Source organism: Actinophytocola sp., assembly GCF_050699935.1.
Lineage (GTDB): Bacteria > Actinomycetota > Actinomycetes > Mycobacteriales > Pseudonocardiaceae > Actinophytocola.
Genome location: NZ_JBOHGB010000047.1, coordinates 1 through 44703, shown reverse-complemented (window position 1 = coordinate 44703; position 44703 = coordinate 1). Strand labels below are relative to the sequence as shown.

Sequence of the window (44703 nt, the reverse complement as noted above, 5' to 3'; positions counted from 1 at the left end):
TTCGGAGCTGGGCGTCCTGGCCCGGGCCCCCGAGCCCGAGAGCCCCGGCGAGGCCGCCGCGCTGGCCGCCGCGCTGGCCGGCCCGTCCGCCGTGGTGGTCACGCTCGGCGCGGACGGTGCCCTGGTCGTTCAGGACGGCACGGCCACGCATGTTCCCGCGACCGTGGTGGACGCCGTCGACGCGACCGGCGCGGGCGACGCGTTCTGCGGCGCCCTCGCCGACGGCCTGGCCCGTGGTGAGTCCCTTGTGGACGCGACGGAGTGGGCGGTCCGCGTGGCCGGCATCTCGACCACCCGCTGGGGCGCCCAGGCGAGCCCGACCCGCGCCGAGCTCTGACTCGCGTCCCGGAGTTGGGGACTCGCGTGCGGGAGCGGGGGACTCGCGGGGAGTAGTGGGCTCAGGTGAGCACGCGACCCTGCTCGACCAGGCGCGCCAGCCGGTCCCGCCACCATGCCGCCCGTACCGGGTCGGCGATCTCGTAGCGGTCCAGGAGCGAGGAGTCCGGGGTCGGCGGCACGGGGGCCACCGGCAGGAAGCCGTCCACCGGGCGCAGTGACCGGGCCGGGCCGACCACGTCCGACGTCAGCAGCGACACCGTGCCCAGTCCACACGCGAACTCCAGCGACGGCAGCGCGCCCGCGAGCGCCACGCCCGCCGCGAGTCCCACGCTCGTCTCCAGCGCCGAGGACACCACGCACGGCAGCCCGCACGCCTCGGCCACCCGCAGCGCCCGCCGCACGCCGCCGAGCGGGGTCGCCTTCAGCACCGCCACGTCCGCGGCCTCCGCGACCGCCACCCGAAGCGGGTCCGCGGCACGGCGGATCGACTCGTCCGCCGCGATCCGCACCGACACACGGCGGCGGACCAGCGCCAACTCCTCGACCGTCCGGCACGGCTGCTCGACGTACTCCAGCCCCCCGGCCGCCCGGTCCAGCGTGGCGATCGCGGACACCGCCGTGTCCACGTCCCACGCCCCGTTCGCGTCGCAGCGCACCAGACCCGACGGGCCGAGCGCGTCCCGCACCGCCTCGAGCCGCTCGACGTCCTCGGGCAGCGAGGCCGGGTGATCGGCCACCTTCACCTTGACCGTCCGGCAGCCCGACTCACGTGCGATCCGGTTCGCCCGCGCCGGATCGACCGCCGGCACCGTCGCGTTGACCGGCACCCGGCCGCGCACCGGGTCCGGCCAGCCGACCGTGCCCGCCTCGATCGCCGCGGTCAGCCAGGACGCCGACTCGGCGTCGTCGTACTCCGCGAACGCGGAGAACTCGCCCCACCCCACCGGTCCCTCGATCAGCATGCCCTCGCGCACGTCGATGCCGCGGAACCGGGTGGTCATCGGGATGGCGAAGGTCCGCGCGGTGTCGAAATCGATCAGTGTCTTCATCACTACTGACGCTAGCCGATCGTCACCGTTAGGCTTTTTCCACACACCCTGGACGGAAGGGGATGAACAAACATGACGACTGAGCACAACGAAGTCACGACCTCGGTACTGGACCGCTTCCCCGCGAAACACCTGGCAAAACCCGAGATACGCGCGTTACCGGAGCCGCCGAAGTCGACCTGGCGGATCATCGGACCGGGAGTCATCGCGGCCGGCGTCGGCCTGGCGTCCGGCGAGTTCATCCTCTACCCGTACATCGCCTCGCAGGTGGGGCTGGTGTTCGTGTGGGCCGCGCTGGTCGGCGTTGCCACGCAGTTCTTCCTGAACATGGAGATCGAGCGGTACACGCTCGCCACCGGTGAGACCGCGTTGACCGGGTTCAGCCGGTTCTGGCGGCACTGGGGCCTGGTGTTCGCGCTCCTGGCGATCCTCGCGAACCTGTGGCCCGGCTGGGCGACGAGCTCGGCGACACTGGTCACGTACCTGTGGGGCGGTGACGTCAAGTGGATCACCATTGGCCTGCTGCTCGCGATCGGCCTCATCCTCACCCTCGCCCCGGTCGTCTACGTGGCACTGGAACGCGCGGAGATGCTGAAGGTCGCCGCCGTGCTGGTGCTGCTGATCGTCGGCGCGTTCGTGGCGATCTCGGCGGACACCTGGGCCGACGCGCCGAAGATCGTGACCGACGCGAGGGTGCCGACCGAGCTCGGGTTCGCCCTGCTGCTGGGCGCCCTGGCGTTCGCGGGTGCCGGTGGCGGGCAGAACCTGGTGCAGAGCAACTGGATCCGTGACAAGGGCTTCGCCATGGGCCAGTACGTCCCGCGGATCAAGAGCCCGGTGACCGGGCAGCCGGAGGCCGCGCCGAGCACGGGCTTCATCTTCGAGCCGACCGATGAGCACATGGGACGCTGGCGCGCGTGGTGGCGGTTCGCGAACCGCGAGCAGCTCTACACGTTCGTGCTCATCACGTTCGTGACGATCCTGTTCACCTCGCTGCTCGCGTACGCGACCGTGTACGGCCGCGAGGACCTGCCGGACGACATCGGCTTCCTGCAGGTCGAGGGTGACCAGCTCAGCGCCGCGGTCGGCGGCTGGTTCGGCACGTTCTTCTGGATCGTGGGCGCGTTCTCGCTGTTCGCCGCCGCGCTCGGCATCGTGGACTACACGTCCCGGCTGGTCGCGGACGTCATCAAGACCTCCTATGCCCAGCAGGCCAAGGAGAGCACGCTGTACTTCGGCGTGGTGTGGGCGCTCGTGCTGATCGGCTGCGGCATCGTGCTCGCCGGCTTCGACCAGCCGATCGTGCTGCTGGTGATCTCGGCGTGCGTGGGCGGCGTGATGATGTTCATCTACTCGATCCTGCTGCTGGTGGTGAACCGCAAGGTGCTGCCGGACGAGATCAAGATCCGCGGCGGGCGGATCGCGGTGCTGGGTTGGTCGATCGCGCTGTTCGGCGTGCTCAGCGTGCTGACGATCATCGACCAGGGCAGCAAGCTGTTCGGCGACTAGTCCACTATGGACCGTGCGGCGGCGGTGACCAGGTCCGCCACGGAGGCGTCGAGTTCGAGTACGACGCCGCGCTCGTCCGCCCGGAGCGGCTCGAGCGCGGCGAACTGCGAGTCGACGAGGGACTCGGGCATGAAGTGCTCGGACCGATCCGCCACGCGCCGCCGCACGGTCTCCTGGTCACCGTGCAGGTGCACGAAAAGCGCCGACGGCGCGTTGTCGCGGAGGGTGTCGCGGTAGGCCCGTTTGAGCGCGGAACAGGTGACCACGGCGCCGGTGTCGGAGTGCTCGGCGAGCCACTCGCCGATGGCCCGCAGCCACGGCTGCCGATCGTCGTCGTCGAGCGGCTCGCCGGCCGACATCTTGTCGACGTTGACTCGCGGGTGGAAGTCGTCGGCATCACCGAACGGCACCCCGAGCCGCTCCGCGAGCGCAACGCCGACCGTGGTCTTGCCAGACCCGGTCACCCCCATGACGACGACCGGAGGCACCCTCACCCGCCACCCTCCTTCCCTCGCGGCGATCCGGACCTCGAGGGTAGCGGCGGCTCGGTGACCTTCGCCGTCGGTCGGGTCAGGTGCGGCCGAGCTCGGTGAGCAGCTCGCCGAGCTGGCGCGCGATGGCCTGCTCGGTGCCGGGCAGCAGGGTGACCCAGTTCTTCTTTCTGGTGAACAGATATCGGCCGGCCGGGTCGTCGTACACGCTCACGACGTGCGACGCGCGCCGGCGGACGCCGTCCGCGGGCGTACGCGCGGCACCGAAGTGGCCGAGCCGGATGGCGTCGCCGAGCACCGCCGTGATCTTGCGTGCCTCGGCCTTGCCGAGCCCGTCCGAGACGAGGGCGCGCCGGAAGCGGTCCCGATCCGAGCCGGCGCGTGCCGCGGCCCGGTCGAGCGCGGCGACCGGCAGGCTGATCGAGTTGCCGGTGCCGGCCGGGTGGGCGGGCAGCAGCCGAGCCGCCGCCGTCACCTCCTCGCCCCACTTGGTGACCCGCAGCGTGAGGTCGTCGGCCAGGACGGCGATCGTCACGCCGCGGCCGGCCCGGCTCACCAGCGCGAAGGTGCGCGGCCCCTGCTCGGCGAGCTGCAGCCGCGCGTCGATCTCCCACTCGGGGCGGGCGAGCCGGGTGAGCTGGTGCGCGAGCCAGTCGTCGACGGAGTCCGCGTCACCCAGGTTCTTGGCGGCGAGCGAAGCCCACGCCTTGGCGCGCAGCTCGGCGCGCTCCCGCTCGGTGGCCCCGGGCGAGGCGACGGCGATGACCGGCCGGTACGGGCCGAGCCGCAGGTGCTCCCAGAGCACGTCGTACTCGAGCCGGGTCAGGGTGACCTTGCCCGCCATGCTGATCCTCAGTCGTCTTCGCCGATGACGGCAGGCGCCACGGGCGGGGTGTCGTCCCAGAAGTCGTCGTTGTAGTCCTTGAGGTAGGCGGGCGAGTCGCGCTCCCGGTCCTCCTCACCACGACCGCCCCCGGCCCCGACCGGCGCCATCCCCGTACCGGCGCCACCTCGTGCACCGGTCGGCGGGGTCGCACGAAACGCGGCCGCGTTCTCGCGCGGGCCCGGTCCCGCGCCGACCACGCCGCCACGGCCGCCGGTCCCTCGCCCGCTCCCGCCGCCCGCGTTGCCACCTTTTGCGTTGCCACCTTTTGCGTTGCCACCGCCACCGGCGTTGCCCCCGCCGGGCTGCCGGCCAGTCACCGGGTCGTTCAGCACGCCGGTGCCCGGTACGAACGGGTTGGCCGGCGCGCCGCCCTGCCCACCCACGGGCGACGGCGGCGCGGGCGCCGACGGCCCGGCCACGACCCGAGACGGATCGGTGACCTGGCTCCCCGTTCCCGGCGCCACGCTCCCGGTCTCGGACGGCGCCGCGCTCCCGGTCTCGGACGGCGCCGCGCCCCCGCTCTCGGACGGCGCCGCGCCGGCAGGCGCGCCGCCCGCACCCGGTCCGTCGGCCTCGTCGGGTCCGCCGTTCTCGCTGTCGCTCAACGGGTTGCCGTCGATGACGCCACCCGCCCTGCCGCCCGGCTCGGTGCGCTCGGCCGCGGTGACGCCGATCTCGGGCGGGTCGGCAAAGGTGCCGGCGGTGTCCGCGGAGTCGATGCTGTTGGCCGTGTAGCCGTTCATCAGCTCGACAGCGCGCAGATGGGCCTGCTGGGACCGCTGGTCGACGGCGTCCTCGTCGGTCTGGCCGGCGAGCATCCCGGCGAAGTCGGTGGGCATGCCCTGGGCCAGCTTGGACGGTACGGCCACCGGCTCGGGCATCGAGTTCGCGACATGGACGAACCCGTCCGCGATCTGCTGCAGGCTGGCCTTGGTCTGCACGCCGGCCGTGGCCGACTCCTCCGCCCACCGCCCGATCGGCGACACGGCCCCGGACATCGACGCGGCCGCCTGTCCCTCCCAGGTCACGCCGGCCTCACGCTGGAGCCGCTCGATACGGTCGCGGGAGGCGGTCATGAGGTCGGTGAACTCGTGCCACGCTTGATCCGCCTCGGTGACCACACCGGCCCCCTTGGCGTCGGTGCGGACCCAGTGGTAGAGCTGCTCGTGGGTATTGCTTTCCCAGCGGTAACCGAAGAAACCCGGACCCCTGACGGTCATCGCGAACCCTCCGTTCATTGGTCCACCAGCGTGCTCATCAGTGCGGCGGCGAATTGGTGCGAGTACTCGCAGACCGGCGGAATGTCCGTCGGCACGGAATCCAACCCGATCTGGACGATGAGGTATTGGCCGTCGGCCACATCAACGGCGGTAAAACACCTGTTGTCGTCATTGGGCAAGGCAATGGTGTAAGTGGGGAAGTCGTCGATCGGATCGGTGGACTCGACCTGGCCGTACCGGCCGTCCTGCTCGTCGATGTCTTCGTAGGTCACCAACGTGGCGCCCATGTAGCCGATCTCTCCGAGCCACAAACAGGCGGCTGCCCCCTGGTCGTCCTTCCTGGGTTCGCCGGGATTGTCCAGGTAGTAGTCGGGATAGTCGGCCTCGGGCAGCAGGGTGCAGGGGTCGACGTCGTCCAGTGGAATATCTCGGGGCCGGTTCGGCTGTGTCGACGACGTGGTTTCCGCGGGATCACCACCGGACGAGGTGGCGGCGACGTCGTCGGGCCGGGGGTCTCCGGTCGACATGGTGGTACACCCGGCAGCCAGACCGGTGAGCAGGACAACAGACAAGCAGGTGATGGCGCGAAACGGACGGATCACTCGGGTCCTCGCCGGAACTCATCTGTGGTCTTGTCCTCGACCTGCCCATAGGTTCGGCCGCTCTCGCCCAGCTTGTCGGCCACGACGGACAGCCGTGCGACATATGCGTCCGCCATGTCGAGCGCGCTGCTGCCGTTCTGGCCCATCAGGTTCATCGTGTCCTTGCTGCACGGGTCACCGCCGGGCGGCTCGATGAAACGAAGGCGGTCCCCGTTGGTGAACAGCCACCGACGGACCCTGTCGGCCTCTTCCTCGATGCCTTGCTTGAGTTGCATGAGTCGGCTCGGGTCCACAAGCATGCGGCCCGAACCACCCGAGTCCTCGGGATCGGTGTCGATGTACACCGGGCTCACCCCCAGACTGGTCGCGGGGGCGTCCCGCACCCCGGACAGAAGGTTAGCGCAAAGACGTCACGGTGAGTGGTGTGATGGTGAGGCTCCGTCACCAGGGTTGGAATCCCACTCGAACGGACTAACTCGGGTCGAGATCGAGTCGCGGATTGCGAGCGCCTTTTGTTGCACGGGCACATATCGAGGTGCGGATTGTGACCGCCGGCCGTGGCGTTTTGGGGCGCCACGGCCGGCGCAGCCGTTCTCACCAGTTCATTCGCGTTGCGGGGTTGACGTGGTGCGTTAGCGTCCGGACCGGTAAAGCTCGGCCACCTCGTTGTCCGGGAGGGCTCGGTCGTAGACGTGTACCTGGTCGATCGCGCCTCGCCAGTGGTCTACGGGGTTGCCGCCGAACTTGGCTCGGCCGATCACCGTGTTGCCCTTCGCGTCGGTGGCGGTGCAGGCGGTCCGCGTGCCTGCGGGCTGACCGTCCACATAGAGCTTCAGCGTGCCGGATGCCGCGTCGCGGACGCCGGCAAGGTGGTACCAGCGGCCGGTCTCCGGTGGGGAGGGCGCGAGCGCGCGCACGCCGACGAAGCTGAACGCGAAACGGTTGTCCGCACCGGAATACTGCAGGAAGAACCCGCTGTCCGCGGTGCCGTCCTGGCTCACGGCGGTGGCGAACCCGCCCAGGCTGTCGAGCCTCACCCACGTTGCCACCGAATAGTTGCCCGTCGTGTCGAGGAGGGCGCGGCCGGTGTCCACATGGGACCCGTCGCCGGTGAACGCCAGTGCGGGGCCGTGTACGCCCGATATCCAGGTGGGACTCCCGACGAACGTGGCGTCCGCGTCGCCCACGGCGTCGGCGGTCGTCGTGCCGGTGTTCTCGTCGAACGGGTAGTAGTGGATCCCGTCCGGGCCGGGGGTGCCCGGCGGGGGCGGCTGCGTGCCATCGCCGGAGCCGTCCGCGCCCGCGATAATCTCCTCGTTCACCGCCCGCACCTGGGCGAAGTCCATCTTCTCCACCTGCCGGTCGTAGGTGAAGAAACCGTTGACCTCGTGCTCCACGTCGGTGATCTGCGTGTAGATCGCCCCCGAGATCCCGCAGCTCTGCGCCGCCGACAGCACGTCGCGCTGGTTCTCCACGTACCGGCGGGTGAGCGTGGCCGAGTCCGGCGTCATCTCGTACGCATGCCCCTCGCCGAACCACATGTGGTCCTCGACCTCCAGCCCGAAGCCGCCGTGCTCGCCGTCCACCGCCACGCGGTTCGCGTCCGGCACGGGCTGCGCGGGGCCGACGTAGGCGTGGTGGTCGATCATGTCGCCGCGGCCGGAGTCCCCGTGCGAGGCACAGCAGTTCACGCCGCTGTGCGCGTTCACCAAGCGGCTGGGGTCCTGGGCCTTCACCTCGTCGGCGATGCGCCCGGTCTCGGTGCGGTCCCACTCGCCCCAGCCCTCGTTGAACGGCACCCACGCCACGACCGACGTCCAGTTGTCGTGCTGGTCCACCATCGTGTGCAGCTGGCGCTCGAACTCCGCCCGCGCGTCCGGCGGCGGCCGCTCTTCGGACGTCTTCATCGACGGCATGTCCTGCCACACCAGCAGACCCAGCCGGTCCGCGTGGTAGAACCAGCGGTCCGGCTCGACCTTGATGTGCTTGCGAACCCCGTTGAACCCCATCACCTTGTGCTGCTCGAGGTCGAACCGCAGCGCCTCGTCCGTGGGCGCGGTGTGGATGCCGTCCGGCCAGAAGCCCTGGTCCAGGGTGGCCAGGTGGAACAGGATCTCGCCGTTCAGCGTCATGCGCAGCTTGCCGTCCGCGCCCGGCCTCATGCCGATCTCGCGCATGCCGAAGTACGAGCCGACCCGGTCCACGACCGTCCTCTTGCGACCCTCGACGAGCGACACCCGCAGGTCGTAGAGGAACGGCGAGTCCGGCGACCAGAGCTTCGCGTCCGGCACCGGCAGTCGCAGCGGGCTGTTCGCCGGCCCGGTCACGTGGCCGACCTCGGTGCCGTCGTCGTAGGCGATCGCCTCGACCGTGGCGTCACCGCCCTCGGTGCGCGCGGTCAGCGCCAGGCTGCCGTCGGCGAGGTCCGGCGTCATGTCGAGCTTCGTGATGTGCTTGGCGGACAACGGTTCCAGCCAGACGGTCTGCCAGATGCCCGAGCTGCCGGTGTAGAAGATGCCGCGGTCGGGCACCCGGCGCTGCTTGCCGACGGGCTGCCACGTGGCGTCGGTGAGGTCCTCCACCCCGACGATCAGCTCCTGCGGGCCCCGGCCCGTCAACGCGTCCGTGATGTCCACACTGAACTTGTCGTAGCCGCCTCGGTGCGTGGTCACCCGCGTGCCGTTGACCCACACCGTGGCGTCGTAGTCGACCGCGCCGACGTGGAGCACGAGCCGCTCGGAGGCCTTCCCGGCCTTCCAGCGGGCCGGCACGTCGAACGTGCGCCGGTACCACATCCGGTCCTCGCTGCGCTGGATTCCGGACAGCGCGGACTCGATCGGGTACGGCACGAGGATCCGCTCGCCCAGCGACTGGCCGACCGGCGGCGTGGTCAGGTCGTCGGCCGCGGCGAACTCCCACACCCCGTTGAGGTTCCGCCAGCGCTCGCGGGTCAGCTGCGGTCTCGGGTACTCCGGCAGGGCGTTGTCCGGCCCCACCTGGTCGGTCCAGGGCGTGGACAGCGGCGGGGTGCCGGGCTGCCACACCGGGTCGGCGGTCGCGGACGTGGACATGGCTGGCATCAGCGCCACGGTAGTGACGGTTGCTGCGATCGCACTGAGCACCCTTCTTCGTGCGGCGGTCTTCATGGCAGGGTGACCTCCTGACTCGGAACCGGGTTACCGCTCGCGGGTCGGCGCGGCTGAGAGGGCCTGGACGGCGAACGACGACGGCCAGGAATGCGCCGCTGACCACGGAAATGGTAGTGCGAGGACGGCGTGCGCGATCCGGTTGATTTCGCCACCCGTCGCCCTTGCGTCCGGCCCGACACGGTCGGTACCGTTCGTGGGAATGCGCTTGCCCGCACCGATGGCGAGCATGATGACGATGCCGTCGTGCGCATCGCTCACGGTGCCGCCGGGGCCGGTGCCCGCGGGAGCCACAGCCGCGGCCACCCGCCCCGGCGCTTCCTTTGCTACGTCAGGGGTTGCGGCCGCACGGTGAATGCCGGGTGTAGGTGCGCGGTGTCGTTGAAGCGGCGGATGAGCCAGCGGTCCTCGGTCACCACGAGCTGGGTGATCGAGGCGTTGTCGGCACCGACGAAGGCGAACGGCCGTGACTCGGTCGCCATCGCCACCACCTGGCCGATCACGCCGCCGTGGGTGAACACGGCCACGCGCTGGTCCGGGTGGGCCGCGGCGATCCGCTTGATCGACGCCCGTACCCGGGCCGCGAGGTCCTCAGTGGACTCCGCGTTGGGGATCACGTCCCAGCGCTGGATCTCCCACATGCGCTGGGCCATCTCGTGGTTCTCCGACACCCGGATGCGGAACAGGCCGCCCTCCCAGTCGCCGAGCCGCACCTCGCGCATGCCCGGCTCGACCGCGGGCGTGAGGCCGAGGCGCTTCGCGAGCGGTGCCGCGGTCTGCACCGTGCGGCGCAGGCCGGAGACGTAGATCGCCTCGATGGGCTCGACCGCGAGCCGGTCGCCGACGACCTCGGCCTCGCGTTCGCCCTCGACCGCGAGCGGCGGGTCGCTGTGCCCGTCGACCAGCGGGAACGATCGGTTCTCCCTGGCGGGGGCGGACTCGCCGTGGCGTACGAGCAGGATGTCCGTGGCGCCGGGTGGCAGCGTGAAGCGGAACTGGCGGTATTCGGTCTGCGGTTCGGTCACGTCCCCAATTCAACACCGTGGGGCGCGGGCGGCAGGCAAATACTCGACCTCGGATATTTGGGGCTACGATGACCACCATGACGAAGCGGAAGGTCTCCAACCCGCTCGCCCTCGCCGTGCTGGCCCTACTCGCGGAACGGCCGATGCATCCGTACGAGATGTCCAGCACGCTGCGGGAACGAGCCAAGGAGGAGAGCATCAAGCTCAACTACGGCTCGCTCTACTCCGTGGTCGAGTCGCTGCGCCGGCACGGGCTGATCGACGTGCGGGAGACCATCCGCGAGGGTCGCCGGCCGGAGCGCACGGTGTACGCGATCACCGAGAACGGCCGGTTCGAGCTCGTCGACTGGATGTCGGAGCTGCTTTCCGTGCCGGTCAAGGAGTACACGCAGTTCGAGGCGGCGCTCACGTTGATACCGGTGATCAACCCCGACGACGTCCAGCGGCTGCTGGAGACGCGGCTCATCCGGCTGGACGCGGAGATCGCGACGGTGGGCGGGGTCATGGACGAGATGGCCCGGCGCGGCATGCCCTACCTGTGGGCGATCGAGGCCGACTACGTCCGCGCGCTGCGGCGGGCGGAACGGGAGTTCGTCCGCGACCTCGCGGAGAAGATCCGGAACGGCACGCTGGAGGGCGTGGACCTCTGGCGGCGCGCGCACGAGGGCGGCGAGCTGCCGAGCGAGGAGGACTGGATGCGCGCCTCCGAGCACCTGCGACGCGTCAAGTGACGGTCACGATGACACCGTCTTGACGTCAGCGTGATGTCAGCACATACTCGACTTCGGATATACGTACTCGGGGAGAAGGGGAGAAGTTCCACTGACACGACGCTGGCCGGGTGTGGCAACACCCGGCCAGCGATCAGAAACCCAGGCTCGATCCGTGCCGGCTCGCGTACCCAGGCTGCGCTTTCCACCATAGCTGGCCGTCATGCGCGGATCGACCTGGTGACAATCCAGGAAGGTGCACGCAGATGACCATGCCCACCGGGCGGGCGACCGCCGCGCCACGGTCCGCGGACCCGCCGGCCGCCCCGCCGGCGATCGTCGCCGAGGCGCTCGTGAAGACCTACGGCGAGGTCGAGGCGCTGGCCAGGCTGAGCTTCGTGGTGCCCACCGGCACCGTGTTCGGTCTGCTCGGCCCCAACGGCGCCGGCAAGTCGACGACCATCAAGATCCTCACCACGCTGTCCAGGCCGAGCAGCGGCACCGCGTCGGTGGCCGGCATCGACGTGCTGCGCCGGCCCGACGATGTGCGACGCGCGATCGGCGTCGTCACCCAGGGCTCGGGCACCGACCCGATGGCCACCGGCCGGGAGAACCTGTTGCTGGCCGGCCGGATCCACGGCCTGCGCGGTCGCCCCGCGAAGAGCCGAGTGGACGAGCTGCTCGAGCGGTTCGGCCTGACCGAGGCGGCGAAGCGGGTGGTGAAGACCTACTCCGGCGGCATGCAGCGCAAGCTCGACGTCGCCATGGGGCTGGTGCACCGGCCCGCGGTGCTGTTCCTCGACGAGCCGACGACCGGGCTGGACCCGCAGGCGCGCGCGGAGATGTGGGCCGAGATCGCCCGGCTGGCCGCGCACGAGCGGCTGACGGTCCTGCTCACCACGCACTACCTCGAGGAGGCCGATCACCTCGCCGACGAGCTGCTGATCGTCGACAGGGGGCGGGCCGTCGCGCAGGGCAGCCCGGAGCGGCTCAAGAGCGAGCTGCGCGGTGACGCGGTCGTGATCGAGCTGGCGCCCGACGCCGACCTCGTGCTCGCCGACCGGGCGATCGACGGGCTCGAGGGCACCCGGGAGGTCACCGTCGAGGGGCGCACCATCCGCACCCGGGTGGATCACGGCGCGTCCGCGGTGCCCGCGGTGCTCGCGGCCCTGGAGCGGGAGTCGGTCCCGGTCGCGGCGGTCACCGTCGCCCGCCCGTCGCTCGATGACGTCTACCTGCGGCACACGGGCCGCTCGTTCGCGGCCGCCGAGGAGGTGGCGGCATGACGACCGTGTTGCCGCACTCCGCGTACCTGACCAGCCGGCTGCTGCGGGCCACGGGCCGCCAGCCGGCCTTCGTGGTGATCATGCTGATCCAGCCGATGATCTGGCTGCTGCTGTTCGGGCAGCTGTTCAAGCGGGTGGTGGAGCTGCCGGGCTTCGCGTCCGGGTCCTACATCGACTTCCTCACGCCCGGCGTGGTCGTGATGACCGTGCTGTTCACCAGCGGGTGGGCGGGCATGGCGTTCATCGACGACATGGCGCGCGGGGTGATGGACCGGATGCTGTCCTCGCCGGTCAGCCGCATGGCGATGATGATCTCGTCGGTGGTGAACCAGGCCGTGACGATCGTCGTGCAGGGCCTGATCATCGTGGTCATCGGCCTGCTGCTGGGCGCGTCGTTCTCCGGTGGGGTGGTCGGTGTGGTGATCATGCTCGTGGCGGCGGTGCTGCTGGCCGCGGCGTTCGCGTCGCTGTCCAACGGCATGGCGCTGATCGTGCGGACGCAGGAGTCGCTGATCGGGTTCTCCACGATGCTGACGCTGCCGCTGTCGTTCCTGTCCTCGGCGATGATGGCGCGCGAGGCGGCGCCGGGCTGGATCCAGACGGTGTCGAGCTACAACCCGGTGGACTGGACGGTCGTCGCGAGCCGGGAGGCGCTGGCGGCGAACCCGGACTGGTCGGCGATCTGGCCCCGGCTGGGCGGGTTGCTGCTCGTGGCGCTCGCGGCGGTCTGGCTGGCGACCCGGGCGTTCCGGTCCTACCAGCGCTCGCAGTAACCGTTCGGGTGCGAGGTGCTCCGCCGGCCGACGGCGGGGCACCTCGGTGCCGGCGCGGGGCTTGCCCACAATGGTGTCGCCAGTGGGAGCATGGTGCCGGTCTCTACCGAACGGGAGGCGCGTTGGGTGCCGAGTTGAACGGTTTGCGCGGGCAGCTGCTCGCCACGGTCCGCGAGCAGGGCGGCGCCGTCGACGCACTGGTGGCCGACGCGCTGCGCAACGTGCCCCGCCACATCTTCCTGCCCGACCTGCCGCCCGACGCCGCCTACCGCGACGAGGCGATCGTCACCAAGTGGGACGCCGACGGGATGCCGACGAGCTCGTCCTCCCAGCCCACGATCATGGCGATCATGCTGGACCAGCTCGGTGCCACCCGCGGCCAGCGGGTGCTCGAGATCGGTGCTGGCACGGGGTTCAACGCCGGCCTGCTCGCGCACATCGTCGGTCCGAAGGGGAGCGTCGTCAGCATCGACCTCGACCCGGAGATCGTCGACCGGGCGGAGGAGAACCTGTCGGCCGCGGGGTGCGACCGCGTCACGGTCCTGCACACCGACGGCGCGCTCGGCCATCCTCCCCGCGCGCCCTACGACCGCATCATCGCGACGGTCGGCGTCTGGGACCTCGCGCCCGCCTGGCACGAGCAGCTCGCACCGGACGGCCGCCTCGTCGTCCCGCTCGACCTGCGTGGCGTGCAGCGGTCGGTCTGCTTCGAGCGGGTGGATGACTACTGGACCAGCCGGTCCGCGCGCGCGTGTGGGTTCATGCGGATGCGCGGGCAGTTCGCCGGCCCGGAGCGGAACCACCTGCTGGACAAGCAAACCCACCTCACGCTGAGCCTGCCCGAGGCACGCGAGCTCGACACGGCGGCCGTGGTCGAGGCGCTCGACGCGCCCGAGGTCGAGATCCGCACCGGCGTCGCGCCCACGCAGTCGGAGTTCTTCGACGGCTTCGGGCTGTGGCTCGCGATCCGTGAGCCGCGCTGGTTCTCACTGTCCGAACAGGACCCGGGCACGCGCCTGGGGAGCGCCCCGATGCGCGCGCCGGACGCCGTGGTCACCGCCGGCGTCCTGGACGAGTTCGGCCTGGCGACGCTGTCGGTCGGCTCGGCCGGCGAGCTGGTGGTCACGGGTGCCGAGCGGATCGCCGAGGAGCTCGCCGAGCACGTCGTCGCCTGGGACGAGGCCGGGCGCCCCGGCTCGACCGGCCTGCGCATCGACGCGCACCCGGCCGGCAGCGACGCCACGGGCGAGTACGTGATCGACAAGAAATGCGTCCGCCTGGTCCTGACCTGGCCCTAACCCCGCGAGTCCCCCGCTCCCCGCACGCGAGTCCCCCGCTCCCCGCATCCGCGAGTCCAACGTTCGCGACGCGCGAGTCCAACACTCGTGACCGGCGAGTTCGACGTTCGCGATGGGCGAGCCTTGCTCCCGGCCCGGGTCTCTCCTGAGTGGACGCGGTGCCGGACTCGCGGGTTCTGAGTGTTGGACTCGCGGGTTCTGAGTGTTGGACTCGCGGGTTCGGGGTGTTGGACTCGCGGGTTCGGGGTGTTGGACTCGCGGGTTCGGGGTGTTGGACTCGCGTGTGGGAGTGGGGGACTCGCGGTGGACGGGTGGGGGTGGGGGACGTAAGGTCCCGCGCAATGATGAATTCTGCTCACGTTCCGGTCGCGGTGGCGGACCGGTTGCCCGTGCGGACGCGGTTCGGCTACGCGCTCGGTTCGTTGTCGACGGGTGCGTTCGGCACGGTGCCCGGGCTCCTGCTGCTGCCGTACCTGACCGACACGCTCGCGGTGTCCGCCTCCCTCGCGGGCCTGCTCGTGCTGCTGCCGAAGGCGTGGGACGTGCTGTTCAACCCGGTCGCCGGGCGGATCAGCGACCGCACGCACACGCGGCTGGGAGCCCGCCGGCCCTACCTGATCGGCGGCGGGATCGCGCTCGCGATCTGCTTCGCGGGCTTGTTCGCCGGCCCGAACACCGGCTCGGCGAGCGTCGACGCGCTGTACGTGGCCGGCATGTTCCTCCTGTGCGCCACCGCGTTCGCGTTCTTCCAGGTGCCCTACAACGCGCTGCCGGTCGAGCTGACCGCCGACCCGGGCGAGCGCACCCGGCTGACCACGTGGCGGATCGCGGTGCTCGCCATCGCGATCCTGGTATCCGGCGCCGGCGCGCCCGCGCTCCGGGACGCGGTCGGCGGCATCGCCGGCTACCGGGTGATGGGCATCGCGGTCGGCGTGCTGATCGTCGTCGGCGCGGTGGGCGTGTTCATCGGCACCGCGCGGGCGCCGCACGGCCGGGTGCTGCCGTCGGTGTCCAGCTGGCGGGAGGTGGCCGCGGCGGTGCGGGACTGCCGGGCGTTCCGCTGGCTGCTCACCGCGTTCGTGATCCAGGCGATCGGCATCGGCACGCTGCTCGCCGGCGTCGACTACGTGGCCCGGGTGGGCATCGGCGACAGAGCCCTGCAGCCGCTGCTGTTCGCCGCCTTCGTGGCGCCCGCGCTGCTCGTGATGCCGGTGTGGCAACGGGTCGCGGACCGGTTCGGCAAGCGGGTCGGCTACGTGATCGCCACGCTGGTGTTCACCGTCGGCGTGCTGGGGCTGCTCGGCGCGCGGGTGTTCCCGGTCGCCCTCGTGGTGGCGTGCGCGGCGGTGGTCGGCGTCGGGTACGCGGGGATGCAGGTGTTCCCGCTGGCCCTGCTGCCGGACGTGATCAGCGCCGAGGAGCGCCGGACGGGCCAGATCCGCGCCGGCCTGTTCGCCGGCGTGTGGACGGCCGGCGAGACGCTCGGGCTCGCGCTCGGGCCAGCCCTGTACGGCCTGGTGCTGGCCATCGGCGGCTACGTGTCCTCGGCCGGAACCGATGTCGCCCAGCCCTCCGGCGCGGTCACTGCGGTGATCGTCGGCGCCGGCCTCATCCCCGCCCTGTTCGCGCTCGGCGGCCTGCCGCTGCTGCGGCGCCGCGTTCTGGAGGTTGCCGCATGACCGCGGGTCTGCCCGCCGACCAGGTACTCGACGAGCTGCGCGGGCTGCGGGACGGCGACCTGCCGACTCACGGCGGCCGCACCCTGGCCTACGTCTACGACAGCGGCCTGTCCGGTGTGGACAGTCTGGCCGCGGCCGCGCACGCGCTGGCGAGCTCCGCCAACGCCCTGGACCCGACCGCGTTCCCCAGCTTGCTGCGGATGGAGAACGACGTGGTGGCGACCGCCGCGGCATTGCTCGGCGGCGGGCCGGACACGGTCGGCTCGGTGACCTCCGGCGGGACCGAGAGCTGCCTGCTGGCGGTGCAGGCCGCGCGGGACGCGCGCGCGGACGTCGACCGGCCGCGGATGGTCCTGGCCACGACCGCGCACGCCGCGTTCCACAAGGCGGCGCACTACTTCGGCGTCGAGGCGGTCGGCGTGCCGGTCGACCCGGTGACGTTCCGCGCGGACCCCGACGCGATGGCCGCGGCGATCGACGACCGCACGGTGCTGGTCGTGGTTAGCGCGCCGTCCTACGCGCACGGTGTGGTCGACCCGGTGGCACCGGTCGCGGCCGCGGCGGCCGAGCGGGGTGTTCGGTGCCATGTGGACGCCTGCATCGGCGGCTGGGTGCTGCCGCACCTGCGGCACCTGGGCGTCCCGGTGCCCGACTTCGACCTGTCGGTGCCCGGCGTGACGAGCCTGTCGGTGGACCTGCACAAGTACGCCTACTGTCCCAAGGGGACGTCGGTGCTGCTGCACGCGTCCGCGGGCCTGCGGCACGCCCAGTACTTCGCGAGCGCGCGCTGGCCGGGCTACACGATGCTGAACTCGACCCTGCAGTCCACCCGGTCCGGCGGTCCCCTGGCGGCGGCGTGGGCGGTGTTGCGGCACCTCGGCGACGCGGGTTACGCGCGGCTGGCGGCGCTGACGCTCGGCGCGGTGCGGGCGCTGCGGTCGGGCATCGAGGAGGTCGAGGGCCTGCGGATCCTGGGCGACCCGGTGTCGACGCTGCTCGCGGTGGCCGCGGACGGGGACGACGTCGACGTGTTCACCGTGGCCGACGAGATGACCGAGCGGCGCTGGTACGTGCAGCCGCAGTTCGCGTTCGAGTCCTCGCCCGCGAACCTGCACCTGACGGTCACCGCGGCGAACCACGGCAGCGAGGCGGAGCTGCTCGCCGACCTCGCCGGCGCAGTCGCGGCCGCGCGGCGAGCCGGCCCGGTGCGGCTCGCGCCGGAGCTGGTGTCGGCGATCGGCGCGCTGGACCCGGACTCGCTGACGCATGAGCAGTTCGCCGGCCTGCTCGCCGCGGCCGGGTTCGACGGGGTCGACGGCGCTGTCGCCGCGCCGAAACGGATGGCGGAGGTGAACGCGATGCTCGCGGTGGCCGCGCCGGCGCTGCGCGAGCGTTTGCTGGTGGAGTTCCTCAGCGCCATGTACACGCCCACCTGATCCGCGAGTCCCCCGCACTCGCGGGTGGTGGTCAGACGACCATGCCGCTGGTGGGTGCGGGTCGCGACGTCACGCGTGACGTGTCACGAATTCGACCAGCCTGCGGCCCGGGTCGCGGTCAGGTAGTCCTCGACGGGTGGCTCGACCGGGCGCCCCTCGAACTGCGTCGACAGCACCACCGACGACCGCAGCTCGCCGTGTTGGCCGACTCGCTCGAAGAAGCCCTCGAGGTGGTCGAGGGTCGCCGCGCGGACCTTCAGCATCGTGCAGTGGTCGCCGGAGAGCTTGTGCACCTCGACGATCTCCGGGTAGTCCGCGGCCTTGCTGGTCTTCAGCAGGCACTTGCCGAGCGAGCACCGCAGCTGCACGAACGCGAGGAACGGGTAGCCGGCCCGCCGCGCGTCCACCTCCGCGCGGTAGCCGCTGATCACGCCCGACTCCTCCAGCCGCCGCACGCGCTCGGCGACCGCGGGCGCGGACAGGTTGATCCGGCGACCCAGCTCCTTGAACGACAGCCGCCCGTCGGCCTGCAGCTCCTCGACGATCTGCCAGTCGACCCGATCCAGGGTCCTTTCCGAACGAAAGGACATGGCCGCCACATTCCTTCCACACAGCCGGTGGGCGCGACGATACGCCTGCGACAGCCCATTCGAAACGGCGTCCGAGCTGCCTACGGTCAACGGCATGACCATTCTCCTGCCCAGCGTCCGCCGCTCGACGGTGTTCCTCTTCGGCGGCGTGGCCGCCATGAACACCGCGATGGTCGGCGCCAGCACGGCCGCCACCCTGATCGTGTCGGCGGACGCGGGCCCGGCGTGGAGCGGGCTGCCGAACGCGTTCGTGATCACCGGCACCGCGCTCGGCACGCTCGGTGCCGGTGCCGTGATGGCGCGCCGCGGCAGCCGGCCGGTGCTGCTCGCCATGTACGCCGCGGCCGTGGCAGGCGGTCTCATCGCGTTCGGCGCGGCGGCCGGTGCGCTGCTCGCCCCGCTGCTCACCGGGATGGTCCTCTTGGGACTCGGCAACGGCGTCGCGCAGATGTCGCGGTACCTCGCCGCCGAGCTGTACCCGGCCCACCGCAAGGGGTTCGCGCTGTCGGTGATCGTGTGGGCCGGGACCGTCGGCGCGATCGCCGGCCCGGTGCTGATCGCGCCCGGCGCGCGGATCGCCGGGCTGCTCGGGGTGCGCGAGCTCGCCGGTCCGGCACTGGTGTCGGCGGCGATCGCGGGCCTCGCGCTGGCGGCGTCGGCCGGGCTGCCGCGGGTCCCACCACCGCCGGCCCGGCCGCGGTTGTCCCTGCCGATGGTGGCCACGGCGCTGCGCCGGCCGGAGGTGCTCACCCCACTCGTGGCGATGGTCGGCGCGCAGGTCTCGATGGTCGCCGTGATGACGATGACGCCGCTGCAGCTCGACCACCACGGCCAGGGGCTCGACGTGATCGGCTTGATCCTGTCGGCGCACATGATCGGGATGTTCGCGCTCGCGCCGCTGTCCGGCCGGATCGCCGACCTGTGGGGCGGGCGCGTCGCCATCTACCTCGGCATCGGCACGCTCGCCGTGGCCGCCACGACCGCGGTGGCGGCGCCGACCGCACACACGTCCGGGCTGCCCGCCGCGCTGTTCCTGTTGGGGTACGGCTGGAACCTGGTGTTCGTCGGCGGCAGCAGCCTGCTCTCCCGGGACCTGCCGGCCGACGAGCGGACGCAGCTGCAGGGCGGGGTGGACGCGGTCGTGTGGCTCTCCTCCGCGGTGGCCAGCCTGGCCGCGGGCGTGCTGTACGGCCTGGGCGGCTTCGCGCTGGTGGCCGTGGTCGGCGGTGCACTCGCCCTCGCGCCGATCGCCCTGGTGGGCAGGAGGCGGTGAGGATCGCTCCCGCAGATCGCCAGGAAGGACGCCTTCCTGACGTTCAACGCCGGGAAGGACGCCTTCCTGGCATTCAACGGCCGGACGTGGCGAGGGCGCGGCGGACCAGCGCCGCACCCGCGGCCTGCATCGGCAGCCCGTCGGTCGCCGTGGCGGTGAACGGGTGCTCGGTGACCGCGCCCTCCTCGTTCTCCGCCACCCACGCGCCGAACAGGGCGTCGAACACCGGAGCCTCGATCACCACGCTCATCAGGAGATCGGTCGCGAACGTCAGCGGGTCGACGCCGAGGCCGAGGCACTGCGCGCGGATCCGGCCGGCCCGCCGTGCGGCCGTCATCTCGACCGCGAACGGCCACGTGCCGTAGTCCACGCCCGCGCGTTCCGGCTCGCCGAGCAGCTCCTCGGCATACTCGCGCAGCAGGAAGTTCCACAGCGAGAACTCCGCGGGCTCCTCGGACACGGCCGGGCCGCTCGCCTGGAACACGCCGACCGGCACCACCTGGTACAGCCCGCCCGCGTGGCCGACCCGCGCCGGGTCGCGCCGGTGCAGGAAGAACGTCGGTGGGTCCCCCAGCCGGATCGTCAGCGCGCTGACCGCGAGGTTCGCCGGCCGGCGCGTGAGGTCGCAGGGGTCGCCGATCGCGTCGCGCAGGGGAGTGGGCGGGCCGGCGGCGTACTCGTGCGCGGCCGCCTCGCCGGTGTCGATGCTGTCGAAGTACGTGCCGTGGCCGAACTCCAGCCGCGGCCGGCCGCGCAGGGTCGCGGTGAGCAGCCGGTAGGTCGGGCGGTTCTCGAACACCGCGGGCCGGTCGCGGCTGGCCATCGTCTCGGTGTAGTGCGTGGCCGGGAGGTCGGGCAGCGGCGGTGACGCGCCGAGTGACATCGCGAGGTCGCCGAGTGGCACCGGGCGCGGCGGGACCCACGCCGGGCGAGTGAGCAGCGGCGTGCCGGCGAGCTTCGGGACGTTCGGGTACCGCGCCGCCGCCTCGACCGCGAGCCGGTAGCGGTTCGCGCGCAGGTGCGCGCGCACCCGGAGCCACTCGTCCATGATCGCCGATTCTGCCCGACGAAATTCCGGCTCCGTGAAATAACCCGCGGTATTTCGCGGGCCGGAAATCCGGCCGTTGACCCCGGTCGCGAGCAGTCGAACCATCGAGAGCGAGCCTGTTCGTTCCTCGAAGGGGAGTGGCGATGAAAGCGGTTCGCCTGCACGAGTACGACAAACGCCCCGTGGTCGAGGAGGTGCCCGAGCCCGAGCTCGCCGGCCCCTTCGACGTGCTGGTGGAGGTCGGCGGCGCCGGGCTGTGCCGCACGGACCTACACATCGTCGAGGGGCAGTGGGCGGAGAAGTCCGGCGTGGCGCTGCCGTACACGATCGGGCACGAGAACGCGGGCTGGGTGCGCGCGGTCGGGTCCGCGGTGTCCCACATCGCCCCCGGTGACACGGTGATCCTGCACCCGCTCGCGACGTGCGGCCTGTGCCGCGCCTGCCGGGCCGGTGACGACGTGCACTGCTCGGACTCCGCGTTCCCCGGCATCGACTCCGACGGCGGCATGGCCGAGCTGCTGCGCACCAGTGCCCGCTCGGTGATCAAGCTCGACCCGTCACTGCGGCCGGCCGACGTCGCCGCGCTGGCCGACGCCGGGCTGACCGCGTACCACGCCGTGCGCAAGGCCGTGCCGCTGCTCTACCCCGGCACGTACGCCGTCGTGATCGGCTCGGGCGGGCTCGGGCACATCGGCGTGCAGTGCCTCGCCGCGATGACGCCGGCCGAGGTCATCGTCGTCGACCGGTCGCCCGCCGCGCTCGAGCTCGCCAGGGGCTACGGCGCCGCGCACACCGTCGTGGCCGACGGCAGGCACGTCGACGCGGTGGCCGACCTGACGGGCGGCGAGGGCGCGCACGTGGTGCTCGACTTCGTCGGGGAGAAGGGCACCGAGGCCGAGGGCGTGTCGATGCTGCGCCGCGCCGGGTCGTACTTCGTGATCGGCTACGGCGGGCACGTCGACATCCCGACCATCGACATCATCTCCACGGAGATCAACGTGATCGGCAACCTCGTCGGCTCCTACAACGACCTCGCGGAGCTGATGACCCTTGCCGCGCAAGGAAAGGTCAGCCTGCACACCAGGACGTACCCGCTCGAAGCCGCGGGCGACGCGATGGACGACCTGGATCACGGCCGGCTGCAGGGGCGCGGCATCCTCGTTCCCGAACGGAGCTGAGCACAATGTATGAAAAGGACGGACAGCGGTACTTCGTGGTCGACAGCCATGTTCACTGGTGGGACGGCCGGCCGGCCAACCAGGCCAACCGCTACGGCGAGGGCTTCATCAACTGCTTCTACGACTACCACCGCAACCTCTCGCCGGAATCGGAGGTCTGGTCGTTCGAGGACTTCTGGCGCCAGCCCGAGGAGCGCGTCCTGCACGACCTGTTCGAGGTCGGCTACGTGGACCGGGCGATCTTCCAGCCGACGTGCCTGACCGACTTCTACGTCAACGGGTTCAACACGACCGAGCAGAACGGCGTGCTGGCCGAGAAGCACCCGGACAGGTTCATCGTCAACGGCTCGTGGGACCCGCGCGACGGCGAGGCGGGGCTGGACCGGCTGGAGTCGCTCGCCCAGCGGTGGAACCTGCGCGGCGTCAAGCTGTACACCGCGGAGTGGAAGGGCGATTCGAAGGGCTGGAAGCTCACCGACCCGTGGTCCTACCGGTACCTGGAGCGCTGCCAGCAGCTCGGCATCCGCAACATTCATGTCCACAAAAGACCGACGATCTACCCGCTGAACCGGGACGCCTTCGACGTGGCCGATGTGGACGACGTGGCGTCGGCGTTCCCGGAGCTGACGTTCATCGTCGAGCACGTCGGCCTGCCGCGACTGGAGGACTTCTGCTGGATCGCCACCCAGGAGCCGAACGTCTACGGCGGGCTCGCGGTGGCGATGCCGTTCATCCACAGCCGCCCGCGGTATTTCGCGCAGATCGTCGGGGAGCTGCTGTACTGGATCGGCGAGGACCGGATCACGTTCGCGAGCGACTACGCGATCTGGACGCCGCGCTGGCTCGTCGAGCGGTTCGTCGACTTCCAGCTCCCGGCGGACATGACCGAGTACCCGCAGCTGACCCCGCAGATCAAGAAGAAGATCCTCGGGCTCAACGCCGCGAGGCTCTACGACATCGAGGTGCCGGCGGAGCTGCGCCTGCCCGACGTGCCCACCGACAGCGGCGCGGCGGTCGGCTCGGAGCCGAGGGTGCCGGCGTGAGCGGAGCGAACCATGGACAGCGTGAACGAGCAGTTGTGGACGGCGCTCGGTACCGTGCTCGACCCCGAGCTGGACCGGCCCATCACCGACCTGGGCTTCGTCGCGTCGGCGTCGGTGGACGGCGCTCACGCAACGGTCCGGCTCCGGCTGCCGACGTACTTCTGCGCGCCCAACTTCGCCTACCTGATGGTCGCCGACGCCCGCGACGCGGTCGCCGCCCTGTCCGATGTGTCCACTGTGGACATTGAGCTGGTGGACCACTTCGCGGCGGCGGAGATCAACGCGGGGGTCGCCGGGGGCACGGGCTTCGCCGGCTCGTTCCCCGGCGAGGCGACCGGTGAGCTCGAGGAGCTGCGGCTGACGTTCCGGCGCAAGGCGTACCTGGCGAGCCTCGACCGGCTGGCGTCCCACCTCGACACCGACCCGGTCGGGCTGACCCTCGGCGAGGTGCCGGAGTCGCCGGCGCTGTCGTCGTTCCTGCACCGGCGGGCGGAGCTGGGTCTGCCGTGCACCCCGGACTCGCCGCTGCTGCTGGACGAGCACGGGGCCGTGATCGGCGCTGCCGAGGCGCCGCTGCGGCTGCGGTTCGCCCGTGCGGTACGGGTGAGCATCGACGGGAACGCGGGCCTGTGCCGGGGCCTGCTGCACACCCGCTACCCGGAGGTGGTCTCTGGGTAGTCGTTCGACACAAATCTGTGTCCACGCGAGGCTGATGTCTGACCTGTTGCGCGGCCGGGTCCTGACGTAGTGTCGGGACGTGACCGACCACACGGCGTCGCGGGACTCCAGCGGCCTGATCGGGTCCGCGCAGCGCGCGCTGCGAGTCCTCGACATCGTGGGCGCGGCGGGCGACGGCATCACGGCGAAGGCGGTCGCCAGACGCGCCGGCTACAACCTGTCGACGACCTACCACCTGCTGAACACGTTGGTGCACGAGGGATACCTGATCCGGCTCGGGCACGGCCGCGGGTTCGGACTCGGGTACAAGGTCGGCAACCTCTACCAGAGACTGTGCGCGGAGCTCGACGTCGGCCAGGAGCTGCGTGACGAGCTGCACCGCCTGCACCGGCGGGCGGAGGCGGCGGCGTACTACACGGTGTTCCGCGAGGCGGACATCGTGGTCGCCGCGGTCGCCGACTCCCCGGAGTTCCCGCGCGCGACACCCCTGGACTTCGGCTTCCACGAGGCCGCCCACGCGACGGCCTTCGGCAAGGTCCTCCTGGCGTCGATGCCGCGCCGGGCCCGGCGCGAGTACCTGGCGGGGGCCGGCATGCCGCGGCTCACGGAGCGGACCCACGCACGGGCGGTCGATCTCGACACGGAGCTCGAGCACGTCGAGCGGGCGGGGATGGCGCTGGAGATCGAGGAGTTCCAGCCCGAGCTGGCCTGCCTGTCGGCCCCGGTGCTCGACACGCAGAACCGCGTGATGGGCGCGGTCGCCTTCTCCGTTCCGTCGGAGACCTTCCACGCGCGGCGCTGGCACCTGGAGCGGTCGGCCCGGGCCGGGGCGGCCCGGTTCGCGCATCTGCTGGCCACGCGGCCGTCGCTGATCTCCTGATCCATCGGGACCAGCCGGCCTCGGCGGCCGCCCGCTCCGTACCCCGTCCTCGGCCACCCGGCTCGCGAGCGAGCTCGGCCTCCCGCGCCAGCGCGTCAACCACCACCTGCGTGCGCTTGAGGCGCCGGGCTCGTCGAGCTGGTCGAGGAGTGGCGGCTGTGTCGAGAGAATCCTGCGCACCCGTCCCGGCACCTTCGTCGTTGACCCCACCATGATGATCGCGGACGAGGCGACGCAGGCGCACGACCAGTACGCCGCCGAGCACCTCGTCGGCCGCCGGGGCGAAGAGGCTGCTCACCTTCACCGACGAGCTCGCAGACGCGATCCGGCAGCTCGTCGAGCGGTTCGACAGCCCGGACGGGCGTCCGTACCGGATGGTCGCCGGCGGTCATCCGGCCCTGCAGACACGCTAGGAGAACAACCATGACCGACAGCGCACCGCGGATCGAGGTCACCGTCGCGGCCCCGGTGGCCACCGTGTGGCATGCCTTGCGGGACAAGGAAACCATCCGCCACTGGCACGGCTGGGACTACGACGGCCTCGACGGTGAGATCGACCTCATCTACTTCACCGAGGTCGACGAGGACGCCGACGCACGCACCCTCAGCGTGCAGGGCGGCGACCTGATCCGCCTGGAGGCCGACGGGGAGAGCACCCGCGTCACGCGCACCCGCGCGCCACGCGGCACCAATCCCGACTGGGACGCCTACTACGCGGAGATCACCGAGGGCTGGATCACCTTCCTGCACCAGCTGAGGTTCGCCATCGAGCGCCAGCCCGGTGTGCCGCGGCGCACGCTGTTCTTCGGCGGCGGCAACCCGTCCGGCCGCTCGGTGGCCGACGAGCTCGGCCTGCCCGAGGGGCCGACGGTCGAGACCTCGTTGCTCGGCGAGCACGTCGAGGGCGAGGTCTGGTTCCGCTCCGAGCACCAGCTCGGCGTCACCGTCGACGCCTGGGGCGACGGGCTGCTCGTCGTGGTGAGCGCCGGCCCGACCGAGGACAACCCGGCGGACACCGCGATGGCGATCCTGTCCACGTACGGTCTCGACGACGCCCGGCTCGCGGAGCTCAGGGAGCGCTGGAGTCCGTGGTGGACCGAGCGTTTCCCGGCGGACGACCAGATCCCGTCCGAAGTGGAGTGACCACCCGCGCGCCTGGCCGGTTGACGTTGGCCGGCGCGTCGAGCACCCACACCGCACGGCCGGGAGGTCCGCCCACCCCGGCCGCCGGTCAGCACGTCCAGTTCCGCGTGCGTCCGCTCGGGCGGAAAACCGCACGGCAGCAACAGGATGACGTCCGGCCGGGCAGCCACGACCCGCTGCCAGTCGATCGTCGACGTGTGCTCGCCGGCGGTCGCCGGCAGCGGGACTCCGCCCGCGAGCTCGATCTGTTCGGGCACCCAGTGGCCCGCCGGCCACACCGGGTCGAACCACTCGAGCGCGAAGACCCGCGGCCGCCCGGCTACCCGGCGGCGCACCTCGTCGATCCGTGACCGCAGCGGCGCGACGCGGTCGGCGGCGACGTCCGGAACGCCGAGCGCCTCGCCGACCACCCGCAGGCAGTCGAGCACCTCGTCCAGCGTGCGGGGTTCGAGGCTGAGCACGCGCGGGCCGGCGTCCAGTGCGTGCCGCCTCGGAGACGCGGCGGTAGGCGATCGGGCACACGTCGCACAGGTCCCGCGTCGGTACGAGGTCCTCGAGGCGGGCGAGCAGCTCGGCGATCTCCCGGCCGCGGGCAGGAGCGAGACGATGCGCGCGCTGCCAGCGTAGGCACCGGCCCATGATCGACTCCGTGTTGTCGATCACTGTTTGGCTGCGGAGCGTGACGACGATGTCGATCAATGGCGGGCTCGACGTGAACGAACGTTTATCACCCAGACGAGGTCCGCGCGGCGAAGATCGCAGGTGAACACGCACTGGTCGTATGCATGTGCAGCTGCATGTTCCACTTTTCGGCTTGCAAGATGCGATCCCGCCACTCGCCGATGAATACGCACCGTTTATCGCTTCAAGCGGTGGGTCACGACGGGATAACAAGATCGATCGGCGATGATGAGGGACCAAAGTCGGGGTACAGCTGAACATCGCCGCCGAAGCCGGACGTGGCTCCCTGCTGGCACGGGGAGTTACGCGGACGTTCCGTGAAACCAGGCGACCGAGTCCACCCGAGAACTCATCGAAAGGGCCAACAGAACGGTGACCAGTCTAGAGCCCGGCGCCGCTGCCATACCCGAACAGCACAGACCCGCCGGCCCCTCACCCAGCCGCAAAGGCCGCCGCACCGTGCGGCTCGCCTCGCTCGCCGAGGCGGACACCAAGCCGGCGACGCGGCCCGTGCCCGAACCCGCCGCCACGTCGCGTGCCCACGGCGCCCACCGTGGCCGCGCCCTGCCGGCCTCCCGAGACGACTGGATGGTCCTCGCCGAGCGCGTGGTCGGCGACTGGGCGGCCACGCTCCGGGCCGCGCTGCTGCTGGGCCTGGCGGTGGCCGCGGTGATCATGGTGATCGGGCTCCTGGTCGGGCCCGGCCCGGCGCTCGCGGCGGCGTTCCTCGCGCTGCTGGTGTTCCTGGTCGGCCGGCACCGGGGCGGCTCGGTCGGCCGCTGACCCGCCCGGGCGGCCCCGCGTCAGGCGGCCGCGAGCGACGCCAGCGTGTGCAGCTGGCGGCGCATCATCACGAGGTCGCCCCAGGCGAGCAGCCGCCGCTGGAGGAACGAGCGCGCGTGCGCGGCGACGACGAGCTTCGCGACCAGGCGGCCCGGCGTGGTGCGGTAGGTGATCGCGAGATCGCCGAAGACGAGGCGTGCGGACCGGTCGGTGAGGCGCAGGGTCAGCTCCAGGTCCTTCACGAAGCCCGCGAGCGTGAAGATGTTCATGACCGGCTGGCCCAGCGTCAGCTCGGTGAGCCCGGGCGTGAGCGTGCGCGGGCTCTGCCGGCCGAAGTTGTCGATCAGGTCGTAGCTGTACGGCGCCACCCGGAGCTGGCACAGCCAGCGGAACACCGCCGGCGGCTCGGCGTCCACGTTCACCGCGCGGAACCACGACTCGGTCGGTCCCGGCACGAGCACGTCACACGGGTACCGGTCGGCGATCTCCGCCGGCGTGGCGCCCCAGATCTCCGGTAGGTCCATGCCTCGGGTCTAGCGACGGGCGCGCGGGCGCGTCAATGTCGGCAACGCCACGCGGCTCGGTGACGCCACGCGGCTACCGCTCGGTGACGAGGAGCCCGCGGGTGATCGTCTCCGCCATCCTCGCGACTGTGGGGGCGAACGGGATGCTCTGGTGGCTCAGGTGCGGCTCCTGCGCGTACAGCTCGAGCACGGTCGGCGTCGGGTGCCCGATCTGCCACAGGCCCGCCGCGATCATGCCCACCGCGGCCACCAGCTCGAACGCGTCCTGCTCGCCGAGGGCGGGTAGCACGGTGCGGACCTCCGCCGCGATCTCGCCCAGGGAGCCGACCGCCGCGTGCTTGAACGAGCGGACCGCCTCCAGGGAGACGTTGCGCTCCAGGTTGAGCGGCGCATGGGTCATCAGGTCGCACAGCAGCGGCCGCTCGGCGAGCGTCGTGGCCAACGCCGACGCCACGCCCTCGACCGACCCGGGCGGGAGGTCGGCCAGGGCGGTGCGCATGCCGGAGGTCCACTCGCGCCAGTCGTCCGCGGCCAGTCGCAGGTAGATCTCCTCCCGGGTCTCGAAGTAACGCAGCAGCGCCGACTTGTGCATCCCCACCGCCCCCGCGATGTCCGCGAGGCTCACCGCACGCACTCCGTCCCGCACCGCGAGCGACCGTGCCGCGGCGAGGATGGCCTCGTACCGCTGGCGCTTGTGCTCGGGCCGTCGCGCGCGCTGGAACGTCACCCCTTCACGGTAAGCGGTCCCTTACAACAGCTTGTCGAGGGTGATCGGTAGGTCGTGGACTCGTCGGCCCGTCGCGTGGAACACCGCGTTCGCCACGGCGCCGGCCGCGCCCGTGATGCCCACCTCGCCCGCGCCCAGCACACCCAGCGGCATCGTCGGGTCTGGTTCGTCCACACAGGACACGTCGATCCGCGGGACGTCCGCGTGCACCGGGACGTGGTACTCGGCGAGGTTGGCGTTCAGTACCCGGCCCGTCGCCCGATCGACCAGGGTCTCCTCGCCCAGCGCGAGGCCGATGCCCATCACGATCCCGCCGCGCAGCTGGCTCGCGGCCGTCTTCGCGTTCACCACCGTGCCGATGTCGAACACGCCGACCCAGCGCGACACCCGCACCTCGCCCGTGTCCGGGTCGACCCGCACCTCGCAGAACTGCGCGCCCGCCGCGGCCCGTACCCAGCGCCGGGCGTCCCGCAGGAATCTCGTCGTGAACCGGGCCTGGCCCGCGAGCTGCCCGAGCCGGGTGTCCGAGCCCACCTCGGCATCCAGCTGCGACCGGTCGGCCCGGGCGAGGATCGCCGCGTACGTCTCGCCCGAGGGGCCTGCGAACAGGCCGCCGTCGCGCGCCTGGAGTGACTCGAGGCGCTGCCCGCGCAGCGGCGAGTCCGCCGACCGGCGGGCCAGGCCGAACACCTCGCGGCGCAGCTTCGCGCACGCCTCCACCAGGCTCGCCGCGATGCTCGCCGTCTGCGCGGACCCGCCGGCACCCGGCCCGGCCGGCAGGTCGGAGTCGCCGTACTCCACCCGCACGGCCTCGACCGGCACGCCCAGCTCGTGCGCCGCCACCTGCGCCTGGGCTGTCGCCGTGCCCATGCCCAGCTCGTGGCAGGCGCAGCGCACCAGCACCGAGCCGTCCGCGGACAGCCGCACGGTGACGTTCGCCCACAGCCGCAACGACGGGTGGTACGCCGTCGCCACGCCCATGCCCACCAGCCACCGGCCGTCGCGCATCGAGCCCGGCTCCGGCGTGCGTGCGGCCCAGCCGAACCGCTCCGCACCCCGCGCGTACGCCTCCCGCAGCCGGCGGTGGGCGAACCGCTTGCCGTCCAACGGGTTGCGCTCCGGCTCGTTGCGCATCCGCAGCTCGATCGGGTCGATGCTCAGCTCGTACGCCAGCTCGTCCATCGCCGCCTCGATCGCGTAGGTGCCGATCGACTCGCCCGGCGCGCGCATCGTCGCGTTGGCCACCGCGTCGAGGTCGACCTGGCGCTGCTCGACCAGGATGTTCTCGGCGGCGTAGAGATGCCGGGACTGGGAGACCACCTGCTCGGGATGGCCGCCGACCCGCCCCAGCCGCGTGACGCTCGTGTGGATCAACGAGGTCAGCCGGCCGTCGGTAGTGGCGCCCAGTGCCACGCGCTGGATGGAGGGGGTGCGGCCGCCGACGGTGCGGTACACGGCCGCACGCGTCAGCGCCAGCCGCACCGGCCGGCCGGTCGCCCGGGCCGCGAGCGCGGCGAGGACGGTGCCCGCCCAGACCTTGCCCTTGCCGCCGAACCCGCCGCCGACGAACGTGGCGATCACGCGCACCTTGTCGAGCGACAGGCCGAACCCGTGGGCCAGGTGCCGGCGCGTCCAGTCGATGTTCTGCGTTCCGTCGTGGACGGTCAGCGCGTCGCCCTGCCAGGCCGCCGTGGTGGCGTGCGGCTCGATCGCGTTGTGGTTGTGTGCGGGCGTGCTGAAGCGAAGATCCACCGAAACCGGTGCCGCGGCGAGCGCGGACTCCGCGTCGCCCTTGGTGCCGCCGCCCGGCATCAGCATCGCGTTGCGTCCCTGCCGGTGGGCGTTCGGCACCGCCACCTCGAAGTCCACCGTGGATGGAAGTTCGGCATAGCGGACCCGGACCAGCGCCGCGGCCGCGAGCGCGGCGTCGGGCGTCTCCGCGACGGTGACCGCGACCGGCTGGCCGTTCCAGTGCACCTCGTCGGTGTTGAGGTAGTTCACCGACGTGCCGGCCGCGAGCGTGGCGAGGTCGAGCACGCTCTGCTTCCGCGGCGGCTTCAGCGCGGGCGCGTTGTGGTGGGTCAGCACCGCGACCACGCCCGGCAGAGCCGCCGCCACGCTCGTGTCGATCTCGACGATCCGCGCGCGGGGGACGGTCGAGCAGACGAGCGCGGCGTGTGTGAGGTTCGGGTAGCCGTACTCGGCCGCGTAGCGGGCCGCGCCGGTCGTCTTGGCGGGCCCGTCGACCCGGTCGACCGGCCGGCCGAGAACCTGTTCCGCCTCCCCGGAATCAACCCTTGTGGTCGCGTTGGGTTGGTGCCATGCGGTTCCGCGCGTACCTGTGGCTGGGTTGCGTCCCGGTCCCCTTAGGTGTGGTTGCGAGACGCGCGGCTCATGCGGGGTCATGCCGCACCTTCCTCGGCCAGGCGCAGGAGCGTCGCGGTGATCGTGCGGCGCGCCAGCTCGATCTTGAAGCCGTTCTCGCTCTGGGGGGTGGCGGCACTGAGCTCCGCCTCGGCGGCCCGGCGGAACTCGGCTTCGGTGGCCGCCGCGCCGGTGAGCACCCGTTCGGCCTCGACCGCGCGCCACGGCCTGGCCGCGACGCCGCCGAGTGCGAGCCGGACCGCCTCGACCCGGCCGCCGGCCACTCGCAGCGCGGCGGCCACCGAGACGAGTGCGAAGGCGTAGGACGCGCGGTCGCGGACCTTGCGGTAGCGGGACATCGCGGCGACCGGGACGGCCGGGATCTCGACGGCCGTGATCAGCTCGTCGGGCTCGAGCGCGGTCTCCACCCGCGGGCTGTCACCTGGCAGGCGGTGGAAGTCGAGCAGCGGGATCCGCCGGGTGCCACGCACGCTCTCCATGTCGACGGTGGCGTCGAGCGCCGCGAGCGCGACGCACATGTCCGACGGGTGGGTGGCGATGCAGTGCTCGCTCGCGCCGAGGATCGCGTGCATCCGGTTGGCGCCGCCGATCGCCGCACAGCCGCTGCCGGGCTCGCGCTTGTTGCACGGCAGCGTGCCGTCGTAGAGGTACAGGCACCGGGTGCGCTGCACCAGGTTCCCGCCGACCGTGGCCATGTTGCGCAGCTGGCCGGAGGCACCCATCAGGACGGCCTGGGCGAGCATCGGGTAGCGGGCGCGGATCAGCGGATGGGCGGCGAGGTCGCTGTTGCGCACGAGCGCGCCGACCCGCAGCCCGCCGTCGGGCAACTCGTCGACACCGGTCAGCGGCAGCCGGCTGATGTCGATCACGCGGTCCGGCGCCTCGATGCCCTCGCGCATCAGGTCGACGAGGTTCGTGCCGCCGCCGAGGAACTTCGCGCCCGGGCCGATCTCCCGGACGGCGGTGGCGACGTCGGGCGCCGCGACGTAGGCGAAGTCCTTCATCGGGCGGGCTCCGTCTCGTGCTGGGCGTCGTGGGTCACGCCCTCGATGGCCGATTCGATGGCCGATTCGATGGCACTGACGATCCCGTTGTAGGCGCCGCAGCGGCAGAGGTTGCCGCTCATGCGCTCGCGGATCTCGGCCTCGGTGAGCTCCGGCGACTCGTCGACGTGCTCGGTCACCGCGCTCGCCGTGCCCTCCTTGTGCTCGGCGAGCATGCCGATGGCCGAGCAGATCTGGCCGGGGGTGCAGTAACCGCACTGGAGACCGTCGTGCCGCACGAACGCGCGCTGCAGCGGGTGCTCGACGCCCTCGATGGTGGTGACCTCGCGGCCGTCGCACTGCACGGCGAGCGCGAGGCAGGACACGATCCGCCGACCGTCCACAAGGACCGTGCACGCACCGCACGCGCCCTGGTCGCAGCCCTTCTTGGTGCCGGTCAGCTCGAGCCGCTCGCGCAGCGCGTCGAGCAGGCTGACCCGTGGCTCGACCTCGACCGCCGTGGCGGCCCCGTTGACGTTCAGGCGCACTTCGACCATGCGGCCGACGTTAACAGAACGGTGTTGAGCTAACAAGAGCCCGGCGGTCCGTTAATCACCGCGAACGCTCCAACCTCGGCTGGGCTGTGGGGTCGACCCAATTACGTCAAGGGGAGCAATTCGACAAAGGCGTTGCTCGTGGAAATGCGGCGCGTCCGCCCGGCCCGCGCGAAGTCGGGGATTGGCGGTGCGACGGGCTGGGTACTCCGCCATTTGGAGGGCCGAACTTGGAGGTGCAGGACGCATGCTGATCCTCGGCTTGCTACTGGTGGTGGTGAGTGTTGCCGCTGCGGCCGTGCTGATCGCGTTCAACGGCGGGGGCGGGGCCGAGTCCGTCGCCGTGTTCGGGCAGGACCTCGGCAACGTCACGTTGGTACAGGCGTTCGTCGCTGGAACCGTTGTGGCGCTTGTGTTTCTGCTCGGCGTGTGGATGATCGTCTCCGCCGGGCGGCGCGGCCGGGAGAGCCGGGCGCGGTACCGCGAGGCGCGCCGGGAGGCCCGGCACGCGGCCAAGGAGCGCGACGAGTTGGCCGACCGGGTGCGCCGTGATGACGAGCAGCGCGCCGAGCAGGAAACCGCCGCGATGCCGCCGACCGGCACGCCCGCGACGCCGGTCGAGCCCGGGCGACACACCACGCCACCGGCCGACAAGAACAAGTAACCGACAACCACGAGGGCCTGCCTTCACCCGGGCCCCGTCCTGGCCGGTCACGATCATGCGCATCCCCCCGGCGCGCATCGTGACCGGCCCTTTTGTGCTCGAACAGATACGGAAAGCAGCCCAGTCGCACGTACGAGGTAGCGGCTTTTCCATACATGACACGCCGATCTGGGTAGCCCGGTGAAATGTGCCTGCGGAGGGTGGTTAGCCTGTCACCCCATCGTGGCTGTTGATCGCGCCAGGCGATCAGCAGGTTTCTCTTCACCAACCTTTGCTCGCCGGAGGCATACATGGCACACACCTCGACCGCGCGCCGCCGGTTCGGCGTCGCTCTCTCGACGCTCAGCGTCGGCGTACTCGCCGCGGTGGCGCTCGTGGGCATGGCTGGCACGGCCAGCGCCCACAAGCCGAAGATCGCCGCCCAGTGCACGGAGGAGGGCACCGTTCTCGAAGTGCGCATGAAGGACTACAACCCCGACGGCGAGAACTCCCTGACGGTCACGGACGGCGAGACCGTCTTGCTGGGGAAGACCGTCTTCGGGCGGGAGTTCGAGCAGACCTTCGACGGGTTGGACCCGGCGGTCGAGCACACGTTCACGGTCGACGTGAAGGCGCACGACGATCCCAACGGCGACAAGGGATTCACCCGCGTCCTGACCGCGACGGCCGAGGCCTGCGTGACCCCCCCGCCCACCACGACCGAGCCCCCGCCCACCACGACCGAGGCGCCGCCGACCACGACCGAGGCGCCGCCCACCACGACGACCACTGAGGCCGCTCCGCCGCCGCTGGCCGAGACCGGCGCGAGCATCGCGCTGCCGCTGGGCATCGGTGCCGTCCTGCTGGTCGGTGGTGGCGTCCTGCTGTTCATCGTGCGCCGCCGTGGCCGCGCCTGACGCAACCAGCTGAACGAAGACGAAGGGGCGGGCCCGTACGGGTCCGCCCCTTCGTCGCGTTCGCGAGTCGGGCAGGGTTCACAGGTCGGCGAGAAAGTTGCTGTCGGTCACGTACGGGTCTGCCATCACGGTGCTCCTTTCTGCTGCGAACAGGTTTAGGGCACCGGCGTTGTTCAGTGTCCGGTGCTGGACGCTGAACAACGGGATGTGAACAATGCGCGGGTAAGGAGGTGGCGCGGTTGCCTCGTGGGGAGAGGCCGCTCGGGCCTGGAGCCGACGTGCTGCTGCGATTCGCCGGGGAGCTCCGGCGACTGCGCGAGCGGGCCGGCCGCCCCACCTACCGCGAGCTCGCCACCCGCGCGCACTACTCCGCGGCCGCGCTGTCCGAGGCGGCCGGCGGGCGCAAGCTCCCGACGCTCGCGGTGACCCTGGCCTACGTCACGGCATGCGGCGGGGACACCGCGGGCTGGATGGCCCGCTGGCGGGAGACCGCGGCGGAGCTGGCCGGCGAGGCCGCCGAACCCGAACCGCACGGCGGCGAGGCGCCCTATGTCGGGCTGGCCGCGTTCCAGCCGGCCGACGCGGCCCGGTTCTTCGGCCGGGACCGGCTCGTCGACGAGCTCGTCGCGCGCGTGCGCGCCACGCGGTTCCTCGGCGTCTTCGGGCCGTCCGGGTACGGCAAGTCCTCGGTGCTGCGGGCCGGTCTCATCGCACGGTTGGAGCCGGAGCCGGTCGTGGTGCTCACCCCGGGCGCGCATCCGATCGAGGAGTGCGCGGTGCGGATCGCCGCCCGGCTGGGCGAGTCCGCCGCGGTGTTGCGGTCCGAGTTCGCGGCCGATCCGGCGAACCTGCACCTGCGCGTCCGCCAGGCGATGGCCGCCGCGGACGACGATCGGCCCGACGATCAGCCCGACGCCGGCGACCTCGTGCTCGTCGTGGACCAGTTCGAGGAGGTCTTCACCCTCTGCGCGGACGCCGACGAGCGCGCCTGGCTGATCGACGCGCTCGTCACCGCCACGCGCTCGGCCAACAGCCGGACCCGGGTCGTGCTCGGCGTGCGGGCGGACTTCTACGGCCACTGCGCGCGGCACCCCGAGCTCGTCACCGCGCTGCGCGACTCCCAGATCCTGGTCGGCCCGCTCGACGAGGACGAGCTGCGCGACGTGATCGTGAAGCCGGCCGAGCAGGCGGGCCTGCGCGTGGAGACCGCGCTCGCGGCCCGCCTCATCGCGGTCACCGCGAACGAGCCCGGCGCCCTGCCGCTGTTGTCGCACGTGCTGCTGGAGACCTGGCGACGCCGCCACGGCACGACGCTGACGCTCGGCGGCTACGAGTCCGCGGGCGGGCTCCGGCACGCGCTCACCCGTACCGCCGAGGACATCGTCGCCGGGCTGGATCCCGCGCGCCGGCTCGTCGCGAAGCAGCTCTTCCTCCGCCTGTGCGCGCTCGGCGAGGGGACCGACGACGCCAAGCGCCGGGTGAGCCGCGAGGAGCTCGCCGACCTGCCCGGCGCGCCCGAGCTGCTCGACCGGCTCGCGGCCGCCCGGCTCGTCACGCTGGACCGGGACAACGTCGAGCTGGCTCACGAGGCGCTCATCCGGCACTGGCCGCGGCTGCGCGAGTGGCTGACCGAGGACCGCGAGGGCCTGCGCATCCACCGCCAGCTGACCGACGCCGCGCTGGCGTGGAAGTCGCTGCACCGGGACGCGGGCGCGCTGTACCGGGGCGCCCGGCTGGCCCGCGCGCAGGAGTGGGCGGCCGCCCTGCCCGACGGTGCGGAGGAGGCGCTTTCCCCGCTGGAGCGGGAGTTCCTGCACGCGAGCCGGTCCGCGCTGGTAGCCGAGCGGACCGCCGAGCGGCTGCGCACCCGGCGGCAGCGGCGGCTGGTCGCGGTGCTCGTGGTGCTGGTCGTATTCGCCTCGGTCACGACCGTGTCCGCGGTCCTCGCCCAGCACGACGCGACCGAGCAGCGCAACGCGGCCGCCGCCCAGCGGGTGATCACCCAGGCGACGCTGCTCGTCCGGACCGACCCCGACCTCGCCGAGCAGCTGGGCCTCGCGGCCTACCGGCTCGCGCCGACCCCGGAGAACAAGGACAGCCTGCTGCGCATCGCGGCGGCGACCGCGGAGCGGCAGGTCGACCAGGTCGGCTTCGAGCCGGGCGGGCGGATCTGGGGCGTGCGGATCGGGGAGACCGCGGTGACCATCAACGACGTCACCGATCCCGACTACTCCGGCGACGGGCAACCGCTCACGACGCCGACGGACACGGCCGACGGCCCGACGGTCGACGCGATGGCGTTCGCCCCGGACGGCCGGACCCTGGCGATGGTCACCCTGCGGAAACGGGTCCAGGCCTGGGACCTGACCGCGCTGCCGGACCGGACGCCGATCGCCTCGTTCACCGCGCCGCCGGGAGCGTGCGATCCGTCGTGCTCGCAGCTGGCGATCCACCCCGACGGGCGCACGCTGGCGTTCGCGAGCAGCCAGGGTGGTGCCTGGTTGTGGCGGGTCGGCGACCCCACGGACGCGCTGCGGCCGATCCCCGACAGCGGGGTCGGCCTGCGGGGGATCGCGTTCAGCCCCGACGGCCGGCTGCTCGCCACGGCCGAGGAGAGCGGCCGGATCGTGCTGTGGGACGTGGCCGAGGCCGCGACCCCCGAGCCGCTCGGCTCCATACGGACGGGCTCGGTCACCTACGCGCTGAACGGTTCCTGGATCGCGTTCACCCGCGGCACCCGGCTGATCGCCACCGCGGGCCGGGAGAACACGGCGGTGATCCACGACATCTCCGACCCGCGCCGGCCGCGGCACGTCGTCACGCTCAGCGGGCACGCGGAGTCGGTCTCCTCGGTGTCGTTCAGCCCGGACGGCCGCATGCTGGCGGCGGCGAGCGCGGACCAGACGACGGCGTTGTGGGACCTGCGGCGGCCGCACGCGGCGCGGCTCGTCGGCCGGCTGAGCGCGGACCTGGAGGTGCCGCACCGGGCGGCGTTCGGCCCCGACGGGCACACGGTCGCCACGGCCGGCAAGGGGCAGCGGCTCCTGTTGTGGGAGACGGACTTCGCCCGCCTGACGGCGACCATCTGCGCCCGGTCGGTACCCATGGACCGGGCCCGCTGGAACCGCTACTTCCCCGGCGTCGAGTACCGCGAGCCGTGTGGCTAGTGCGGTGGCCGGAAACGTTCACCGCACTAGGCGCCGACGGTGCCGTCGATGCCCTCGCGCAGGAGGTCCGCGTGGCCGTTGTGCCGGGCGTACTCGTGGATCAGGTGCAGCATCACCAGCCGCAGCGACACCAGCTCGTCCCAGCGCGCGTTGTACCCCGTGACGTCCAGCGACTCCGCCTCGCGCTCGATGCGGCGGGAGTGCTCGACCTCGGCCTCCCACGCGGCGAACGCGGTCGAGCGCGTCGAGCCCGCCGGGTCGTAGGCCGCCTGGAAGTCGCCCTCGGGGGACCAGATCAGCGCGACGTCCTCGCCGTCGATGACCCGGCGGAACCACGTGCGCTCGACCTCCGCCAGGTGCCGGACCAGGCCCAGCAGCGACAGCGTCGAGGGCGGCATCGACCGGCGGCGTAGCTGTTCGTCGGACAGGCCGTCGCACTTCATCGCGAGCGTCGCGCGGTGGTAGTCGAGGAAGGCGCGCAGCATGTCGCGTTCCCCACCCGTCAGCGGTGGGTCGATCCGTTCGGTGGGCACGGTTGTTCCTTCGTGGCGCGATCGGGTTCGAGGTGTGTTGGACCACCACTCTTGGCGTCCTGGATCCGGGACCGGTAACTTAGCGTGCAGGGCCGAGAGGCGCTGCAACGGACAACTGTCCGCCACGCTCGGCCCTGGACCGACGTAACCTCGGCCCTGGACCGACGTAACAAGGGCGCCTCCCGAACCATGGGAGGTGCACAGGTGACCAAGTCCGACACCGACGCGAGCAGGGCGCTGCGACGACTACTCGACCGGCGGATCGCGGTGCTCGACGGTGCCTGGGGCACGATGCTGCAGGGTGCGGGCCTGAACCCGGCCGACTACCGGGGCGACCGCATCGGCGACGGGCATCCGAAGGACGTCACCGGTGACCCGGACCTGCTCAACCTCACCCGCCCCGACGTCGTGCTCGACGTGCACCGGCAGTACCTGAGCGCGGGCGCGGACATCACTACCACCAACACCTTCACCGCGACGAGCATCGGCCAGGCCGACTACGGGCTGGAGTCGATGGTCCGCGAGATGAACGTGCGTGGCGCGCGGCTCGCGCGCGAGGCCGCGGACGAGTTCGGCGACCGGTTCGTCGCCGGCTCGATCGGCCCGCTCAACATCACCCTCTCGCTCTCGCCCCGTGTCGAGGACCCCGCCTTCCGCGCGGTCTCGTTCGACGAGGTCCACGACGCCTACGCCGAGCAGATCGCCGGCCTGGCCGAGGGCGGGGTCGACCTGCTGCTCGTCGAGACGATCTTCGACACGCTCAACGCCAAGGCCGCGATCGCCGCCGCCCGCGAGGTCGCCCCGCACCTGCCGCTGTGGATCTCGGTGACCGTCGTGGACCTGTCCGGCCGGACGCTGTCGGGCCAGACGGTCGAGGCGTTCTGGAGCTCGATCGAGCACGCCGACCCGATGGTCGTCGGGGTGAACTGCTCGCTCGGCGCCACCGAGATGCGCCCGCACGTCGCGGAGCTGTCCCGCCTCGCCGGCAGCTACACCGCCTCGTACCCGAACGCCGGGCTGCCCAACGCGTTCGGCGGCTACGACCAGACGCCCGGGGAGACCGGCCGGCTGCTCGGCGAGTTCGCCGACGCCGGCATGGTCAACATCGTCGGCGGCTGCTGCGGCACCACGCCCGCGCACATCGCGGAGATCGCCCAGGCCGTGCGGGGCATGACGCCGCGCAAGGTGCCCGCGACCGAGCCCACCGCGCGGTTCTCCGGGCTCGAGCCGTTCGAGATCGGCGCCGACACCGGCTTCGTCATGGTCGGCGAGCGCACCAACGTCACCGGCTCCAAGCGCTTCCGCCGGCTCATCGAGTCCGGTGACCACCAGGCGGCCGTCGACGTCGCCCTCGAACAGGTCCGCGGCGGCGCGAACCTGCTCGACGTCAACATGGACGCCGACCTGCTCGACGGCGAGCAGGCGATGACCACGTTCCTCAACCTGATCGCCACCGAGCCCGAGGTCGCCCGCATCCCGATCATGGTCGACAGTTCCAAGTGGACTGTCCTGGAGGCGGGGCTGAAGTGCGTGCAGGGCAAGGGAGTCGTCAACTCCATCAGCCTCAAGGAAGGCGAGGAGCCGTTCCTGCGGCAGGCACGGAAGGTCCGCGACTACGGCGCCGGCGTGGTGGTGATGGCCTTCGACGAGCAGGGCCAGGCCGACACCGCCGACCGCAAGGTGGAGATCTGCGCCCGCGCCTACGACCTGCTCACCCAGAAGGCCGGCTTCGCGCCCGAGGACATCGTGTTCGACCCCAACGTGCTCGCGGTCGCCACCGGCATCGCCGAGCACAACGGGTACGCGAAGGCGTTCATCGACGCGCTGCCGCGGATCAAGGAACGTTGCCCGGGCGCGCGCACCAGCGGCGGCATCTCGAACCTGTCGTTCGCCTTCCGCGGCAACGACGTCGTGCGCGAGGCCATGCACTCGTCGTTCCTGCTGCACGCGGTGCGTGCGGGGCTGGACATGGGCATCGTCAACGCCGGCCAGCTCGCGGTGTACGAGGACATCCCGGCCGACCTGCTCGAGCTTGTCGAGGACGTGCTGTTCGACCGCCGCGCGGACGCCACCGACCGGCTGGTGGCGTTCGCGGAGAACGTGCGGGGGTCGGGCACCAAGCGTGCCGTCGACCTGTCCTGGCGCGAGGCGTCGGTGAACGAGCGGCTCGCACACGCGCTGCTGCACGGCATCGTCGACTTCATCGAGGAGGACACCGAGGAGGCCCGCCAGCAGGCGGACCGTCCGCTCGACGTGATCGAGGGCCCGCTGATGGACGGCATGAAGATCGTCGGCGACCTGTTCGGCGCCGGCAAGATGTTCCTGCCGCAGGTGGTCAAGAGCGCGCGCGTGATGAAGCGCTCGGTCGCTTATCTCGAGCCGTTCATGGAGGCGGAGAAGGAGCGGGCCCGCCTCGCGGGGGAGATCTCCGTCGACCGCGGCCAGGGCAAGGTCGTGCTGGCCACCGTGAAGGGCGACGTGCACGACATCGGCAAGAACATCGTGGGCGTCGTGCTGGGCTGCAACAACTACGAGGTGGTCGACCTCGGCGTGATGGTGCCCGCCGCGAAGATCCTCGACACCGCGGTCGCCGAGGGTGCCGACGTGGTCGGCCTGTCCGGGCTGATCACGCCGTCGCTGGACGAGATGGTCGGTGTGGCCACCGAGATGCAGCGCCGCGGGCTGAAGCTGCCGCTGCTGATCGGCGGGGCCACGACCTCGCGCCAGCACACGGCCGTGCGGATCGCGCCGGCCTACGACGCGACGACGGTCCACGTGCTCGACGCCTCCCGGGTCGTCGGCACGGTGTCGGACCTGCTCAACGCCGAGCGCGCGGCCGACCTCGACGCGGCGAACCGGTCCGAGCAGGAGCGGCTGCGCGAGCAGCACGAGCACCGGCACGCGAAGCCGCTGCTGACCCTCGACGAGGCGCGGGCGAACCAGGAGCGGGTGTCGTTCGAGGACCTGCCGGTGCCGGCGTCGCTCGGCGGGTGGGTCGTCGAGCCGCCCGTGGCGGTGCTGCGCGAGCTGATCGACTGGCAGTTCTTCTTCCTGGCCTGGGAGCTGAAGGGCAAGTACCCGGGGATCCTGGACAGCAACCCGGCGGCGCGCGAGCTGTTCGACGACGGCCACGAGCTGCTGGATGAGATCATCGCGGCCGGACATTTCCGGGCCCGCGGCGCGTACGGCTTCTGGCAGGCCCACGCCGAGGGCGACGACATCGTCCTGCACCGGCCCGGGGGCGAGGTGCGGATGCCGATGCTGCGCCAGCAGACCACGAAGCCGGAGGGCCGGCCGAACCGGTCGCTCGCCGACTACGTGGCGCCGGCCGGCGACCACCTCGGTGGCTTCGCGGTGGCGATCCACGGCGCGGACGAGCTGGCGGCGAGGTACGAGGCGGACAACGACGACTACCGGTCGATCATGGTCAAGGCCCTGGCCGACCGGCTCGCCGAGGCGTTCGCCGAGCACGTCCACCTGCGGGTCCGGCGCGAGTGGTTCGATCCCGACGAGCAGCCGGTGCTCGCGGACCTGCACGCGGAGCGCTTCCGCGGCATCCGGCCCGCGTTCGGCTACCCGGCGAGCCCCGACCACAGCCAGAAGCGCGACCTGTTCGACCTGCTCGACGCGGACCGGGTGGGCATGGCACTCACCGAGTCGTACGCGATGACCCCGGCCGCTTCGGTCAGCGGATTGATCTTCGCCCACCCGGCGTCGCGGTACTTCACGGTCGGCCGGATCAACCGCGACCAGGTGGCGGACTACGCGGCGCGGCGCGGCATGGACGTCGGCGAGGTCGAGCGCTGGCTGCGGCCGAACCTCGCGTACGACCCGTCGTAGCGGTTCGTCGGTGGGGTAGCGGTTTTGTCGGTGGGCCGTGGTGTGCTGTCGCCATGGCCACCGCAGACGACGTCCGCCGCATCGCGAACGGCCTGCCGCGCACGGTCGAGCGGATCGTGCGCGACCAGGTGAAGTTCAACGTCGGCCGGATCGTGTACCTCGCGCTGTCCCGTGACGAGCAGACGCTGGGTCTCGCCTTCCCGAAGGAGGAGCGCGCCGGCATCGTGGCGGCCGAGCCGGAGAAGTTCTCCTTACCGTCCACGGGGGACATGCGATATCACTGGGTCCACCTGCGCCTCGACGCCGTAGGTGTCGACGAGCTGCGCGAGCTGATCGTCGACGGCTGGCGGATGGTCGTGCCGAAGAAGGTCGCCGCGGCATACGACGCCGCGGAGCCGTAGGTGCCGTCAGGTCGCGGCCAGCACGGCCACTCCGGTCAGGCATCCGGCGATCCCGAACTGCTGGAGCGGGGAGACCCGCTCCAGCAGCACGACGCGGGCGAGGCCGATCGTCACGACCGAGTGCAGCGCGGCCAGCACGGCGACCACGCCGAGGAAGCCGAGCGTCGTCGCGGCCGCGTACATGGTGTCGCCCGCGGTGGAGAACAGGCCGATCGCAAGGAGCACCGGCAGGTCGGCGCGGCGGACGGCCGGTCGCGTGCGCGTCGCGACGAGCGCCGCCGCGACGAGGAACAGGGCGGCGAGCCGGGCGACCAGCAGCGCCCACGGCAGGTCGCCCTCACTGGCGGCGTCCATCATGACGTAGAACGCGCCGAACCCCACCGCGGACGTCGCCCCGTGCGCGATGCTCGGCCCCACCCGGCCCGCCGAGTCCGCGGTCCGCGAGGCGACCGTGATGCCGGCGACGATGAGCACCAGCCCGGCGGTTTGCGGCACCCCTGGCACCTCGCCGAGCACGAGCCCGGCCACCAGCGGCACGGCCGGCGCCGCCGCCGAGATCGGCGCGACGAGGCTCATCCGGCCGACCGCGAGCCCCCGGTACAGCGCCGCCACCCCCACCAGCTCCGCGACGCCCGCCACGGCCGCCGCGGCGAGGTAGTTCGGACCGGGCGGGCCGGCCCCGCGAACCAGGACGACCACGGCGACCAGCGCCAGCGAGGTCGTCTGGGCGACGAGCAGCACCGACAGCAGCCGCATCGAGCGGCTGCGCAGCCCGCCGAGGAAGTCGCTCACACCCCAGCCGAGGCTCGCGCCGAGCGCCAACAGCATCGCGAGCAATCCTCACCCCTCCACGTCGAACGATCACCATGCCACGGCCGGGCCGGCACGGCCTACGACCGCGGCGCGCCCCGCAGTGCCCGGAACTGCGCGGTGAGGGTCGGCAGCTGGTAGTGCGCGCTCCGTCCGCTCGTGTTGGGCAGCACCCAGACCCGGGTCCGGCCGATGGCCTCGTCCTGCTCCCCGACGACCGCTCCGCGCCGGCCGAACGCCGTGCGGTAGGCGGCGATCCCCACCACGGCAAGGAATCGGGGCCGGTGCCTGCCGACCAGCCGGGTGAGCCGCGCGGCCCCGGCCCGAAGCTCGTCCGCACCGAGCTCGTCGGCCCGGGCGGTGGCCCGCCCGACGACGTTGGTCACCCCGAGCCCGAAGTCGAGCAGCTCCTCCTGCTCGTCGGGGCGCAGCTGCCGAGGCGTGAACCCGGCCCGGTGCAGGGCGGGCCAGAACCGGTTGCCGGGCCGGGCGAAGTGACACCCGGTCGCCGCGGAGTAGAGCCCGGGGTTGATCCCGCAGAACAACACGTCGAGCCCGGCCCGGACCACATCGGGGATCCTCTTGTCCCGCGCGGCGTCGAGGTCGGCTGCGGTAGGTCGGCGCACCGACCCAGCATCTCGCGGATGCCGACGCCCGACGAGCCGCTCGCCGAGGTCGAGACGGCCAAGCGGTTCGACCGCGTCGTGGCGGATCGCGACCTGTCCGGCCGCCGGACCTCGGCCACGCCTGGGGGCCGCCCGGCCGCGCGGACCCCGACGATCCTGTCCGCTCTCACCTACCCGACACCTCGCTGGGTGCTCGAGCCCCTCACCGCGCCGCGTGGCTCGCCGGTCTCCGCGTTCCTCGGACCGCCGCGCATCACGTTCCCGGCGGACACCCGCCGCTGGTGGTCCGCGTCCGGCCGTCAGGGGGCTCGGTAGGAGCCGGTGAGGAAGTAGGTGTGGGTGTCGGAGCCGTTGCCGTAGAGCAGCTGCAGGGCGCCCTCCGGGGTCACGGCGAGCGTGCCGTCACCGGCCTCGGGGTCGGCGCCCTTGACGTGGCCGATGTGGGTGAGCTGGGTCGGCCAGGTCACCGCATCGGGCATCGAGCCGATCTCGACGCGGGCACTGACGCCCCCCGCCTTCGGGATGACCCCGCCACGCAGGTGGACCGTGTCGCCGTCGACGAGGTACTGCGGCGCAGACTCGGCGTCCGGGTGGTAGTCGGCGCCCATCCTGATCGGCGACCAGGGGACCTGGGGGGCGCTGTTGTTGCCGATGTAGGTCTCGCCGCGGGACCAGAAGCTGGTGTGGATCGGGGTCCGGTAGCCGACGATCTGGTTGCCGACGATGGTCGCGGACGCGGGTGTGCCGGAGATCCCCGCGAGGAAGATCCCGGGCAGGGCGGGCCGGCGCGCGCCGGCCACGTCGATCACGTTGCCCGTGACGAGACAGTGGGTGGGGGCGAGGACCCGCGTGGCGTTCCCGGTGATCAGTGCGATGCCGCGCGGGCAGCCGAGCACGGTGTTGCCGGTGATGGTGAGGCTTTCGCCGCCGTGCGTGTCGATCCCCTCCCAGTCGATCAGCGACACGTGGTTGCCGACGACGGTGATGTGCCGGCTGCGGTCGGCGGCCACGTTGGTCACGTCGGTGAGCGCGATCCCGTAGGTGTTGGGCACGCCGGCCGTGAGCGGCGCGTCCGCGATCACGTTGCCGTTGATCGTGAGCCGGTTGCCGCTGATCACCATGATCCCGGAGTAGAGGAACCGGGAGATCATGTTGTCGTGCACGGTGCAGGCCGTGCACCACTCGAGCCAGACGTTGTCACCGCGAGAGCCCTCGAGCCGGCAGCCGTGCACGTCGACGCCGGTGATCGGATCGTCCTTGCTGCCGCGGACGTGGATCAGCTTCTGCGTGACGTCGTAGCCGGCGTCCGGGCCACCACCCTCGATCCGCACGCCGTCGAACTCGACCCGCGAGGTGGTCACCTCGAATGCCGCCCCAGCCTCGCGGGTGAAATGCCCGCCGATGATCCGGCACGGCACGGTGACCCGCATCGTCTCCGTGAGCGGGATGACGACGCCGCTGTCGCAATGGATCTCGCCACCCACCCGCAGCGCTGCCACGAGCTCGTCCTGCGTGGTGATCATGAGGCAACCGGCCAATCCTGGATCGGGGACGCACGGTTCGGTCCGAGTCGTGCTCGACCGCGAAGTTCATGATCTCGGGGCAGGAACGCACCGACAAGCGCCCAACCGGACCAGCCCCGGAAGCCCTCCGGCTGGAGATCCACTACTACCGCGTGGGCGAACACCCCAGAGCCATCGAACCGGTCCCATCCCGTGTGGCGCCCCCGGCAGGACTCGAACCTGCGACCCAGAGCGTCTCAGAAGACCTGGTCATCGGTGTCCCTTCATGTACCTTTCCGCTGGTAGAGCCCCGCATTGTCGACCCATCGTGACCCTTCGTGGGAC

Annotated in this window: 42 protein-coding genes and 1 riboswitch; of the genes, 22 read left to right on the top strand and 20 right to left on the bottom strand. The window is 71.8% G+C overall.

Annotated elements, in window-relative coordinates; all coding sequences use genetic code 11:
• On the top strand, nucleotides 1–337 hold a 337-nt coding region (locus ACRDTB_RS17300), incomplete at its 5' end, for a PfkB family carbohydrate kinase (RefSeq protein ID WP_431431456.1).
• Nucleotides 338–398: 61 nt separating this feature from the next.
• On the opposite strand, the gene ACRDTB_RS17295 is transcribed toward ACRDTB_RS17300, so the two are convergent.
• Nucleotides 399–1388, bottom strand: coding sequence for an o-succinylbenzoate synthase (locus ACRDTB_RS17295; RefSeq protein WP_431431454.1), 990 nt, complete (start codon nucleotides 1386–1388; stop codon nucleotides 399–401).
• Nucleotides 1389–1460: 72 nt separating this feature from the next.
• Here ACRDTB_RS17295 and ACRDTB_RS17290 point away from each other — a divergent pair, with 72 nt between their 5' ends.
• On the top strand, nucleotides 1461–2897 hold the full coding sequence (locus ACRDTB_RS17290; RefSeq protein ID WP_431431451.1) for an Nramp family divalent metal transporter: 1437 nt from the start codon (nucleotides 1461–1463) through the stop codon (nucleotides 2895–2897).
• On the opposite strand, the gene ACRDTB_RS17285 is transcribed toward ACRDTB_RS17290, so the two are convergent.
• The 8 genes from ACRDTB_RS17285 to ACRDTB_RS17250 form a co-directional block, all read right to left on the bottom strand.
• Nucleotides 2894–3385: a gluconokinase gene (locus ACRDTB_RS17285; protein WP_431431458.1), complete on the bottom strand. Its 492-nt coding sequence runs from the start codon at nucleotides 3383–3385 to the stop codon at nucleotides 2894–2896. The genes ACRDTB_RS17290 and ACRDTB_RS17285 overlap by 4 nt on opposite strands.
• Nucleotides 3386–3467: 82 nt before the next feature.
• Complete coding sequence (locus ACRDTB_RS17280; RefSeq protein WP_431431449.1) at nucleotides 3468–4232, bottom strand: ESX secretion-associated protein EspG; 765 nt, start codon at nucleotides 4230–4232, stop codon at nucleotides 3468–3470.
• Between the two features lie 8 nt (nucleotides 4233–4240).
• Nucleotides 4241–5494 carry a PPE domain-containing protein gene (locus ACRDTB_RS17275; RefSeq protein WP_431431447.1) on the bottom strand — a complete coding sequence of 418 codons (1254 nt, stop codon included), beginning with the start codon at nucleotides 5492–5494 and terminating at the stop codon, nucleotides 4241–4243.
• A 14-nt stretch (nucleotides 5495–5508) separates the two neighbouring features.
• On the bottom strand, nucleotides 5509–6096 hold the full coding sequence (locus ACRDTB_RS17270; protein WP_431431446.1) for a DUF3558 domain-containing protein: 588 nt from the start codon (nucleotides 6094–6096) through the stop codon (nucleotides 5509–5511).
• On the bottom strand, nucleotides 6093–6440 hold the full coding sequence (locus tag ACRDTB_RS17265; RefSeq protein WP_431431444.1) for a hypothetical protein: 348 nt from the start codon (nucleotides 6438–6440) through the stop codon (nucleotides 6093–6095). The genes ACRDTB_RS17270 and ACRDTB_RS17265 overlap by 4 nt, the downstream gene beginning before the upstream one ends.
• A gap of 288 nt (nucleotides 6441–6728) precedes the next feature.
• Nucleotides 6729–9176 carry a LamG-like jellyroll fold domain-containing protein gene (locus tag ACRDTB_RS17260; RefSeq protein ID WP_431431443.1) on the bottom strand — a complete coding sequence of 816 codons (2448 nt, stop codon included), beginning with the start codon at nucleotides 9174–9176 and terminating at the stop codon, nucleotides 6729–6731.
• A gap of 96 nt (nucleotides 9177–9272) precedes the next feature.
• On the bottom strand, nucleotides 9273–9503 hold the full coding sequence (locus ACRDTB_RS17255) for a hypothetical protein (protein WP_431431441.1): 231 nt from the start codon (nucleotides 9501–9503) through the stop codon (nucleotides 9273–9275).
• Nucleotides 9504–9568: 65 nt separating this feature from the next.
• The gene (locus tag ACRDTB_RS17250; protein ID WP_431431439.1) at nucleotides 9569–10267 is read right to left on the bottom strand and encodes a histidine phosphatase family protein; all 699 of its coding nucleotides are present in this window, start codon (nucleotides 10265–10267) and stop codon (nucleotides 9569–9571) included.
• A 77-nt stretch (nucleotides 10268–10344) separates the two neighbouring features.
• Between ACRDTB_RS17250 and ACRDTB_RS17245 the strand changes: the two genes are divergently transcribed.
• From ACRDTB_RS17245 to ACRDTB_RS17220, 6 genes are all read left to right on the top strand, one after another.
• Nucleotides 10345–10998 carry a PadR family transcriptional regulator gene (locus ACRDTB_RS17245; RefSeq protein WP_431431437.1) on the top strand — a complete coding sequence of 218 codons (654 nt, stop codon included), beginning with the start codon at nucleotides 10345–10347 and terminating at the stop codon, nucleotides 10996–10998.
• A gap of 245 nt (nucleotides 10999–11243) precedes the next feature.
• The gene (locus ACRDTB_RS17240) at nucleotides 11244–12263 is read left to right on the top strand and encodes an ATP-binding cassette domain-containing protein (protein ID WP_431431435.1); all 1020 of its coding nucleotides are present in this window, start codon (nucleotides 11244–11246) and stop codon (nucleotides 12261–12263) included.
• On the top strand, nucleotides 12260–13036 hold the full coding sequence (locus ACRDTB_RS17235; protein ID WP_431431432.1) for an ABC transporter permease: 777 nt from the start codon (nucleotides 12260–12262) through the stop codon (nucleotides 13034–13036). The genes ACRDTB_RS17240 and ACRDTB_RS17235 overlap by 4 nt, the downstream gene beginning before the upstream one ends.
• Nucleotides 13037–13158: 122 nt before the next feature.
• Nucleotides 13159–14334 carry a methyltransferase, FxLD system gene (fxlM, locus tag ACRDTB_RS17230; RefSeq protein ID WP_431431430.1) on the top strand — a complete coding sequence of 392 codons (1176 nt, stop codon included), beginning with the start codon at nucleotides 13159–13161 and terminating at the stop codon, nucleotides 14332–14334.
• Nucleotides 14335–14675: 341 nt separating this feature from the next.
• Complete coding sequence (locus ACRDTB_RS17225) at nucleotides 14676–16013, top strand: MFS transporter (RefSeq protein ID WP_431431427.1); 1338 nt, start codon at nucleotides 14676–14678, stop codon at nucleotides 16011–16013.
• A complete protein-coding gene (locus ACRDTB_RS17220) occupies nucleotides 16010–17449 on the top strand; it encodes a pyridoxal phosphate-dependent decarboxylase family protein (RefSeq protein ID WP_431431424.1) in 1440 nt (479 codons plus the stop codon). Before ACRDTB_RS17225 ends, ACRDTB_RS17220 begins: the two co-directional genes overlap by 4 nt.
• An 83-nt stretch (nucleotides 17450–17532) precedes the next feature.
• On the opposite strand, the gene ACRDTB_RS17215 is transcribed toward ACRDTB_RS17220, so the two are convergent.
• The gene (locus tag ACRDTB_RS17215; protein ID WP_431431422.1) at nucleotides 17533–18039 is read right to left on the bottom strand and encodes an Lrp/AsnC family transcriptional regulator; all 507 of its coding nucleotides are present in this window, start codon (nucleotides 18037–18039) and stop codon (nucleotides 17533–17535) included.
• Between the two features lie 94 nt (nucleotides 18040–18133).
• Between ACRDTB_RS17215 and ACRDTB_RS17210 the strand changes: the two genes are divergently transcribed.
• Nucleotides 18134–19312, top strand: a complete 1179-nt coding sequence (locus ACRDTB_RS17210) for an MFS transporter (protein ID WP_431431420.1) — start codon at nucleotides 18134–18136, stop codon at nucleotides 19310–19312.
• A gap of 73 nt (nucleotides 19313–19385) precedes the next feature.
• Here ACRDTB_RS17210 and ACRDTB_RS17205 read toward each other — a convergent pair whose 3' ends face one another.
• Entirely contained in the window at nucleotides 19386–20360 is a 975-nt protein-coding gene (locus ACRDTB_RS17205) for a hypothetical protein (RefSeq protein ID WP_431431419.1), read from the bottom strand.
• A gap of 143 nt (nucleotides 20361–20503) precedes the next feature.
• Here ACRDTB_RS17205 and ACRDTB_RS17200 point away from each other — a divergent pair, with 143 nt between their 5' ends.
• The 7 genes from ACRDTB_RS17200 to ACRDTB_RS17170 all read left to right on the top strand — a co-directional run bounded on the left by ACRDTB_RS17200 (nucleotide 20504) and on the right by ACRDTB_RS17170 (nucleotide 26746).
• Complete coding sequence (locus tag ACRDTB_RS17200; protein WP_431431417.1) at nucleotides 20504–21538, top strand: NAD(P)-dependent alcohol dehydrogenase; 1035 nt, start codon at nucleotides 20504–20506, stop codon at nucleotides 21536–21538.
• A gap of 5 nt (nucleotides 21539–21543) precedes the next feature.
• Entirely contained in the window at nucleotides 21544–22581 is a 1038-nt protein-coding gene (locus ACRDTB_RS17195) for an amidohydrolase family protein (RefSeq protein WP_431431415.1), read from the top strand.
• A gap of 12 nt (nucleotides 22582–22593) precedes the next feature.
• On the top strand, nucleotides 22594–23259 hold the full coding sequence (locus ACRDTB_RS17190) for an iron-sulfur cluster assembly protein (protein WP_431431413.1): 666 nt from the start codon (nucleotides 22594–22596) through the stop codon (nucleotides 23257–23259).
• A gap of 79 nt (nucleotides 23260–23338) precedes the next feature.
• Nucleotides 23339–24139, top strand: a complete 801-nt coding sequence (locus ACRDTB_RS17185; protein ID WP_431431411.1) for an IclR family transcriptional regulator — start codon at nucleotides 23339–23341, stop codon at nucleotides 24137–24139.
• Between the two features lie 423 nt (nucleotides 24140–24562).
• Nucleotides 24563–25282: a hypothetical protein gene (locus ACRDTB_RS17180; RefSeq protein WP_431431410.1), complete on the top strand. Its 720-nt coding sequence runs from the start codon at nucleotides 24563–24565 to the stop codon at nucleotides 25280–25282.
• Nucleotides 25283–25429: 147 nt separating this feature from the next.
• Nucleotides 25430–25909 (top strand): hypothetical protein, encoded by a 480-nt coding sequence (locus ACRDTB_RS17175; protein WP_431431408.1) that lies wholly within the window; start codon nucleotides 25430–25432, stop codon nucleotides 25907–25909.
• Nucleotides 25910–26422: 513 nt separating this feature from the next.
• The gene (locus ACRDTB_RS17170; protein WP_431431406.1) at nucleotides 26423–26746 is read left to right on the top strand and encodes a hypothetical protein; all 324 of its coding nucleotides are present in this window, start codon (nucleotides 26423–26425) and stop codon (nucleotides 26744–26746) included.
• A gap of 20 nt (nucleotides 26747–26766) precedes the next feature.
• Here the strand turns inward: ACRDTB_RS17170 and ACRDTB_RS17165 are convergent, their stop codons facing one another.
• The 5 genes from ACRDTB_RS17165 to ACRDTB_RS17145 all read right to left on the bottom strand — a co-directional run bounded on the left by ACRDTB_RS17165 (nucleotide 26767) and on the right by ACRDTB_RS17145 (nucleotide 31922).
• Entirely contained in the window at nucleotides 26767–27270 is a 504-nt protein-coding gene (locus tag ACRDTB_RS17165) for a hypothetical protein (protein ID WP_431431404.1), read from the bottom strand.
• A 73-nt stretch (nucleotides 27271–27343) separates the two neighbouring features.
• Entirely contained in the window at nucleotides 27344–27997 is a 654-nt protein-coding gene (locus tag ACRDTB_RS17160) for a TetR family transcriptional regulator (RefSeq protein WP_431431403.1), read from the bottom strand.
• A gap of 21 nt (nucleotides 27998–28018) precedes the next feature.
• Nucleotides 28019–30403 (bottom strand): xanthine dehydrogenase family protein molybdopterin-binding subunit, encoded by a 2385-nt coding sequence (locus ACRDTB_RS17155; protein WP_431431401.1) that lies wholly within the window; start codon nucleotides 30401–30403, stop codon nucleotides 28019–28021.
• Nucleotides 30400–31386: an FAD binding domain-containing protein gene (locus tag ACRDTB_RS17150; protein ID WP_431431399.1), complete on the bottom strand. Its 987-nt coding sequence runs from the start codon at nucleotides 31384–31386 to the stop codon at nucleotides 30400–30402. The genes ACRDTB_RS17155 and ACRDTB_RS17150 overlap by 4 nt, the downstream gene beginning before the upstream one ends.
• Nucleotides 31383–31922 (bottom strand): (2Fe-2S)-binding protein, encoded by a 540-nt coding sequence (locus ACRDTB_RS17145; RefSeq protein WP_431431397.1) that lies wholly within the window; start codon nucleotides 31920–31922, stop codon nucleotides 31383–31385. Before ACRDTB_RS17145 ends, ACRDTB_RS17150 begins: the two co-directional genes overlap by 4 nt.
• A 244-nt stretch (nucleotides 31923–32166) precedes the next feature.
• Here ACRDTB_RS17145 and ACRDTB_RS17140 point away from each other — a divergent pair, with 244 nt between their 5' ends.
• The 3 genes from ACRDTB_RS17140 (at nucleotide 32167) to ACRDTB_RS17130 (ending at nucleotide 36646) form a co-directional block, all read left to right on the top strand.
• Complete coding sequence (locus ACRDTB_RS17140) at nucleotides 32167–32583, top strand: hypothetical protein (protein WP_431431395.1); 417 nt, start codon at nucleotides 32167–32169, stop codon at nucleotides 32581–32583.
• Nucleotides 32584–32873: 290 nt separating this feature from the next.
• On the top strand, nucleotides 32874–33479 hold the full coding sequence (locus tag ACRDTB_RS17135; protein ID WP_431431394.1) for a hypothetical protein: 606 nt from the start codon (nucleotides 32874–32876) through the stop codon (nucleotides 33477–33479).
• 278 nt (nucleotides 33480–33757) lie between these two features.
• Nucleotides 33758–36646: an XRE family transcriptional regulator gene (locus tag ACRDTB_RS17130; RefSeq protein WP_431431393.1), complete on the top strand. Its 2889-nt coding sequence runs from the start codon at nucleotides 33758–33760 to the stop codon at nucleotides 36644–36646.
• A gap of 26 nt (nucleotides 36647–36672) precedes the next feature.
• Here ACRDTB_RS17130 and ACRDTB_RS17125 read toward each other — a convergent pair whose 3' ends face one another.
• On the bottom strand, nucleotides 36673–37179 hold the full coding sequence (locus ACRDTB_RS17125) for a DinB family protein (RefSeq protein WP_431431391.1): 507 nt from the start codon (nucleotides 37177–37179) through the stop codon (nucleotides 36673–36675).
• Between the two features lie 88 nt (nucleotides 37180–37267).
• A riboswitch (S-adenosyl-L-homocysteine riboswitch) is annotated at nucleotides 37268–37342 on the top strand.
• 41 nt (nucleotides 37343–37383) lie between these two features.
• Here ACRDTB_RS17125 and metH point away from each other — a divergent pair.
• Together metH and ACRDTB_RS17115 are read left to right on the top strand one after the other, a co-directional pair.
• Complete coding sequence (gene metH / locus ACRDTB_RS17120) at nucleotides 37384–41019, top strand: methionine synthase (RefSeq protein ID WP_431431389.1); 3636 nt, start codon at nucleotides 37384–37386, stop codon at nucleotides 41017–41019.
• A 53-nt stretch (nucleotides 41020–41072) separates the two neighbouring features.
• Nucleotides 41073–41420 carry an MmcQ/YjbR family DNA-binding protein gene (locus tag ACRDTB_RS17115; RefSeq protein WP_431431387.1) on the top strand — a complete coding sequence of 116 codons (348 nt, stop codon included), beginning with the start codon at nucleotides 41073–41075 and terminating at the stop codon, nucleotides 41418–41420.
• Nucleotides 41421–41426: 6 nt separating this feature from the next.
• On the opposite strand, the gene ACRDTB_RS17110 is transcribed toward ACRDTB_RS17115, so the two are convergent.
• Nucleotides 41427–42248 carry an EamA family transporter gene (locus ACRDTB_RS17110; protein ID WP_431431385.1) on the bottom strand — a complete coding sequence of 274 codons (822 nt, stop codon included), beginning with the start codon at nucleotides 42246–42248 and terminating at the stop codon, nucleotides 41427–41429.
• A 62-nt stretch (nucleotides 42249–42310) separates the two neighbouring features.
• Nucleotides 42311–42856 carry a G/U mismatch-specific DNA glycosylase gene (mug, locus tag ACRDTB_RS17105; protein ID WP_431431383.1) on the bottom strand — a complete coding sequence of 182 codons (546 nt, stop codon included), beginning with the start codon at nucleotides 42854–42856 and terminating at the stop codon, nucleotides 42311–42313.
• Between the two features lie 18 nt (nucleotides 42857–42874).
• Between mug and ACRDTB_RS17100 the strand changes: the two genes are divergently transcribed.
• A complete protein-coding gene (locus tag ACRDTB_RS17100; RefSeq protein ID WP_431431382.1) occupies nucleotides 42875–43171 on the top strand; it encodes a hypothetical protein in 297 nt (98 codons plus the stop codon).
• Here ACRDTB_RS17100 and ACRDTB_RS17095 read toward each other — a convergent pair.
• On the bottom strand, nucleotides 43156–44379 hold the full coding sequence (locus ACRDTB_RS17095) for a right-handed parallel beta-helix repeat-containing protein (RefSeq protein WP_431431380.1): 1224 nt from the start codon (nucleotides 44377–44379) through the stop codon (nucleotides 43156–43158). The two genes, ACRDTB_RS17100 and ACRDTB_RS17095, sit on opposite strands and share 16 nt — an antisense overlap.
• Nucleotides 44380–44703 lie beyond the last annotated feature (324 nt).

Coding starts and splice junctions, on each gene's coding strand:
- ACRDTB_RS17295 (WP_431431454.1), bottom strand. CDS start 1,388: ATGAAGACACTGATCGATTTCGACACCGCGCGGACCTTCGCCATCCCG.
- ACRDTB_RS17290 (WP_431431451.1), top strand. CDS start 1,461: ATGACGACTGAGCACAACGAAGTCACGACCTCGGTACTGGACCGCTTC.
- ACRDTB_RS17280 (WP_431431449.1), bottom strand. CDS start 4,232: ATGGCGGGCAAGGTCACCCTGACCCGGCTCGAGTACGACGTGCTCTGG.
- ACRDTB_RS17275 (WP_431431447.1), bottom strand. CDS start 5,494: ATGACCGTCAGGGGTCCGGGTTTCTTCGGTTACCGCTGGGAAAGCAAT.
- ACRDTB_RS17260 (WP_431431443.1), bottom strand. CDS start 9,176: ATGCCAGCCATGTCCACGTCCGCGACCGCCGACCCGGTGTGGCAGCCC.
- ACRDTB_RS17245 (WP_431431437.1), top strand. CDS start 10,345: ATGACGAAGCGGAAGGTCTCCAACCCGCTCGCCCTCGCCGTGCTGGCC.
- ACRDTB_RS17240 (WP_431431435.1), top strand. CDS start 11,244: ATGACCATGCCCACCGGGCGGGCGACCGCCGCGCCACGGTCCGCGGAC.
- ACRDTB_RS17235 (WP_431431432.1), top strand. CDS start 12,260: ATGACGACCGTGTTGCCGCACTCCGCGTACCTGACCAGCCGGCTGCTG.
- ACRDTB_RS17225 (WP_431431427.1), top strand. CDS start 14,676: ATGATGAATTCTGCTCACGTTCCGGTCGCGGTGGCGGACCGGTTGCCC.
- ACRDTB_RS17220 (WP_431431424.1), top strand. CDS start 16,010: ATGACCGCGGGTCTGCCCGCCGACCAGGTACTCGACGAGCTGCGCGGG.
- ACRDTB_RS17215 (WP_431431422.1), bottom strand. CDS start 18,039: ATGTCCTTTCGTTCGGAAAGGACCCTGGATCGGGTCGACTGGCAGATC.
- ACRDTB_RS17210 (WP_431431420.1), top strand. CDS start 18,134: ATGACCATTCTCCTGCCCAGCGTCCGCCGCTCGACGGTGTTCCTCTTC.
- ACRDTB_RS17205 (WP_431431419.1), bottom strand. CDS start 20,360: ATGGACGAGTGGCTCCGGGTGCGCGCGCACCTGCGCGCGAACCGCTAC.
- ACRDTB_RS17200 (WP_431431417.1), top strand. CDS start 20,504: ATGAAAGCGGTTCGCCTGCACGAGTACGACAAACGCCCCGTGGTCGAG.
- ACRDTB_RS17195 (WP_431431415.1), top strand. CDS start 21,544: ATGTATGAAAAGGACGGACAGCGGTACTTCGTGGTCGACAGCCATGTT.
- ACRDTB_RS17190 (WP_431431413.1), top strand. CDS start 22,594: ATGGACAGCGTGAACGAGCAGTTGTGGACGGCGCTCGGTACCGTGCTC.
- ACRDTB_RS17180 (WP_431431410.1), top strand. CDS start 24,563: ATGACCGACAGCGCACCGCGGATCGAGGTCACCGTCGCGGCCCCGGTG.
- ACRDTB_RS17175 (WP_431431408.1), top strand. CDS start 25,430: ATGACGTCCGGCCGGGCAGCCACGACCCGCTGCCAGTCGATCGTCGAC.
- ACRDTB_RS17165 (WP_431431404.1), bottom strand. CDS start 27,270: ATGGACCTACCGGAGATCTGGGGCGCCACGCCGGCGGAGATCGCCGAC.
- ACRDTB_RS17155 (WP_431431401.1), bottom strand. CDS start 30,403: ATGACCCCGCATGAGCCGCGCGTCTCGCAACCACACCTAAGGGGACCG.
- ACRDTB_RS17150 (WP_431431399.1), bottom strand. CDS start 31,386: ATGAAGGACTTCGCCTACGTCGCGGCGCCCGACGTCGCCACCGCCGTC.
- ACRDTB_RS17145 (WP_431431397.1), bottom strand. CDS start 31,922: ATGGTCGAAGTGCGCCTGAACGTCAACGGGGCCGCCACGGCGGTCGAG.
- ACRDTB_RS17140 (WP_431431395.1), top strand. CDS start 32,167: ATGCTGATCCTCGGCTTGCTACTGGTGGTGGTGAGTGTTGCCGCTGCG.
- ACRDTB_RS17135 (WP_431431394.1), top strand. CDS start 32,874: ATGGCACACACCTCGACCGCGCGCCGCCGGTTCGGCGTCGCTCTCTCG.
- ACRDTB_RS17115 (WP_431431387.1), top strand. CDS start 41,073: ATGGCCACCGCAGACGACGTCCGCCGCATCGCGAACGGCCTGCCGCGC.
- ACRDTB_RS17110 (WP_431431385.1), bottom strand. CDS start 42,248: ATGCTGTTGGCGCTCGGCGCGAGCCTCGGCTGGGGTGTGAGCGACTTC.
- ACRDTB_RS17100 (WP_431431382.1), top strand. CDS start 42,875: ATGCCGACGCCCGACGAGCCGCTCGCCGAGGTCGAGACGGCCAAGCGG.
- ACRDTB_RS17095 (WP_431431380.1), bottom strand. CDS start 44,379: ATGATCACCACGCAGGACGAGCTCGTGGCAGCGCTGCGGGTGGGTGGC.